Raw genomic sequence first — 50,214 nt, 5'->3', positions numbered from 1 at the left:
CATCAACGTCGACGACATCCCGCAGCCTCACCGGCTCGCCGAGCGCGGCTGGTGATCCGAGGACGACTCGCGGGCGCTGTGCACCCCCGACACGCAGCGCTCGCGGGTCCTCCTCCGAACCGTTCGTCCTTCGTTCACCGTCAACGCGACAGCAGGCGCTCCACCTCTGCGACGGCGGGTTCGAGGTCCGTGGCCTGTACCGCGTCCGCGAGTTCGGTCAGGCCGAGGAAGCCGAGCATGTGGGGCAGCCTCGATCGCAGGCGGCCGAGGGTCCAGTCCCTGGCGTCGCCCTCCGCGAACTGATCGAACCGCACCACGACGTTCTGCTGATCGGCCTGCCGGATGTAGTGGTAGTGCGGTTCGTTGTCGAAGCAGTCGAACCGCAGGTGCTCCGACCGGTCCGCGGCGCTCAACACATGAACGCACGCACCTTCGTCGTCGATGCCGCTGTCGTACGTCGCGTCCGGGCGACCGCGCTCGACCGCGTTGGAATTGATCGCCTCGTCGGTCAGACGCCGAGACTCCACGACGAAGATGAGGGGTCCCGCGGGCACGTCCACACAGTGCGCGGGGTCCATCGGGATCGGCATGACGTCGAAGCTGCGGCCGAGTCGGTACGCCTCGATTCCACTGGGGTTCACAACGACTCCGTTCGCTCACGGCGCCTCCCGGTGAAGGCCGCGAACGGATCGTAACTTGCAAAAGTTAGGAAGGATGACGCATCCGGTCGTTTCTCCCGTTCTGCGGGAATCGTGCGCCCCTCGGTTCTCGGGTCGACCGAACGGCTACGACTCGCCGCGAGCGGTGAGTTCGGCGATGTCGCCGCCCAGCGCCACGCGATACGTTCCCATCAGCTCTTCGACCCCACCGAACTGGTCTCCCACGTGATGGGTGTTGTCGGCGGACAGTTCCCGATCGCCGGAACGAGCGATGAGCTCGTCGATCCGGGTGTCGAGGCTGGTGGCCCAGCGCATCGATTCCGTTGCACGCAGATGGGATTCGACCTGGTCGAGCAGATCCCCGATCCTCGCGAGGGCCGCGACCCGCACGACGAGCTGATCCCACACGGGGGTGAGCGCGTCCCGGCGGGACTGGACGTGCTCACGCGCCTCCGGGCTGGACTGCACGGCATCGTCGAGTTCACCGACGATGCCGTGCAGTGCCACGGTGTCGACGGCGATCTGGGTGAGCTCCTCCCCCAGATCCAGCTGCGCGCGTTGGATCGCGAAGTGCTCGGAGTGCCAGACCGGCGCTCCTTCGATGCGGTCGTACAGGGTCCCTGCGAGGAACAGCAGCGTGTCGTAACGGTCGACGAACCGGTCGTCGTCGGGTTCGACGGCGCGCTCCAGGGCCTCGGCGGCGCGGCGTCCCACGTCCTCGGCCCGGGTGAGGGCGGACACGCGCGTCACGCGCTCGGCCGTCGACTCGAGCACGGCGTTACGCAGTTCGTGCAGCTTCCGCCGGTGAACCGGCAACGGCGCGGGCGTCCGCTGCAGCGCCGCGAACAACGCGTCACGCTGCGCGGGATCCAAGTGCACCCCGTCCCGGCGCTCGCGGCGGATGGCCCGGACGCCGCCGCCGTAGTGCGCGGCGGACATCGTCACCGCCGATCGCAGGGCCGCGATTCGTTTCCCCAGTTCGGCGGCCCGGTACCGGTACGCCAGCTGGACCGGGCCGGGCTGCAGCGATGCGGCCTTGGCGGCGACGCCGGCGTACTCGTCGGACAGCAGGCGCAGTCCGCCGAATCCGCCGATCGAGGGAATGGTCCGACCCGCGCGGCGACGGGCTCCCAGGATCTCGCGGGTGGGCGCGTCGACGCGGGCCGCCGCGATCAGCACGGCAGCAGCGTCGGACAGTTGCGGGTGCCGGCCGTCGAGTCGCGCGCGCTCGCACGAGTAACGCACGTGCTCGTCGATCCGAGCCCGCCGCTCGGCCGCGGACGATTCGGGTGCGGGCATGAGGCCTCCTCGAGAGGTTTACGCCCACCACTGTTCCAGAAACCGCGCCTCGGTGTGCTCAGCCGACCAGAGATCGGCGCGACTCGAGGCGTCCGTGCGACTCGGCGCGGATGCGCAGGAGCAGCAACCCCGACACCGATGCGACGATGAGCGCCGCGACGGTGGTGTAGACGTGCAACTCGGCCAGTCCGACGCCGGCGGCGACCAGCCCGGCCAGGAACAGACTCACGAGAACGAACTTGACTGCAGCGGACTCCATGACAACTCCCTCACACGTTCCTGTCGCGTGATTTCGGCTCAGGTGTTCGGACAACGGCGGCTACGCGGTACTTCACGTCCAGCACTTCACGTCAGACGCGAACGGTATCCCCGCCGGTCGCCCCCTCCCCCGGAGCGACACGACGAGGACGACTCGCCGATACCGATCCGATACGAGTCCGCTGCAGATCGGTGTCCGCCGATTCGGCTGTCAGTCGATGACGGCGTCGGAGAACGCCGGCGGATTGCCGAGGAACTGACGGTGCGACGGCGGCTGCTTGCCTTCGAGGTCCTTCACACCGAGTTCCTCCGCGACCTCTGCTCCGACGAGCACCTGACCGCTGCGCTTCATCAGTTGGGGGTCGCGGGCGAGGGCGTCGATGACCCGGCCGGGGAACTCCGCCGACTCCGCCGTCGCGGCGAGCCCGTCGTACGCACCCGGGTTCGCATCGAATCCGGCCTTGGTGCGCTCGGTCATGAGCAGACCCATCCACAGCGAGACGACCGCGACGTTGAACGGTCGGAAGTCGACCGCCATGTCGTGGGCCATCTTGTCGACCGCGGCCTTGCCGGCACCGTACGCGGGACCGTGCATGTAGCAGGTGCCGCCGAACGACGACGTGTTGACGACGAGCCCCTCGCCGTTGGCGGCGAGCAGCGGCGCAGCGTAGTAGCTCGAGACGTAGCTCGACCGCATGCCGACGTCCAGCACGTCGAGCAGCGCCAGCGACTTCTCCCAGAAGGGTCCCTTCTTGGTCAGCTCGTCCGGCACCGCCAGTGCGTTGTTGACGAGGATGTCCAGGCGGCCGTGTTCCTCCTTCAGTCGCTCGAAGAAGGCCGCGACCTGCGCGTCGTCGCTGTGGTCGAGAACCACCGGCACACCCTCGCCTCCGCGCCGGGTGATCTCCTCGGCCGTCGCGAACACCGTGCCGGGCAGCGGGGCGTCGCCCTCGGTCTGCGTCCGCCCCGTGACGTACACCTTGGCGCCACTCTCGGCCAGCGCCAGCGCGATGCCCTTACCCGCGCCCCGGCTCGCGCCCGTGACCACCACGATCCGATCCGAACTCAGACCCACCATCCACTCCAACCGTTTGTCGGGAGACCACACGAGCGGTGTGGCCTACGTCTCAGTCAGCACACCGTAGGCGCGACGACATGTGCATGTCACTTCCCGATGGACGGGAAAACCGCGGCCGCCGCGGCAACTGCTTGAATCGACTCATGACGCAGGACAACCCGACGCGGCCCCTCGACGGAATCCGTGTGCTCGAGCTGGGCAACTACATCGCCGCACCCACGGCCGGCCGGCTGCTCGCCGATTTCGGCGCCGAAGTGATCAAGGTGGAGCGCCCGCGCACCGGCGACGAACTGCGGAACTGGCGTCTCTATTCGGGCACGACGTCGATGCTGTACCGCACGATCAACCGGAACAAGAAGTCGATCGTGCTCGACCTGCGGTCCGACGAGGGCCGTCGCCTCGTCCTCGACCTCGCCGCGAAGTGCGACGTACTGCTCGAGAACTTCCGGCCCGGCACCCTCGAGAAGTGGGGTATCGGCCCCGAGCAGTTGAACGAGGTGAACCCCGATCTGGTCATCACCCGGATCTCCGCGTTCGGGCAGACCGGACCGCTCGCCGAACGGCCCGGATTCGCGGCCGTCGCCGAGGCTCTCGGCGGCTTCCGGGAACTGGTCGGTGATCCCGACCGCCCGCCGGTGCGCGTGGGCGTCTCGATCGGCGATTCCATCGCCGGCCTGTATGCCGCGTTCGGCTCGGTGATGGCCCTGTTCCAGAGGCAGTCACGCGTCGGGGAGCGGCTCGCGCTGTCGCAGCGGACGATCGACGTGGCACTCAACGAGTCGATCATGTCGATGATGGAGTCCCTCGTTCCCGACTATCTCGCGTACGGCGTCAAACGCGAACGGGTCGGCGGCCGGATGGAGGGCATCGCACCGTCCAACGCGTATCCGTGCAACGACGGCACCAGCATCATCATCTCCGGCAACGGCGATGCGATCTTCCAGCGCTACATGGAGACCATCGAGCGACCCGACCTGGCGGCGGACGCGGAACTGCAGACCAATGCGGGCCGATGGGCGCGGCGCGACGAACTCGACGCCGCCATCGGCGCGTGGACGTCGCGTCACACCCGCGACGAGGCGCTGCGCATCCTCGACGACGCGAACGTCCCTTCCGGACCGATCTACACCGCGGCCGACATCGTCGAGGACGAACAGTACAACGCGCGCAACATGATCCAGACGTTCTGGGTGGACACGGGCGAGGACTCCGCCAAGCCGGTGGGATTCCCGGGCATCGTGCCGGTGATCGGCGACAAGTCGCTGCCCATCGACCACGTCGGCCCGGATCTCGGCGCACACACCCGCGACGTACTCGCGGCTGTGCTGGGGCTTTCCGACGCCGAGATCGAACGCATCGTCACCGAGATGGAGTGCTGATGAACTATTCGTATGCGCCCAGGTCGATTCTGCGCGACGTCACCCTGCGTGACGGCCTGCAGCTGACCGGCAAGGTACTCCCGACCGACCGCAAGCTCGAAATCGCGCGGAGCCTGCTGGCCCTCGGCGTTCCCGAACTCGAGGTCGGGTCGATGGCGCGGCCCGATCTGGTGCCGCCGATGGCGAACACTCTCGAGGTGATCGGAGAGCTGACACCCGAGGAGTTGGAGCGGTGCTGGGTGTGGGTCGCCACGCCGCGCCACGTCGAGAAGGCCGCGGCCGCCGGAGCACGCAACTTCCAGTACTGCTTCTCGGCGTCGGAATCCCACAACCGTGCCAACATCGGACGGTCCACCGACGACAGCCTCGCCGCGATGCCCGCGGCCGTCGAGTTGACCCGTGCGGTGGGCGGGCGGATCCAACTGTGTATCGCGACGTCGTTCACGTGTCCGTTCGAGGGTGACGTCCCGGCCGACCGAGTGCTGGCGATCGCAAACGATCCGCGCGGCGACGGGGCCGACGACATCGTCCTCGCCGACACCCTCGGCCAGGCGGTGCCCGCACAGGTGGCCGCACTGGTCGCCCGGGTGAAGACCGAATCGCCGCAGCGCCGCATCGTTTTCCACGGACACGACACGTGGGGGCTCGGCGTCGCGAACACCCTGGCCGCGATCGGCGCCGGGGCGAACGTGGTCGACGGCTCACTCGGTGGGCTCGGCGGCTGCCCGTTCGCGCCCGGCGCCAGCGGCAACACGTCCACGGAGGACATCGCGTTCGCGACCCGACCGGACTGGCTCAGCCCGAGGACACTGACCGGCCTGGTCGACACCGCGGCGCCGATGCTGGCCGAACTGGGCGAGCCCAATCGCTCCCGGACGGCCGAGGGCACCCGCTCGGAGGCACACGCCTTCGATTGGGTGCGCCCGGCCTGAGGAGCTACCGCCCCGCCGGCCCGGCGAGCCGGCGCAGCGCGCCCGGCAGCGGTCCGCGGTGCAGGACGCCGAGGCGTTGCGTGGCCCGGGTGAGCGCGACGTAGAGTTCGGCGGCGCCGCGGGGCCCGTCCGCGAGGATCCGATCCGGATCCACGACCAGCACGGCGTCGAACTCGAGTCCCTTCGTCTCCGACGCCGCCACTGCTCCCGGAACGTCAGGTGGCCCGATCACGACGCTGGTCCCCTCCCTCCCCGCTTCGTCTCGTACGAATTCGTCCACGGCGGCTGCCAGTTCGGTGTCGGTGACCTGCCTGGACCAGGGCTGGACGCCACCGGCTCGAACGGACTCCGGCGGTAAGACATCGGGAGCGAATTCGGCCAGCACGGCCGCGGCGACCGACATGATCTCGGCCGGTGTCCGGTAGTTCACCGACAGCGCCCGGTAGACCCAGCGACCCGGCACGTACGGCGCGAGCATCGCGTCCCACGACGTCGCTCCCGCTGCCGACCGACGTTGCGCGAGATCGCCGACCACTGTGAAGGACCGACTCGGGCAGCGGCGCATCAGCACCCGCCAATCCATCTCGGACAACTCCTGCGCCTCGTCGACGACGACGTGCCGATACGTCCAGTTCCTGTCCGCCGCAGCGCGTTCGGCGAGTTCGCGGGTGTCGTGTTCGACGAAGCGCTCCGCCAGATCCTCGGCGTACAGCAGATCGGTGGCGAACAGGTGGTCGTCGTCGTCCATGTGATCCGCGCGGCCGACCATGAGGTCGAGCACTCCGGCCGCATACGCCGCTTCGGCCTGCGCCTGCGCCTTCCGCTTCCGTTCGGCAGCGCGTTCGACAGCGGGATCGGCGCCGAGAAGGTCTGCCAACTCGTCGAGCAGCGGAACGTCCGACACCGTCCAGGCATTCCCGTCGGCCCGCCACAACGCGGGGTCCGCGCCCGCCGCACGCAGCCGCTCAGGTGACGTGTACAACTGCGCGAGAAAGGTTTCCGGATCCAGCGTCGGCCACAGCTCGTCCAGCGCCGCCGTGAATCCGTCGTTGTCGGCGAGTTCGGCGAGGAGGTCGCGGCGCAGCCGCTCCCACGCGTCGCGATCCGAGCGGGTGAGCCAACCTCGACCGATGCGTCCGATTGCCCGTTCGGTGAGCACGTACGTGACGATGTCGCGGAACACTTCACGGGCCTCGTTGTGTGGAAGTCCGCTCGCCCGCGCCTCTTCCCGCCCCCACTGTGCGGTCTCCGCATCGATTCGCACGGTGACGTCGGCCAACTCGACGGACAGTGGGTTCTGCGGCAGCCGCTGCCGGTCGGCGACCGCAGCCGCCAGCACGTCCAGAATCTTCGCCGATCCTTTGTAGCGCGCGACGTCGGGCAGGTCCTCGCGGGTCGTGGTCACGTCCGGCACCAGATCGCCGATGGTCGTGAACACCACGTTCGACTCCCCCAGCGACGGCAGGACGCGATCGATGTGGTCGAGGAACGCCGGGTTCGGCCCCACGACGAGCACGCCGTGGTGCTCGACCCGATCGCGCTGGGTGTAGAGCAGGTAGGCGACGCGGTGCAGCGCCACCACGGTCTTCCCGGTACCCGGACCGCCCTCGATCACCAGGACCCCGTCGTGGTCGAGGCGGATGATCCGATCCTGTTCGGCCTGGATCGTCGCCACGATGTCGCGCATGCCGTCGGCCCGCGGCGCGTTGACCGCCGCCAGCAGAGCCGCGTCCACCCGGTCCACCGCGTCGTCGTGTCCGTCCGGGTCCGAGCGGGCGAGGATCTCGTCGGTGAAATCCACGACATCCCTCCCACGCGTGTGGAACTGACGGCGTCGACGCATACCCTCGGGGTGCGCGGCAGTAGCGACGTAGAACGCGCGGGCTGCCGGGGCCCGCCAATCGAGCAGCAGCGGCTCGAACTCGTTCGCCTCGTCGAACAGTCCGATACGGCCGATGTAGGACGGTTCCCCGGCGACGCTGTCGAGCCGGCCGAAGCACAGACCGTGATCCGCCACGTCCAGCCGGGTGATCTCCCGGGCCAGCGCCCGCACTCCGGCGTCCCGCTCCACCAGCGTGCCGCCGTTCTCGGCGTCGATCGGGCTTCGCAACGTCGCGCTGTACCGGCGCTTCGCCCGCGCGCGCTCGGCGTCGAGTCGCGCATAGAGCCCCGCCACGTATGTCCGCTCGTCCCGCAATTCTTCTTCGTAGTCCCCTGTTGACACGTGCCCTCGCTTCCCCGTGCCGGGCGTCACGCGTAGTCACGCCGACACAGCCGGCATGCTTCTCGACCTGAGAATTCCGGCTCAGAGCAGCGATTCTGCGGCACACCGGGGGCCTTGCCGCAAGCCCCCCGGTGCGTTATAAGTTGATAGTGGAAGGAAGTGGCTTTTCCCTTCCGTTCTCACACCGGCTTCGCACGGTCGGGCCGCTCGCGCATCTAGCGGGGACCGATCGGTCTGCCCAACAAGATCTCGCCCGTGCCGATGTTGGTCGACACGAAGGTGGCGATAGAGAAGTTGCCACGCCTGCGCATTGAACGGCCGCGCGGAGTACGACGCCAGCCGCATGGGACGCTCGCGCAGGATGGTACCGGGAGACGTCGACTCGAATCCGTCAGGCGCACGGTAAAAGTCGTCGACGCCCGGTGGCGCCGGAGCGGCACCTGCAGTCGCGGGAACCGTGACCACACCCGCCCACACCGCCACCAAAGTCGAAAATGCCCCATTGCCGCCAAGATCGACGATCTGCGCAGCGCATGGCTCGCACACTAGCCGTCCAGCACGCCTACTCGAGTCGTTTCGACAACCAGCGATCCAGCGAGCGATCCGCCATTGACTCGAACATGCGTTCGAGCTAGGCTCGTGTCATGAATCCGGGGGGACTCAACAATTCGGGCATCGCAGCCACCGCGCTGCAACCGGGTGACGTGCGCCGACTCCCCGAAATCTCGCTCCTGCAGGGGACAGTCGACGTCTGCCGCGAGATCGAACGCCTCGAAGCCCTGCGGGTCGCGATGGTCGCCGAAATCGACGAACGTCCCGTCTCTTTCGACACCCTCGGCTTCCGCAGCGTCAAACAGTGGCTTACATCGAATTCGTTATTGGAAGTGCCGGCCGCGGCACGCATCCTCGCGCTCGGGCGCATGCTCAATCGTCAGCGCGAGATCGCCGACGCCTTCAACTCGGGGGCCGTTTCCGCCGAGCACGCTTCTTTGATCGGGAAGTTCTGCGAGACCCCGCCCCGCGGCATGCCCAACGAAGCACTTGATTCGTGCCGGAAAGTGTTGCTCGACAGCGCCGCCGGGCCCACCGCGACAACAACAACGGTCCGCAGCTGCATCGCCCGGCTGGAACGGATCTTCGAATCCGACGAACTCCCGCCCAGCGAGGACAGCGAGCGCAACGAGTTCCAGGCCTCGAAAACCCTGAACGGGCGGGTCGCCGTCAAAGGTGATCTCGACGCAGTCACCGGCGAGATGCTCCTGACCGCACTGTCCGCGTTGACGAAGCCACGCAACCCGATGGACGATCCCGCCGGTACCCGCACCCCGGCACGGCAGCGGGCCGACGCGTTCGCGGAGATCCTGCGCCGCTACCTCGACTCGGGTGAGGCCCCGATCGAAGGCGGCGAACGACCACACCTCTCGCTACACGTGAACGCGCAAGACCTTGCACAATCCGACGCCGATCACGAGTGGGCCGATTCAGACGGCGATCATCCGGACCTGTTCGGTGACAAAGACATCGCACGCATGCCCCACACCGGTCCACTGTCTATCGCGACCGCACGCAGGATCGCCTGCGACTGCCACCTCACCCCCATCGTCGTGGACGACGGCGTTCCCCTGAATCTGGGCCGCAGCAGCCGGACCGTGTCGAAGAAACAGCGTCGAGTGTTGATCGCCCGCGACCACGGCTGCGCCTTCCCCGGCTGCGGCGCACCACCCGCCCACTGCGAAGGCCACCACGTAAAGCACTGGGCAGACGGCGGACCCACCGACCTCGACAACCTCGTCCTACTCTGCCGCTACCACCACACCTTGCTGCACCACAGTCACTGGGACGTGAAAATCGGCGTCGACAGAAAGCCGTGGTTCACCCCACCCAGCACCGTCGACCCCCACAAGAAACCCATCCCCGCCAACGGCCGCGCCGGACCCCGAGCGGCCTGCCCGGCGGCGCCCAGGCTCGGGTCTTCACCGTCTCGAAAGGGGAATTCTGTCAATGCGATTCGGTGACCGGACCCTCGACGAGTTCTCCCAACAGCCGGTTGACTTCCTCGCGGGTCAAGTGGGCACCCATCGCCGCGTACTGCTCGTATTCCTTGTCGTCGAGCGCATCGTGCACCACGGCCGCCTCGATCGGGCCGTCGATCGCATCGATCCAGGCCGGCAGGAACCCCGCATGCGCGCCGAGAGCGTCGACGGCGCCCATCAGCACCGCACCATCGGCGGGACGACCGGCCGCCGCCAACACCGCCGCGGTCGAGTGGATCATCACCAGCCACGACGTGACGTCGCCTTCCTCCTCCAGATCGGCACGCATCACCCGCATCGTCGCGAGGGCGCCCTCGACGTCGCCCGCATCCGCGTCCGCCTTCATCAACGCCCAGGTCGACGACGTCACCGCCCACCGATGGCCGCACCGCTCCCCGATCCGAATCGCCGCCCGCAACTCGTCCCGCGCGTCCTCGACCTCCCCCAGCGACCGCAGCTGCATGCCGAGCAACATCCGGGCCTCGGCCTCCGCCCACAAGGCGTCATGTTCGACCGCGAGCTTCACCGCATGGCGACAGATCTCGACCGCCACCTCGGGCCGACCCTGAATCGCCACGAAATGAGCTCGCCACGCCTCGTCGCGCGCCACCTCCCCCATCTCCCCGATCGACGACCACAACTGGGCACCACGCCGCACCGAGTCCTCCGCTGTCGACGCATCACCCGTCAGATACGTCAGCGAGGCCAAACCGTCGAGCGCCCGGGCCATCACCCTCGGCTCCGGCGGCCGCCAATCCCCGGCGACGAGATCCAGCGCTCTCCGCAGGAACTGCAAGCCCTCGCCGATATTGCCGATCCGGTACCAGAACCAGGCCAGACGGCCCGCCAACTCGAGGGCGTAATGGGCATCGTCCACGGCGAACGCCGACTCCAGCGCCGCGCGGTGCTCCGCCTGGTCGACCGCGAGGATGTCCACCGCCTGGCCGGCGCGGGCGCTGCGCAGCAACGGCGAGATCGCCTCCACCCGGCCCAGGACGTAGGCGCGGTGCGCCGCCCGGATACCGATCGACTCCGCGTCGTCGGCCTGTTCCCGCGCGAAGCGACGCACCGTCGCGAGCATGCGGTACCGGGTGGGCGCCGATCCGGGAACGACTCGGAGCAGCCCCCGCCGGACGAGCCCCGTCAGCACCATCGACACCTGGTCCACTGCCCCCAGCACACACACCGCGGCCGCGCCCTCCGCGTCGAAGGAGCCGGCGAACACCGAGATGCGACGCAGCAGACGCGCCTCACCGTCCGACAGCAGACGGTTGGCCCAGTCGATCGTGTCCCACAGCCGCCCACGCGGGCCGATGGCGGGGTTCGGCGTGCCGTGCAGCAGCGTGAAGTGCGTGGCGAGGCGCTCGACGATCTGTCGCTCGGTGAGCCACCGCAGCTGCGCCGCCGCGATCTCGATCGCGAGAGGCAACCCCTCCACCGCGCGGCAGATCGTCCGAACCGCGTCGGAGTTGTGCGAATCCAACTTCCACGACGCGGTCACTCCCGCGGCGCGTTCGGAGAACAACTCGACCGACGCACCGTCCACCGGCAGGGCCGTCACCACCAGGACCGCCTCGCCCTCGACACCGAGCGGGTCCGCACCGGTGACGATGATCCGCACGTCCGGGCACTCGGCGACGATGGCGCGGGCCACGTCGGCCGCGTACCCGGCGACGTGCTCGCAGTTGTCGAGAACCAGGACACACGCCCGCGCGGCCAACACATCCGCGAGATGAGTGGCCGACCCGACGCCGGGGAGCGCCAGCATCGTCGCGATCGTCGACGGAATGAGCGCGCCGTCACTGACTTTCGACAGATCCACCACCCACGGTCCGTCGGGGTCGTCTCGTCGACGGCAGGCCTCGACCGCGAGCCGTGTCCGACCGACACCGCCCGGCCCGACGAGCGTGACCAGCCGCCCCGTCTCGAGAAGTTCCATCAGCTCGGACACTTCCCGCTCACGGTCGATGAGGCGGGTCCGCGGCGCCATCAGGTTCGATCCGCGAGACTTCCGCGGCTCGGACACCCGGGCGGATTCGAGGTACACGGCGTCGTTCGCGAGGATCGCGGTCTCGATGCGCCGGAGGGCGGGACCGATCTCGCAGCCCAGCCGGTCGTCGATGATCGCGCGGCACCTGCGGAGCGCGGCCAGTGCATGCGCGTGCTGTCCCGACCGGGCCAGACCGAGCACCAGCACTTCCCACGCGCGCTCGTCGAGCGGGTGGTCCGCGACGAGCGCTTCGGCCTCCACAGCGGCCGCTGCCGGCGCCCCGCCGTCGAGTTGCGCCGTGGCCAGGGACATGCGCGCCCCGAATCTGAGGGTGGTCAGCCGGAACACTTCGGTTTCGATGAACACCGTTTCGGAGAAGGCCGTCGGCGGGATCCCCGCATAGGCGATGCCCCGCCACAGCCGCAGCCCCTCGCGGTAGGCGTCGGCGGCGGCGTCCGGCGCGGCCGCCACCATCGCGTCCCCGCGGCGCACCTCGGCGACGAAACGCCGAGAATCCAACGCATCCGGGTCGACGAGCAACTGCACCCGTGTCCCGTCGCGGACCAGGACCTGCTCCCCCTCCGCAGCACCGGCCTCGAGTCGCTGCTGCAACCCCTCCAACAACCCGACGAGCGGATCGGGGCCTCCCTCGACCTGCCCGTCGCCGGCCGCCGCTGCCCCGGTATACCGCACCTGCGCACGCAGCCGTTCGATGTCGACCGAGTGCGGGAAGGCGACGAGAAGCGCGGCGAGCAATGCACGCTGCTGGGTGTCGAGCGCGATCGGATTGCCATCGCGACGCACCGTGACGGGACCCAGGACCGCGAACTCGAGCCCGTCCGCCATCGGTGACTCCCTTCGATCCGATCACCCAGTGGTTTCGTCCGCTTGCATGTCCGTCAGTCGGTGACGTTCACCATGTCGTGGCCCGCGACGTCGGCCGCGAGCACCCGGAGGTGGTCGTCGACGGAACCGAGAGTGTGCTCGATCGCAGTCAACCTCGACACGTAGTGCCCTACCGAGTACTCCGCCGTCATGCCGATGCCGCCGTGCATCTGGATCGCTTCCTGCCCGATGTGACGGGCGGATCGGCCGACCCGCAACTTCGCGCGGGACGCCACCATGGGATCGACCACACCGTCGGCGAGAGACATCGTGGCGTACTGACTCATGCTGCGCGCCAGTTCGAGTGAGACGTACATGTCGGCGGCGCGCTGCGTGAGTGTCTGGAAGCTGGCCAGCGGAACACCGAATTGCTTTCTGGTTCTCAAGTATTCGGTGGTCAGGCGTAGCGCCTCCTCCATCGCACCCACGGCCTCCGCACACAACGCCACCTGCGCGCGCACCTGCGCCGCACCGATCGCGGCCACCGCATCGTCACCGCTTCCCAACGGTTCCGCCGGCGCGTCGTGCAGTTCGATCTGTGCACCGCGGCGCCCGTCGTGGGTCGCGTACGGCTTCCGGGACACGCCCGGGGTGCCGGCGTCGACGAGGAACAGACCGATTCCGCCGTCAGGAAGCTGTGCGGACACCACCACGGTGTCCGCACAGTCGCCGTGCGGAACGGGGTTCTTGGTTCCGCTGACCGTCCACGAATCGCCCTGCCGCACAGCGGTGGTGCGCACAGCCGTGGTCGGCACCCGTTGCCCGGGTTCGGCGTGGGCGAACGCGAGCAGGATCGCGCCGCCCACCGCATCGGGAAGGATCTTGCGGCGCTGGGCCTCGCTGCCGACGTCGGCGATCAGACTGCCCGGCAGCAGCACGGCGCCGAGGACCGGTTCGGGCGCGAGCCGCCGCCCGAGTTCGGTCATGACGATCCCGACCTCCACCGGACCGGCGCCCGAACCGCCGTCGTCCTCGTCGAATCCCAGTCCGAGGAGACCGGTCTCGGCCAGCCGACGCCACACGTCGTCCCGCCAGCCGCGGGGCGTCTCCTGAGCCGCGGTGAGCTGCTCGAGGTCGTAGCTGCGGTCCAGCAGTTCCCGCGTCGTGTCACGCAGTAGCTTCTGCTCGTCGTTCAGATCGAAATCCATGTCGCCGCCTCACAATCCGAGGATCGACGACGCGATGATGCTGCGCTGCACTTCGCTCGACCCGCTGTAGATGGACACCTTGCGGTAGTTGAGATAGGTAGGCGCCGCGCGCTGCGCCCATACCGGGGAGTCGATCTCCTCCCCCGCATCGAACGGCAGCGAGTCCGGGCCGGCGATGTCGACGAGCAGTTCCGTCGCGGCCTGCTGTAGTTCCGACCCGCGGAGCTTGAGCAACGACGACGCCGGGTCCGGTTTGCCGTTCGCGGACGCGGCCACCACCCGGAGCTGGGTCAGCTCGAGCGCGAGCAGTTCGTTCTCCAGCTCGGCCACCCGCGCAGCGAACAGTGGGTCGTCGAGCAGCGACCCCGAACCGAGCGGAGTCTGCGCGGCACGCTCCTTGGCCCGGGCGAGCCGAACCTTGGTGCGGCCCACGCCGGTGACGCCCGTCCGCTCGTTGCCGAGCAGGAACTTGGCGTAGCTCCAGCCCGCGTTCTCCTCTCCCACCAGATTCGCGGCGGGGACGCGGACGTCGTCGAAGAACACCTCGTTGACCTCGTAGCTGCCGTCGATGAGCTTGATGGGCCGGACGGTGACGCCCGGCGACGCGAGATCGATCAGCAGGAACGAGATACCCGCCTGCTTCTTCGGTGCATTCGGGTCGGTCCGTACCAGACAGAAGATCCAGTCGGCGTACTGCGCGAGTGTGGTCCACGTCTTCTGTCCGCTGACGATGTAGTCGTCGCCGTCACGCACCGCACGAGTCTGCAGTGACGCGAGATCCGAGCCCGAGCCGGGCTCCGAGAAGCCCTGGCACCACCAGATGTCCAGGTTCGCGGTGGCCGGGAGGAAGCGCTCCTTCTGCTCCTCGGATCCGAACGCCGCGATCACCGGCCCCACCATGTTCGCGTTGAACGCGAGCGGTTCCGGGACGGCCGCGAGCTGCATCTCGTCGAGCCAGATGTGCCGCTGAATCGCCGTCCAGTCCCGTCCGCCCCACTGCACCGGCCAGTGCGGTACGGCGAGACCCGCCGCGTTGAGGATGCGTTGCGTCGCGACGAGATCGTCCCGGCTCACCGAGCCGCCGGAGGCCACCCGCTCCCGGATCTCGGACGGAATCTCCGTCCGGAAGAACGTGCGCATCTCGTCCCGAAAAGCCCGTTCTTGCGGGGTCAACGCCAAATTCATCGATGGTTACCTCCACGCGCGCGGATCCGGACCGGTCCTCGATGCGAACGTTACCCTCCGGGCATGCGCAAACAGGAGTCTTTGCGTACGCGTCGGCCGATCACCCGGAGAGGTCGCCATTGCACGGTTGGTGACCAACGACCCTGCCCCCACGGCGACCACCGGAGTCGAATGGAGGAGCAGCCGGTTCCGCGGCTGTGAGCCGAGCGAGGAGTAGTGGTCATGTCCGACGTTCCAGCCCGCCGCCGGTCGGTCTTCCCCGACCTGACCGAACTGTTCGATGCCCTACCCGTCACAGGGTTCCGTCCGCCGTTCGGCGGCAATCTGATTCGAGTCGAGGACCGCGTCGAGGACGACAAGTACGTTCTGCGTGCCGAGTTGCCCGGACTGAACCCGGAAGACATCGAAGTCAGCGTCGAGGACGGACGACTGACGATCGAGGCCGAACGCACCGAGGAGCGATCGGAGAGCGGCCGCTCGGAGTTCTCCTACGGATCGTTCAACCGATCCGTGACGCTGCCGGCCAATGCCGACGAGGACCGGGTCGAGGCCAGTTACGCGAAGGGGATCCTCGAGGTGACCGTCGGTCTGTCGACGTCCGGATCCGGCGCACGGAGCATCGAGGTCAAGTCCGGCGACTGACGGGCATCACTGTCGGCGCCGAGGCGCTGCTCACTTGGCGCTGCTCACTCGGCAGCCGAGACGGTGCGCGCGTGATCGAGGAGAATCCGCCGCTCCGCCGCAGCGACGACGCGGCGGGTACGGACCGCGGAGTCGGGGGTGACCGACACGGAAGTGATCCCCCGACGAACGAGATGCTCGGCGAGCCGCGGATCGGTGGAGACCGCCTGACCGCACAGGGACGTCGTCATACCCACCCGCCGCGCGCGATCGATGATCCGGTCGATCGCATCGAGTACCGCCGGATCCATCGTGTCGAAGAGGTCCTTGCAGACCTCGGAGTCGCGGTCCACCCCGAGCATCAACTGGGTGAGGTCGTTGCTGCCGATGGACACCCCGTCGATCCCGAGGCGGGCGTACTCGGGGATCCAGTACGCCACCGACGGCACCTCCGCCATGATCCAGCGGTGCATGCGGCGGTCGGAGCCCAGTGGATGCGCGTCGAGTTGGGCGAGGCATTCGGCAAGCTCCCAGCGGGTGCGCACGAACGGGATCATCAGGTGCACGTTCGGCAGGTGCTTCCGCACGCGATGCAGAACGTCGAGGTCGAGCGCGAACAGGTCGGGATCGCGCACGTACCGGAAGCAACCGCGGTACCCGATCATCGGGTTGTCCTCGTCGGGTTCGACGTCGCCGCCCTCGAGTTCGGCGAACTCGTTCGAGCGCAGGTCCACCGCCCGGTAGACCACCGGCCGCGGCGCGAAGGCGGCGGCGATGTGCTCCACACCGGCGGCCATCTCGTCCACGTACTCGTCACGTCGCCCCGCGGCGACCATAGCGGTCGGGTGCTTGCCGCCGAGCGCGCCCGTGATCATGAACTCGGCGCGCAGCAGGCCCACCCCGTCGACGTCGGAGGCGGCCACCGACTCGGCGGCCTCGGGCGTCGCCAGGTTGACGTACAGCGCGGTGGCCGTCGGCTCCGACACGGCGCGAGTGGACGCGGTGGGAACGGCGGGCTCGGTGCGAGCGGGACGGGACGACGTCGCCGCCCCGGCGTACACCGCCCCGCTGTCGCCGTCGACCGTGATCACGGTGCCATCGGTGACGACCTGCGTGGCGTCGTGGGTGCCGACGACCACGGGGCGCCCGAGCTCGCGCCCGACGATCGCCGCGTGGCACGTCACTCCCCCGCCGTCGGTCACGATCGCGGCGGCCCGGCGCAGCACCGGCAGCCAGTCGGGACGGGTCATCGGTGCGACGAGGATGTCACCGTCGCCGAGCCGGCCGGAGTCCTCGAGCGCGGTCAGTACCCGGGCGGTACCCGTGGCAGTGCCCGGACCGGCGCCGAGACCGCGGACGAGTGGTGTCCCGGTTCCACCGGCGGGATCGGCGGACGGCACGCCGTCGGCGTCCCCCAACGTCGTGATCGGTCGCGTCTGGACGAGCCACACGTGGTCGTCCTCGACCGCGAACTCGAGGTCCTGGGGTGCGCCGTAGTGCCGCTCCACGGCGGCGGCGATCTTCGCGATCTCCCGCACCTGTTCCGCGTCGAGCACCTGCCGGGTGCGCTCGTCGGGAGTCAACTCCTCCCGCCGATCGCCGTCGGGACCCGGTCGGATGGCGAACGCCTGCGCGCCGATGTGTTTGTCGGTGAGCGTCGGACCGTCCTTGTCCACCACATAGGTGTCGGGCTCGACCTGTCCGCCGACGATCACCTCCCCCAGCCCGAGCGCGGCCTCGACGACTATCCGGTCCCGGTTGCCGGTGCGGGGGTCGGCCGTGAACGCGACCCCGGAACGGTCCGAGCGCACCATGCGCTGTACGACGACCGCGATGGACGGCTCGTCGGTGTAGCCGCGCAGACTGCGGTACGTCAGGGCTCTCGGAGTCCACAACGACGCCCAGCACGCTCGCACGGCGTCGATCAGGGCCTCGTCGCCGGCGACGTCGGTGTAGCTCTCGTGAATGCCTGCGAAGGATGTGTCGGCGGCGTCCTCGGCGGGCGCCGAGGACCGCACCGCGACGGGAACGTCCGAGCCGAGATCGGCGTAGGCCCCGCAGATCTGTGCGCGCATGTCGTCGGGCAGGGCCACGCCCCGAACGAGATCCTGTAGTTCCCGCGATTCCCTGGCGAGGACCGCGTCATTCTTCGACCGCGCAGCGGCGTTGCGTTCGACGAGCTCCGCTCGGATTCCCGCGGCGTCGACGGCCTCGAGATACGCCTGGGCGGGAATCGCGAAAGCCGGCGGTACCGGGAAGCCCGCGCGACTGAGTTCCCCGAGATTGGCGGCCTTGCCACCCACGGAGCGGGCGTCCGCCGGTCCGAGTCGGTCGATCGACGCGGTCCACCGCGGTCGGGTGTCCGGGGCCGGCTGCGCAGTCATCTTCGCTCCTCGACGAGGGTGCGGTGTCCTGTCCCTTCCCAGGAAACACCTGTGGCGGGCGGTCGGACAGGGCCCAAGGTCCTCGGCCGTACCGCGACCGCGAGCCCTGGGAGATCGCGCCCTGGGAGATATGGGAGGAGTGGGAACGAAGAGCGGTTCGGTAGGGCCGGAAGTCCCGAGAAGGCTTGTCGAGCGGCGGATCGTCGTACCATCGGGTCGTACGCACCCGGGAGGTGCCGAAGATGCTCACAGTGTTCCTCGTCGACGATCACGAGATGGTGCGCCGCGGTCTCACCCAACTGCTCGAGGCCGACGACGACATGCGGGTGATCGGCCAGGCCGAGAGCCGCTCCCAGGCACTCGCGCGAATCCCCGCACTCCACCCCGACGTCGTGCTGCTCGACGTCCGCCTGCCCGACGGCAGCGGCATAGATGTCTGCCGGCAACTGCGGGCCGACATGCCGGATCTGCGCTGCCTGATGATCACCGCGTTCCCCGACGAACGCGCCGTGCGGGAAGCGGTCGCCGCGGGCGCGAAGGGCTACCTGGTCAAGGACATTCGCGGAATGCAACTCGTGCAGGCCGTACGCGAGGTCGGTGCGGGCCACGAGATTCCGTTTCCGGTGACGCCCACACGACAGCCCGGCGCCCCCGGCGAACTCACGGCGCAGGAACGCAGGTTGCTGGCGCTGCTCGGCGAGGGCCTCACCAACCGTCAGATCGCTGCACGGATGTTCCTCGCCGAGAAGACGGTGAAGAACTACGTGTCTCGGTTGCTCGAGAAGCTCGGTGTGGAGCGGCGCGCGCAGGCCGCCGTACTGGCCGCCCGGTCGGGTCTGGACGCGTGCAGCGGTCTCACGCCACGACTGCCCCGCTGAGCGAACCTCACCCGCGGGCACGGATCCGTTTGCTCCAGTAGTCGACCGCGAGCAACACGGGCATGCCCGCGACGGCGATCGTCCAGCCGGCCGTCGACGGGGGCGACTGACCCAGCACCGCCGCCACCGGACCGATCGTCAGCAGGCCGATCAGGATGACGAACTCCGCGACCACCGCCCACACCAGCATCCGGTTGCCGAACCAACCCAACTGCCACACCGGTCGAGTAGCGCTGCGACACGCGAAGGCGTTCGCGATCTGGCCGAGGACAACTGCGGTGAACGCCGCACCGGACGCGGTGACCAGGGCGCTGCCTCCGGGCGCCCCACCGCCCAGATGCCACCCGGAGATCGTGAGCACGGCGAGAAAGGCCGCCATCTCGGTGAGCGACTCGACCGGACCCAGCACCGCGAACACCCGGGTCAGCAGTGCACGATCCATGAGGTGGCGACGCTCCGGTCGACGTTCCATCACGCCCTTGCTGGGCGGTTCCCCACCGAGAGCGAGCGCAGGCAGTAGATCGGTGACGATGTCGAAGCAGAGCACCTGGAGGACGCCGATCGCGAGCGGGATTCGGCCTCCGGACAACGCCCAGACCACGAACGGGGTGAGTTCGGCGACGTTCGCCGTCAGGTGGTACGTGAGGAATCGCCGGATGTTCGCGTACGTGGCGCGCCCCTGTTCGACAGCCGCGACGATCGTGGAGAAGTCGTCGTCGAGCAGCACCAGATCCGCAGCCGCACGGGCCACGTCGGTGCCGCCCCTGCCCATCGCGACACCGATGTCCGCCTCGCGCAGTGCGGGACCGTCGTTGACGCCGTCACCGGTCATCGCGACGACGTGCCCGCGGGCCTGCAACGCGCGGGCGACCGCCAGCTTCTGTTCGGGTGAGACCCGGCTGACGACGGCTCCGTCGTGGTCCAGCAACCGGCCGAGAGCCTCGTCGTCGGCGGGAAGGTTGCGTCCCTCCACGACCACGGGATCGCCCCCGGAGCCCACCAACCCGATCTCCCGCGCCACCGAGACCGCCGTCGCAGGGTGGTCACCCGTGAGCATGACGACCTTGATGTGGGCGCGGCGCGTGGCCTCGAGCGCGTCGGCGACGGTCGGCCGCGGTGGGTCCTCGATCGCGAACAGACCGAGGAGCGTCAAGTCCCGCTCCGTCGTCGCGACCGATCCGGCGTCCGCGGCGCGCGTGGCCGCTGTCGCCGACAGGTCCCGTTGCGCCACCGCCAGCACCCGCAGTCCCCGCCCCGCCATCTCCTCCACGACGTGGCGTGCGGTGTCGAGCGTGGCGGAGTCCGGGTGCGCACAGAGCGGGAGAACGGAATCCGGCGCGCCCTTGAGCATCAGGACGTGGTTGCACACCACCGATTCGCGACGCCGCCGGGGATCGAACGCGTAGCGACGGTCCGCGGGTAGGCGGACCGGGTCGGTCCGGCCCGTCGTGCGGCGGGCGAACGCGTCGATCGCGCCCTCCATCGGGTCGCCCACCACCGTCCAGGTACCGCCGTCACGAACGATCCCCCCTTGCGAAGCGGAGACGGCGACCTGCCCGACGTGCTGCGCGGCCTCGCGCGCGGCGGGTGGTCCGGAGACCTGACCGGTGGGCTCGTACCCCTCGCCCACGACGGCGACGGTCCCGGCGGGCGTCCACGCTTCGACCACCGTCATGCGGTTCTGGGTCAGGGTCCCGGTCTTGTCGGTGCAGATCACCGTGGTCGATCCCAGTGTCTCGACCGCTTCGAGGTGACGGACCAACGCGTGGCGACGCACCATCCGTTGGGCACCCATGGCCAACGACAGCGTCACCGTCGGCAGGAGCCCTTCGGGAACCAGCGCCACGGTGACGCCTACCGCGAACAGGAACCCGTTGTGCGCCGTGGACCCGACCGCCAGGGACAACGCGAAGAAGCCGCAACCGACGACGACGGCGAGAACGGCGATCGTCCGCACGACGCGATGGAGTTCCGCGGCGAGCGGGCTCCGAGGGCGACGAACACCCGCGGTCAGGGCCGCGATGCCGGCCAACCGGGTGTCGGAGGCTGTCGCGGCACACACCGCTTCCCCGTGTCCGGACACCACGTAGGTCCCGGCCGACACGCCCGCCCCGGCCGATCGATGCACCGGCTCGCTCTCGCCGGTCAGCGTCGATTCGTCCACCGCGAGATCGTCGGCCACGATCAGCGTGCCGTCCGCGGGGATCCGGTCTCCACCGGACAGCACCAGGACGTCGCCCACCACCACCTCGGAGGCGTCCACGCTGCGCGCTTCGCCGTCGCGACGGACGGTCACCGCCGACGGCAGGAGGTCCCGGAGCCGCTCCGACGCCTTCTCGGCCCGTTCCTCCTGCACGAACGCGAAGACGCCGTTGACGACGATCACCACGACGATCGCGACCGCCAGTTGCGGCATGCCGGCGAACAACGCCAGGACGGCCGCCACCCAGAGCATGAGCGCGAAGAAGTGGGTCAGTTCGGCCAGCAGTCTGCGCCACGCGGCCGCCGGACGGGCGATCGGCAGGACGTTGGGTCCGTCCGCGCGCAGACGGTCCGCCGCGGCGGTGGAGGTGAGCCCGGACGCCGCGGTGTCGCGAGCGAGTTCAGTAGCGGAGGCTCTCGCCATCGTCCGCTCCGGATTCCGCGGGGCCGGGTTCCACCGGGTCACGGTCCACAGGTTCGCAGTCCACGGACACACCCGCGCCGCCGTCGTAGAACGCCTCGATGTCCTCACGGCGGCAGGCACGGGTGCCCGGGGTGGTGAGCATCGCGGCCCCCGCGGCGATCCCGAGGCGCACCGCGTCGTGCAGGGACCGGTTGCGGACGAGGCCGACGGCGATTCCCGCGAGCATCGCGTCCCCGGCGCCGACTCCGCTGCGCACCGCGACGGGGATCGCCGGAAATCGGGTGGCGGTGCTCTGCGTGACCATCAGGGCGCCCCGCGCGCCCAACGACACGATCACCACCTCGCACCGTCCCGCGGTGACCAGTCCACGGGCCGCGGCGATCTGCTCGGATTCCTGCCCCAGGCTCCGCCCGGACAGCTCCCGCAGCTCACGAATGCTCGGTTTGAGGAGGTATATACCGGAAGTGCTGTGCCGCAACGACTCTCCCGAAGTGTCGAGCAAGCATCGCGCACCGACGTCGCGCGCCGTCGCAGCCACCCGATCGTAGAAGTCCGGAGAGGTACCCGGGGGCAGCGATCCACTTGCGACGACGTACCTGGCGTCTCGGGCCACTTCCGCGAACGAGGACAGGCACTGCTCCTGCTCGACACGGCTCAGGTGCGGGCCCGGCAGGACGAACCGATACTGCTCACCGGAGGAACGTTCGTCGACGGTGAAGCTCTCGCGCGTGGCGCCGGCGATCGGAACCCGGCGGTTCCACACGCCCTCCCGGTCCAGCAGCGCGCCCAGGACCGCGCCGGTGGCCGATCCGACCGGGAACACCGCGACGACCGTTTCGCCCAGGACCCGCACGATGCGGGCGACGTTGATGCCCCCGCCGCCGGGGTCGTAGCACGGTTCGCCGCAGCGGACCTTGTCGGTGGTCCGCACCCGTTCGGCAGTCGTGGAGATGTCCACTGCCGGATTCATGGTGAGTGTGACGATCGCCGGCATCGCAAGGCGCCTCCTCGGACCCGGACGGTCGGCGCCCGCATCCTCCCATCCGATCGTGAGTGGCCCGCGGAACCGCGAACAGGGCCGAAGGGCCCTTCACACGCAGGGACGGACCTGAACCAATGGACGGGAGGAGTGTCATGAACCCGATGGAGACGGTGGTCGTCGACAGACACGGTCTCGACGACCTGATCCGGGTACTGCGCGACGACGGACGCCGCGTGGTGGGTCCGACGGTGCGGGAGAGCGCCGTCGTCCTGGGCGACCTCGAATCCGGTGCGGATCTTCCCGACGGGTGGGGTGTGCGGACCGCGCCGGGCGAGTACCGACTCGAGCGCCGCGGCGACGGTGCCGTGTTCTCGCACTCGGCCGGGCCGATGTCGTGGAAGACATTCGTCCACCCGGCGAAGCAGGTGCTGTGGTCCGAGCGCGGTGGAACGTTCTCCGCCCCGGAACCCGCGGACCGACGATTCGCGTTCGTCGGGGTGCGCGGCTGCGATCTCGCAGCGATCCGCACCCTCGGCACGGTGCTGGGCGCCGATCCGGGCAGCGTCACCGCGCGCGTCCTTGCGGATCTGGTGATCGTGGCCGTCAATTGCATCGAGCCGGGCGGGGTGTGTTTCTGCGCGTCGATGGGCACGGGACCCGACGTGGGCGGCGGCTACGACCTCGCGCTCACCGAACGCATCGACGAGGCCGGGCACCGGTTCGTCGTCGACGTCGGCACCGAAGCCGGGGCCGACCTGCTCGCGCGGATCCCGCACGCCACCGCCGACGCGGCCGACACCGCCGGCGCCCGCGCGGCCGTCGACGAGGCCCGGGGACGGATGGGGCGCGCCATGCCCGACGTGGATCTGCGGGCTCTGCTGCGCGCGGCCCGCGACGAGCCGGTGTGGGACGACGTCGCCGACCGGTGCCTGACCTGCGGAAACTGCACGATGGTGTGTCCCACCTGCTTCTGCACCACCGCAGAGGACGTGAGCGAACTGGGCGGCGAGGGCACCGAGCGGCGGCAACGGTGGGCCTCGTGCTTCGAACTGGACTACTCCCACCTGCACGGCGGAAACGTGCGCACCAGCGGCGCGGCACGCTACCGCCAGTGGATGACCCACAAGCTCGGCACCTGGTTCGACCAGTTCGGTTCGTCGGGCTGCGTGGGCTGCGGGCGCTGCATCGACTGGTGTCCGGTCGGGATCGACATCACCGCCGAGGCCGCGCGGCTCACCGGCGCGCTGCCGGCTTTCGACCCGGAGGACCGGGGGCCCGGGCCGTGACGGGACCGCTGTTGCTGCCGGGCCTGTCCGATGCGGCGCGGGCCCGGCTCGCGGAGTTGTCCACTCCCGCGTTCTGGGTGCCGGACGAGATCGTCTTCCACGAGGGTGAGCCCGCCCGGCGCTGCTGGGTGCTCCGAAGCGGGCGGGTACTGCTGAGCACGGCGGTGCCAGGCCGAGGTGACGTGGTGATCGAGACTCTCGGCGGCGGCGACGTGCTGGGCTGGTCCTGGTTGCAGCCCCCGCGGGTGTGGAGTTTCGGGGCGCGCGCGGCACAGTCGACCGAGGCGCTGCAACTCGACGTCGCGGACCTGCAGGAGGCGGCCGAACGCGACCCCGCTTTCGGCTACGCGGTCGTACGGGCTATGTCCGGTCTGCTGCTCGATCGGCTGCAGGCGACACGCGCCCGGTTGCTCGACCTCTACGCGAACCCGGGCGCGTCGTGACGGCCCCGTCGTCGGCGTCGATTCCCACCGCGCACCGGGTGGTGCGCCGGACCGTCGAGACGCACGACTCGGTCACGCTCGAACTGGAACCGACGGCCTTTGCGCTGCCCCGCTTCCGGCCGGGACAGTTCATGATGCTGTGCGCGCCCGGGATCGGCGAGATTCCGATCTCGGTGTGCGGAGACCCGAACCGGGCCGACGGCATCCTGGTGCACACGGTCCGGCGCGTGGGGCCGGTGAGCGCGGCGCTGCACGACGCACCCCTCGGCACCGTCGTCGGTGCGCGCGGGCCGTTCGGAACCACCTGGGAGCTGGGCGATTCCGCGGGGGGTGATCTGGTGATCGTGGCGGGCGGTGTCGGTCTCGCGGCGGTGCGAGCACCGGTACTCGCGGCCGTCGCGCACCGACAGCGACACCGCAACGTCACGCTGGTGGTGGGGGCCCGCAGCCCGGGCGAGATCCTCTACCGTCGCGAGCTCGACGGGTGGCGGTCCGCCGGAATCGACGTCGTGGTGACGATCGATCAACCTGCCCGGGACTGGAACGGTCCGGTCGGGTTCGTCACCGAGGCTCTCGCACGCCTGACGCTCGAACCTGCGCGCACCCGGGCCCTGGTGTGTGGACCCGAGGCGATGATGCGGTTCGCCCTTCGCGTCCTCGAGGGCCGGGGGGTGGACCGCCGACGCATCCAGGTGTCGCTCGAACGGAACATGCAGTGCGGGGCCGGCGTGTGCGGACACTGTCAGCTCGGGGAGCTGCTGCTGTGTCGCGACGGACCGGTGGTCGACTACGCCGTCGCCGGCCCGCTCCTCCACACGAAGGAGTTGTGATGAGTTCTGTGCCCGGCCCCCGGACACCGCGGCCGACCCTGGCCGTGTGGAAGTTCGCGTCGTGCGACGGATGCCAGCTGTCCCTGCTCGACTGCGAGGACGAACTGCTCACGGTGGCAGACGAACTCGACATCGCGCACTTCCTGGAGCTGTCGAGTGCGACGGTCGAGGGGCCCTACGATCTGTCCCTGGTCGAGGGATCGGTGACCACGGAGGAGGACGTCGAACGCATCCACCGGATCCGCGACGCCTCCGAACACCTGGTCACCATCGGCGCGTGCGCGACCGCCGGCGGGGTGCAGGCGTTGCGCAACTTCGGCAATGTCGCCGAATTCGCGGCGGCGGTGTACGCGAGCCCCGAGTACATCGACACCCTCGCGACGTCGACTCCGATCTCGGCACACGTGCGGGTGGACTTCGAGCTGCACGGCTGCCCCATCGACCGGCGGCAGCTCCTCGAGGTGATCGCAGCCTTCCTGGCCGGACGCCACCCCGACGTGCCGAACACCAGCGTGTGCAACGAATGCAAGAGGCGTGGATTGACGTGCGTCATGGTCGCCGACGGCACACCGTGCCTCGGCCCGGTCACGCATGCCGGCTGCGGCGCACTGTGTCCGGCCCATTCCCGCGGCTGCTACGGCTGTTTCGGTCCCACCGAGAATCCGAACATCTCGTCGCTGGCCGGATGGTTGCGCCGCTGTGGCATGGACGACGCCGGCATCGGACGGGTCTTCTCGACGTTCAACGTCGCCGCCCCAGGATTCGCGGAGGGGCGACGACATGGCCGCTGACGCTCCGGGCCCTCCCGACGACGCCGAACGGCGGCGGTTGACCGTCCGGGCCCTGGCCCGGGTGGAGGGCGAGGGCCGCCTCGACGTCACCGTCCGGTCGGGCGCGGTCGAACACGCGCGACTCGACATCTACGAACCGCCCCGGTTCTTCGAGGCTTTTCTTCGTGGCCGCGACTTCCGGGAGCCACCCGACATCACGTCCCGGATCTGCGGAATCTGCCCGGTCGCGTATCAGGTGAGCGCGTGCAACGCTCTCGAGCAGGCGTGCGGCGCGATCGTGGATCCGCGGGTGCGGGCGCTGCGCCGGTTGCTGTACTGCGGCGAGTGGATCGCCTCCCACACACTGCACATCTATTTCCTGCACGCACCGGATTTCCTGGGGGTCGCGGACTCGATCGAACTCGCCCGCCGTGACCGCGCCGCCGTCGAACGAGGGCTCGCGCTGAAGAAGGCCGGCAACGCGATCCTCGAGACGATCGGGGGACGTCCGATCCATCCGGTCGACGTGCGTGTCGGCGGGTTCTATCGGGCACCCACCCGGGACGAGCTCGCCCCGCTCGCCCGGACGCTGCGGCGCGCCCTCGACCACGCGCTCGACACCGTCCGGTGGGTTGCCGGGTTCGACTTCCCCGACGTGCACCTCGATCCGGTTCTGGCGGCGCTGCACGACGATGCGGGTTACGCCATCGAGGACGGTGTGGTCCGCACCAGCGCCGGCGACCGGTTTCCCGCCGCCGAGTTCGGCGACCACGTGCGCGAGCGCCAGGTCCCGGAGTCGACGGCACTGCACGCCCGGCTCGACGGCGCCCCGTACCTGACCGGGCCGCTGGCTCGGTACTCCCTCAACAGCGAACAACTGACCGGCGCCGCACGGGACGCGGCGAGCGCGGCCGGACTCGGCCGGGAATGCCGGAACCCGTTCCGCAGCATCGTCGTTCGGTCGGTCGAGGTGACGTTCGCCATCGAGGAGGCGCTGCGGATCATCGATGGCTACGAACGTCCCGACCCGCCGTGCGCACCGGTCACGGCGCGCGCAGCCACCGGGCACGGCGTCAGCGAGGCACCTCGGGGACTGCTGTACCACCGGTACGAACTCGCCGCCGACGGGACGATCCGCTCGGCCGACATCGTTCCCCCCACGGCACAGAACCAGGACGTCATCGAGGCCGATCTCACCGCCCGGATCGGCGAGCATCTGGGGCTCTCCGATCAGGAACTGACCGCGCTGTGCGAACGGATCATCCGGAACCACGATCCCTGCATCTCGTGCGCTACGCACTTCCTCGATCTGCGGGTGTCACGTCGGTGACCGGGCCGGGCGGTGTCGTCGTCGGGCTCGGCAACGAGTACCGGCGGGACGACGGCTTCGGTCCCGCTGTGGCGCGGGCACTGCGCGCACGGATTCCGGTCACGATCCCCGTCACGACCGTCACGGACACCGCCGACCTGCTCGACGTCTGGGCCGGGGCGCGGTTGGCGATCGTCGTCGATCTCGTCGTGCCCGCACTGCTCCCCCCGGGCCGGGTGCGCCGGTGGACCCTCGACGACACCCCCGGCCCGCTGGACACTCACGGCGTCGACGTCGCGGCCGCGCTCGCCCTCGCGCGGGTGCTCGGTACCGCACCGAAACGGGTGATCGTGTACGCGACGTCGAGTGACGACGTGGGGTTCGGGGTTCATCTCTCCGCGGCTGTCCGGCGAGCCGTGGAGGTCACGGTCGGCGCCGTCTCAGCGGAAGTGACCGCAGCTGCCCGGACCGGCCCCGGCGCGGTCAGCGAGTCTCGAGCACCAGCAGGTACCCGCCGCCACCCGCGTCGATGCGGGTGGTGACAGCGAGATCCGGGGCGAACCGGGACAGCCGGTCCACCAACCATTCGCCGGCAGCCTCGGCGTCCGACTCGCCGGGGCAGCGGGCCACCGCGACCCGACCACCCTTGCGGCCCAACTGTTCCACGACGCCGACGATCGGCGCGGGGTCGACGACGAAGAGGTGGTCGGGCCACGGCACGACGGGCTTGACCGCCCCCTTCCTGGTGTTGCACGCCCGGTGCGCGAGGCGCTCCTGGACCGCTTTGGCCTTGCTCTTCTTCGCGGTCGCGACGCCGTCGACGCTCGGGCCGCGCGGATCGTTGACGGACATGTCGGGGTCGACCGGTTCGTCGCACAGCCAGCATCGCCAGCCGTCGCGGTCACCGATCTCCTGCAGGTTGCTCACGCGAAAACGGTACCTTCGCCGCCGAGGCCGCGAAGGTACCGTCTGCTGTTCCTGCCGGAGCACGACCGCCTACATGTCGGAGATCGCCTCCAACGGCTTCGTCCGCGCGGCGCGGGACGCCGGCCACAGCGCGGCCAGCACACCCACGACACCCGAGCCGATCAGCATCGCCAGCACCTGCCCCCACGGCACCGAGATCTGATCGAGCCCCTGGTCGGCGAGAGTGCGTACGAAGCCCCAGCCGAACACGACACCGAGCAGCACGCCCACCAGCGCACCGAACACCGCGATGAGCACCGATTCGAGGTAGATCGTGCGGCGCACCTGGGCGCGCTGCATTCCGACTGCGCGGAGCATGCCGATCTCCCGGCGGCGTTCGACCACCGACAGCGCGAGGGTGTTCACGATGCCCAGGATCGCGATGACGACGGCCAACGCCAGCAGCCCGTAGAGCACCGAGAGCAGCATGTCGATCTGCTGGCCCTGCGCGCCCTTGAACTGCTCCCGGTCCTGGACCTGCACGACGACGAACGGGTCCGTCGCGGTGGCGAGGTCGGTGGCCATCGCGGTCAGGTCCGCGCCCGGGGTCGCCTTGATCAGCACGGCCCATTCGGCCCGCATGTTCGTCGGCGTCATCGCCTGATAGACCTCGTCCGACACCATCCACGGACCCAGAAGCTGGTTGTCCTCGTAGATGCCGGTCACCGTGACGGTCGTCTGTTCTCCGTCACGATCGGTGAGGGTGACGGGCGTACCCAGCTTCCAGCCGTTGTCGGTGGCCTCGCTTTCGCTGACCATCATGTCGGTGCCACGGACAGAGGCGGAGCCTTCCTTCATCGTGTAGTCGAGCACGCCGTCCGGGGGCCCACTGAGCGCGGTGCCGAAGACGTCCTCGTCGTCGATCTTCGCGGCCACCCCGTGCAGCGAGACGGCCTCGGCCACACCGTTCACGCGGCCGGCGGCACCGGCCGCGCCCGCCGGCACCCCGATGCCCTGCGGCCCGGTGAGCACGAAGTCCGCCTCGACGCCCTTGTCGACGAGCGAGTTCACGCTCGACTTGGCCGACGCGCCGAACACACCGATCACCGACACCAGCATCAGGCCGAGGGTGAGCGCGAACGCGGTCGCGGCGGTGCGCTTCGGGTTGCGGACCGCGTTGGTGCGGGCCAGACGCCCCACCGGGCCGAACGGCTTCGCGAAGATCGCGCCGAGCCCGCCGACGATCGGGCGGGACAGCGCCGGTGCCGCGAGCAGCACCGCGAGGACGAGTGCGAGGGCGCCCAGTCCGACGATCGCCGCGGCACCACCACCGGTGGACTGCGCGCCGACGACGAGGGCGAGCACACCCAGCACCGCCGCGATCGCACCGATCAGCGTGCGGACCTTCAGCGTGTCGCCGGTGGACGCGAACTCCTCGCGCATCGCCGCGACCGGAGGCACCTTCGCCGCGCGGCGGGCCGGCGCGTAGGCGCTGACGACCGTGACGACGATGCCGAGCACGAGCGCGACGACGATCGTGCGCGGCGCGACCTGCAGCGACCCCTCGGGCAGGCCCAGGTCGAAGGCATTGAGCAGGCTGCGCAGGCCGTACGCGAGGCCGACGCCGGCCGCCAGGCCCAGTGCACTGCCGATAGCTCCGACGACGAGCGCCTCGAACACCACCGAGCGACCGACCTGCTTGCGGCTGGCACCGATCGCACGCAGCAGCGCCAACTCGCGCAGCCGCTGCGCCACGATCATCGAGAACGTGTTGTAGATGATGAACGTGCCCACCAGCAGCGCGATCGCACCGAACGCCAGCAGGAAGTAGTTGACGAAGCTGAGGGCCTCGCCGATCTCGTCCTTGGTCTCCTGCTTCACCTCGGCGCCGGTCTGCACCTTGGTGTCGGGCAGGGCCGCCGCGATCCGGTCGCGAAGCTCGTCCTGCGACGCCCCGGTGCCGGCGACGTCGATGTAGCCGACGTGGCTGCCGTCGGTGAACAGCTCACGGGCCTGCGGATCGGTGAACAGCGCGCCGACGTATCCGCCGGTGTCGGTCTCCGGTGCGTAGATGCCGGCGACGGTGACATCGCTCCAGCCGCGCATCGTCAGCACCCGGGTGTCCGAGCCGACGTCGAGACCGGCGCGGGTAGCGGCGCTCTCGTTGAGCGCGATCTGACCGGCCTGCTCGGGCGGCGTGCCGGCAACGAACTTCGTCGGCTCGCCGAGCGTCTGCTCCGGGGGGAGGTACGACGCCCCGATGCTCGGGGCACCGCCGTTCTGCATCGGCTTTCCGGCCGAGTCGAGGACGACCACCTGTCCGCCCACCGACGGCGCGACGGCCCGCACGCCGTCGATGTTGCGGAGGACGTCGACGTCCGCGATCGGGACGCCGCTCGAACCTTGTTCGACGGCACTGACCCGCACGTCGACGCCCTGCGCGGTGCCGTCGAAGATGCTGTCGAACGTCTTCTGCAGCGTGTCGGTGAACACGAACGAGCCGGCGACGAACGCGGTGCCGAGCACGACCGACAGCACGGTCAGGACGAGCCGCACCTTGTGGGCGGCGAGGTTGCGCAACGACACCTTGCGCATCGGTGAATTGGTCACGGCCATGGCGTCAGACCGTCTCGAGGTTCTTCATGCGGTCGAGCACCGACTCCGCGGTCGGCTCGCGCAACTCGTCGACGATCTGCCCGTCGGCCAGGAACACCACGCGGTCGGCGAAGCTCGCGGCCCGCGGATCGTGCGTGACGATCACGACGGTCTGGTGGAACTCGTCGACCGCCGCTCGCAGGATCGAGAGCACCTCCCCGGACGAACGCGAATCGAGATTGCCGGTCGGCTCGTCACCGAAGATGATCTCCGGCTGCCCGGCGAGCGCCCGCGCGCACGCGACTCGCTGCTGCTGACCGCCCGACAGTTCACCGGGGCGATGGTCGAGGCGGTCGCGCAGACCCAACCGATCGACCACGGTGTCGAGCCACTGCTGGTCGGCCTTCCGGCCGGCGATGTCCAGCGGCAGCGTGATGTTCTCCAGTGCCGTGAGCGTCGGCACCAGGTTGAACGCCTGGAACACGAACCCGATCCGGTCGCGGCGCAGCTGCGTCATCTGCTTGTCCGAGAGCGTGGTCAGATCCGTGGCACCGATCAGCACCGCACCCGACGACGCGGCGTCGAGACCGGCGAGGCAGTGCATGAGCGTCGACTTACCGGAGCCGGACGGCCCCATGATGGCGGTGAACTCCCCCCGCGCGAACTCCGCGGACACGCCCGCGAGCGCGTGGACCTGGGTGTCCCCCGACCCGTAGACCTTCGTCAGGTTGACCGCGCGGGCGGCCACTGTGGTTTCGGTGGGCATCTCGGTTTCGGTTGGCATGCCCACCATCCTCACCCGTGGACACGACAGAAACCATCGGGGTCTTCCCTGATCTTGGGCGGCTTCGCCGCCCGTGCGCCTTTCTGGTAGCCGGCCCCACCAGAAAGGCGCACAGGGCGCAGCCCTCAGTCGTGCGAGAAGGCCCGCGCGATCTCACGCTCGATGTCGAGATAGGGCTCGCCGGACACGTCGGCGACGACCTTCGCGATGGTTCCGCCGCGGAACCGGAACGGGGCGCGATACGCCGCGGACACCGACTGACCGGGGTCGCGTCCGATCCGGATGCCCTCGCCGACACCCGAGAACATCGCCGGCTGCATGCGAACCCCGGAGCGCGATCCCACCGCCCGGTCGTCGATGTGCAGGGTCACGTCTCCGAGCGGCGTGAACCCGTCGTCACCGACGCCGGTGCGCTCGAACCGCACCCCGAGGACGTGGGAGCCGGCGGCGACGTTCTCGGTCGATACGACGACCTGCTCCTCCTCACCGAGGAAGTTGTAGACGTACGTGAGTCGGCCGTCCTGCACGAAGAGCGTGTGCCCGCCCAGCCGGCCGCCGTGCGCGAACAGCACGCCCTCGACGTCGTCGGCCGACTCGACGGTCACCTCCGCCAGCAGCGAGAAGGACCTGCCCCGCATCTCGAGCGCGGCCCCCGGGCCCACCACCGCGGCATCCGGGTAATACACGAACGACGCCCGCTCCCCCGTGAGATAGGGCCGGTAGCGCAGGAACGCCGACAGGATGTCCAGGTCGTTGAGCGGTAGACCGCCGTACTTGTCGGCCTCCGCGAACCACAGCGCCCGCATCTTGTCGAGTTTGTCGGGACGTGCGGCGGCGAGGTCGTGGACCTGGCTGCGGTCGCGCTCGATGTGGAACAACTCCCAGCGGTCGTCGTCGAAGTGCGACCAGTTCGACGGCGCGGCCGGGTGGACGGTGTTCGCGAACCAACCGTCGTGCCAGATCCCGCGGGTGCCGAGCATCGAGTAGAACTGGGTCGTCTTACCGGTGGCCGCGTCGGGATCGTCGAGGATCGGGCGGAAACTCACTCCCTCGAGGGGACGCTGAGGGACGCCGCCGACCAGCAGCGGCGGGTCGATGCCGAGCAGTTCGTAGACGGTGGGGGTGATGTCGCAGACGTTCACGTAGCGGTCGCGGACCTCGCCTCGCGCGGCGATACCGGCCGGCCACGAGATCAGGCACGGGTCCGCGATCCCGCCCTCGTGCGATGCGTACCGTTTGAACAGCTTGTACGGGGTGTTGAACGCCATCGCCCAGCCCAGGCAGTAGTGGTTGTACGTCTCGGGCCCGCCGAGTTCGTCGATCTTCGCGAGCCCGTCCTCCACCTCGTCGGGGTAGCCGTTGAAGAACTTGTACTCGTTGACCGAACCGTTGGGTCCGCCCTCGCCGCTGGCACCGTTGTCGGAGAGCAGCACCACGATCGTGTTGTCGAGCTGGCCCGATTCCTCCAGGTAGTCGAGAACCCTGCCGATCTGCGCGTCGGTGTAGCTCTGGAAGCCGGCGAACACCTCCGCCATCCGGCAGAACAGCCGCTTCTCGTCGTCGCTCGTCGAGTCCCACGGACGCACGGTGTCGAGCGGAGGCCACGGCAGCCCGTCGGCGCTCACCTCGTCGGCGTAGGGGTTCATCGGAGACAACTCGGTGTCGGCCGGGACCAGCCCGAGGTCCTTCTGGTTCTGCAGGACGATCTCGCGGTACTTCTCGTACCCCATGTCGAACCGTCCCGCGTAACGGTCGGCCCATTCCCGGGACACGTGGTGCGGCGCGTGGCCGCAGCCCGGACACAGGTACATGAACCACGGTTTGTCAGGTGCGATCACTTTGGAGTCGCGGATGAACTCGATCGACTTGTCCGCCAGATCCTTCGACAGGTGGTACCCGTCCTCCGGCGTGTACGGCGGCTCCACCGGATGGTTGTCGTAGATCAGGTTGGGGTACCACTGGTCGGCCTCGCCGCCGAGGAATCCGTAGAAGCGCTCGAAACCCCGCGAAAGCGGCCAATTACGCTTCGTCGCAGCAAGATTGGATTCCTCGAGCGGCGTGAGGTGCCATTTGCCGACCGCGTAGGTGTTCCAGCCGCGTTCACCGAGCACCTCGGACATCAGCGCGCAGTCGGCGGGGATCCGGCCGCTCGCGTTGGTGAATCCGTCGGTGAACTCCTCGACGGTCGCCATGCCCACCGACGTCGGGTTCCGGCCGGTCAGCAGCGCAGCCCGGGTCGGCGAACACAGGGCGGTCGTGTGGAACTGGCTCAGCAGCACACCGCGATCCGCGATGCGCCTGAGGTTGGGCATCTCGACCAGACCGCCGTACAGGTCCCACGTCCCGATGCCGGTGTCGTCCCACACCAGGTACAGGACGTTGGGTGCGCCTTCGGGCGCACGGGGCTCGGCGAACGGCGCCCAGTCCGGCGTCGAGTCCCGGATGTCGACCGAGACCTTGCCGGTGAAGTCCTTGCCCGTGAAACCCGTGCCCGTGAAATCCGCAGCCATGACGGGGTCCTCCCGATGCGCGTGAGATTCCCATCATCACACGCACCGGGAGGCGCCGGGGGCGGTTCGAGTTACCGGCGCCGGGGCTCCATCATCACGTTGAAACCCCTGGTGAAGTCCAGATAGTCCACGACGTCCGTTCGCACGACGTCGGGGCTGCCGGGCCCGGCGTAGTAGTGCTGGCGGTAGTCGTCGACGGTGTCGAACCACAGTTCCGAGATCGCCTCGATCGCGCCGGCGCCGTGGGCTTCCACGACGAGGTTCTGCACGTACCTGCTGACCGCGGGATGATGCACCCGCGCGATGTCGGCGTGCGCGGCGTAGCGCCGCTCGAACTCGGCGCGCGGAACGTCGGCGCGGCGCGCGACGAAACACACCTGTTTGATCGCACCGGCCGCGGTTGCACCGGCGTCGCGGCGGTCCCAGCGGACCGACTCGGCGAGCGTCAAGACCGCATCCGGTTCGACACCGACGTCGACCGCGGCATCGCCCCACGACCACACGACGGTCCGCAGCGCCACGTCGTCCGACTGCGGTGCAACCGAATTGGCGCGGAAGATGCCGGGACGGTGGACGTCGACGGCCGAGTGGCCACCGACGTCGACGGCACCGAGTACGTCGGCGAACGCGAACGCCCGCTTGACCGAGGTCACGACCAGCGGGCCTGGCCGCCGTCGAGCGGGATGGTCGCACCCGTCAGGTAGGCCGAATCCGGGCCGACGAGGAACGCCACCGCGTTACCGATATCGGTCTCGGGGTCACCGATGCGGCGCATCGGGATGCTCGCGACGAATGCCGCGGCCTCCTCCGGGCGCGCGTCGGCCCAACGCTGCAAGCCCGGCGACATGGCGTGCGGAGCAACCGCATTGACCCGGATGTTGTCGACACCCCATTCGCACGCCGCCGCGCGGGTGAGGGACCGCACCGCTTCCTTCACCGATGCGTACCCGCCGTACCCGCTCGCGTCCCAGCGGACCGCGACGGACGACACCATGTTCACGATCGCACCGCCGCCACGCTCCTTCATGGACGGGTAGCAGGCCTGCATCGTGCGCAGGGCCGCGATCGGACCCGACGTGTAGGCGCGTTCGAGAATGTCCGCCTTCAGTTCGTTGATCGGCCCCAGGGGGTTGAGGCTCGCGTTGTTGACCAGGATGTCGACGCCCCCGAACAGCGCGGTGGTCGTCTCGACCGAACGCGCGATGTCGTCGGCGTCCGAGACGTCCGCGACCACCGGCTCGGCGATCCCGCCGAACGCCGCGATCTGCTCGCACGTCTCGATCAGCTTGGACTCGGTCCGGCCCGACACCGCGATCCGCGCGCCCTCCTTCGCGAGCGCGAACGCGACGCCCTGACCGACTCCCTGACCGGCACCCGTGATGAGTGCGACCTTTCCGTCCAGCTTGCCCATGTGGTTTCAATCTCCCGCAGTATTCGATGTGCCGACCGACACACAACCAGGAACGGACGGCCGTCGGGTCGCGTTTCCCGTTGATCGGGACCGCTCCACCGCTACGCTCGACGTCATGCGGATCGGAGCCCATGTCCGGCAGGACGCCGACCCCATCGGGGCCGGCGAGCGTCTCGGTGCCGACATCGTCCAGTTGTTCCTCACCGACCCCCAGAAGTGGGACAAGCCGGAGCGGCACCCGCAGACCGACCGGATCCTGGCCAGCCCCATCGACGTCGTCGTGCACTCGTCGTACGTCATCAACGTCGCGAGCCTCAACAATCGACTGCGCATGCCGTCCCGCAAGGCCGTGGCGGACCAGGCCGCCGCGGCCGCCGAGATCGGCGCGGTGGGACTGGTCGTGCACGGCGGTCACGTGCGCGACGGCGAGGATCCGGCCGCCGGAATCGCGAACTGGCGCAAGCTCTTCGAACGGCAGCAGGACAAGGGCGGCTTCCCGGTGCCGATCCTGGTGGAGAACACCGCGGGCGGCGATTTCGCGATGGCCCGCCATCTGGACGCGATCGCGCGCCTGTGGGACGCGATCGGCGAGTTCGACGCCGGGTTCTGCCTCGACACGTGTCACGCGTGGGCGGGCGGCGAGGAATTGCTCGGCATCGTCGAACGGGTCAAGGCGATCACCGGCCGGATCGACCTCGTGCATCTGAACAACTCCCGTGACGAGTTCGACTCCGCGCGCGATCGGCACGCCAACCTCACGACCGGCCTGATCGACCCCGCGATGCTCACCGCGGTGGTGTCCGCCGCCGGCGCCCCCGTCGTCCTCGAGACGCCGGCGGACGGAATCGCGGACGACCTGGCGTATCTGCGCGACGCCCTCGCCGGCGATTGAACGCGTCGGACGTCACATACCGAAACGGACACGACGCCGCGTCGGACCGCGACGGTGTCGCAGGCCCGCCCTACCATCGCCACTCATGACGTACCTTCGGTCCCGCCGCACGCTCGCAATCTCCTCCGTCGCTCTCGCGGCGATCGCTCTGGCCGGCTGCTCCAGTACCGATTCGGAGCCCACCGCCTCCTCGACGTCGATCACCGCGTCGACGTCGACGTCCTCGCCCGTCAAGGCCGCCCCGCTGGCCGCCGACGAGGGCACACTGACCGCGGCGCCCACCGCGCAGGACGCCCAGACCGGCACCGCGTCCGAGGATGCGGCGCTCACGATCAGCGACATTAGGATCGGCACCCACGAGGGTTTCGACCGGGTCGTGTTCGAGTTCGGCGGAACCGGCACCCCGGGCTGGCGTTCGGAGATCGTCTCCACCGCCAACCAGCAGGGCAGTGGCAACCCGCTCGCCGTGAGCGGTCAGGCGATCCTGCAGGTCATGATCACCGGTGCGTCGATGCCGTACGCGACCGGCGTCGAGGAGTACTCGGGCCCCAACCCGCTCGAGGCGGCACCCGGCGGCATCGTCACCGAGGTTCGTGACGCCGGCATCTTCGAGGGCACGAACCAGACCCTGATCGGGCTCTCCCGTCCCGATGCCGACTACCGCGTGTACACGCTGGACAATCCCACGCGCCTGGTGGTCGACGTCGCCCGTTGACCTGAGGCTTCCGCTCACTCATTGACCTCAACCATTGTCGAGGTCTTACCGTCGTGTCGTACCCCGGTCGTAGCGTGACCGGGCGACGGGAGGGTGCACACCATGAGCATGGAAGTCACCGCGTGGAACGCGATGTACAACGCGATGCACGCGCAACAGGACAGTCGGCCGTTCTCGCGGGCGACACTACGGCGCGTCGGGGGGTACGCGCGGCCGCACCGGCGCCACATCGCGTGGTATCTGGTGCTGAGCGTCGTGACCGCCGCCCTCGCGGTGGCCACGCCGATCCTCGCGGGCCGCGTCGTCGATGCGATCGTGGCCGGCGACGAGACCTCGGTGGTGGTGCGTCTGGCACTGCTGATCGCGGCGATCGCGCTGCTCGAGGCGGGCCTGGCGATCGTCACCCGTTGGCTCTCCGCGAGCATCGGCGAGGACCTCATCCTCGACCTGCGCCGGGCGGTGTTCGACCACGTGCAGCGCATGCCGGTCGCCTTCTTCACCCGCACCCGGACGGGCGCGCTGGTCAGCCGGCTCAACAACGACGTGATCGGCGCGCAGCGGGCCTTCAGTGACACGCTGTCCGGCGTGGTCGGCAACCTCGTGACCCTGGTCATCACGCTCGTCGTGATGATGGGGATCTCGTGGCAGATCACGCTCCTGTCGCTTCTGCTGCTGCCGGTGTTCGTGCTGCCCGCCCGGCGCATGGGCGCGCGCCTCGCCCAGCTCAACCGCGAGGCCGCCAACCACAACTCGGTGATGAGCACCCAGATGACCGAGCGGTTCTCGGCACCCGGCGCGACCCTGGTCAAGCTGTTCGGCCGGCCCGCCGACGAGTCCGCCGAGTTCGCTGTTCGCGCCCGCCGGGTGCGCGACATCGGCGTACGCACGGCCATGCTGCAGTCGGTGTTCGTCACCGCCCTCACATTGGTGTCGGCTCTCGCGCTCGCCCTCGTCTACGGTCTGGGCGGGTTCTACGCGCTGCGCGGCCAGCTCGAGGCCGGCGCCGTGGTGTCGCTGGCGCTGCTGCTCACCCGGCTGTACTCGCCGCTCACGTCGCTCGCCAGCGCCCGCGTCGACGTCATGAGCGCGATGGTCAGCTTCGAGCGCGTGTTCGAGATCCTCGATCTGAAGCCGCTCATCGCGGACAAGCCCGACGCGGTCGAGGTGCCGTCCGGTCCGGTGTCGGTGGAGTTCCGGAACGTGGGCTTCGCGTACCCCGCGGCCGACAAGGTCTCCCTCGCGTCGCTCGAGGAGGTCGCGACACTCGACACCCGCGGCGGATCCACCGTCCTGCACGACGTCTCGTTCCGCGTCGAACCCGGCCAGATGGTGGCGCTCGTCGGGTCGTCCGGTGCGGGCAAGTCGACCATCGCGAGCCTGCTCCCCCGCCTCTACGACGCCGATTCCGGTGCGGTGCTACTGGCCGGCACCGACGTGCGCGACCTGAAGTCCGACTCGATCCGGCGCACCGTCGGAATGGTCACCCAGGACGGTCACCTGTTCCACGAGTCCGTTCGGGCGAACCTGCTACTGGCCCGCCCCGGGGCTTCCGAGGACGAACTGTGGGAGGTGTTGCGCCGGGCGCGCCTCACCGAACTGATCGAGTCGCTACCCGACGGCCTCGACACCGTGGTGGGCGAACGCGGCTACCGACTGTCCGGAGGTGAACGCCAGCGCCTGACCATCGCCCGGTTGCTGCTCGCGCAGCAGCGCGTGGTGATCCTCGACGAGGCCACCGCACATCTGGATTCGACGTCGGAGGCAGCGGTCCAGGAGGCACTCGGCGAGGCACTCGAGGGTCGGACGGCCGTCGTGATCGCGCACCGGCTGTCCACCATCCGTGCGGCCGATCTGATCCTGGTGATCGAGGACGGCCGAATCGTCGAGCGCGGCAACCACACCGAACTCCTGGGCCGCGGCGGGCGCTACGCCCAGCTGTACCGGACGCAGTTCGCCACCGCCAATCCCGTGTTGACGGAGGTGCTGACCTGATCCGCCGGTCCCCACCGGTGACGGCTCAGAAGAACCGTCGGATGTTGTGAATCCTGAAGTCCGACAACGGCCGTAGCCCGGTGGGGACTCCGGTGCCGTAGGCGTTGAACACCATGCCGTTGCCGGCATAGATCCCGACGTGACCGGCGATGTCGTAAGTGTCCATCGTGATGACGTCGCCCGGCTGGAGCGCAGACAGCGGCACGAGCATGCCGCCGGTGTAGCGGGCCATCTCCTGGCTGGTGCGCGGCAGGCTGATCCCGACGGTGCGGAACGCCCACTGGACCAGCCCCGAGCAGTCCCACGCGTCGGGACCGTTGCCACCCCACAGGTACGGCTTGCCGGTCTGCGTGGTGGCCGCAGCGAGCGCCGCGAGGCCGCGCGGGCTGGGAATCGGCAGCGGGATGGCTATCTCGCCGCTCCCGGCGAACAGGCTGGCGCTGCCCGATCCCCCGCTGCTGCCGGACCCGACCGACGACACGACGGCGGCGAGACTGTCGGTGAGGTCGGCGGCGTTCGAGATGGAACCGACGATGTCCGGCTGCGCCATCGCGGGTGCCGCCAGGCCGACGGATGCGCCGGCGATGAGTGCTGCTGCGATCGATCCTCGACGAAGCGTGTGGGCCACGTTCGTGCCTCCTTGATGAGATTGCGCGGATCCCCCGACCGGCAAACTGCGAGGCACGTTACAGAGCAGGCGTCACTCCCGTCACAGAAATCAACTCATTCACAGAAACGGGCGCCGGCGAGTCGGATGACTCGCCGGCGCCCGTTTCGATGGCACGTAACTGCCGGGTGGGGGTCAGTCGCGCGGACGACGCTTCGCGAATCGGTCACCCCGGTCGCCCCGATCACCGCGGTCACCACGATGACCGCGGTCGCCGCGGTCGCGGCTGAACTTGCCGCCCGCGCGGTCCTCGCGTCCCCCGCGGCCCTGCCGTCCCGTCGGCGCACCCTGGTCGAGTTGCAGCTGGATCAGCACACCCGAGATGCGGGTGGCCCGCAGCGCCTCGACGGTCTCCTTCGGCAGGTTCGCCGGCAGCTCGACCAGGCTGTGGTCGGGTCGGATGCTGATGTGCCCGAAGTCGCTGCGGCGCAGCCCACCCTCGTTGGCGATCGCACCGACGATCGCACCCGGGACGACCTTGTGCCGCTTGCCGACCGCGATCCGGTACGTCGCGAACTCCTGGCCGTCACGACCGACGCGCGGGCCGCTCGGGCCGCCGTCGTCGAATCGGCGGGCCGGCCGCTCCCGCGGCTCACGCTCGCGGCGCGGCGGGGCCGGCGGCTCCGGCGCCATGAGGAACGACTCGCCGTCGCGCGACTGCACCGCCAGCGCGGCGGCGATGTCGGCGAGCGGGACGTCGTGCTCGCGCTCGTAGTCCTCGATGAGCTTGCGGAACAGCGCCAGGTTCTCGGAGTTCAGGCTCTCGGTGATGGAGTCGCCGAACTTCGAGACGCGCTGCGCGTTGACATCCTCGACGGTCGGCAGCTGGATCTCGGTGAGCGGCTGCCGTGTGGTGCGCTCGATCGACTTGAGCAGGTGCCGCTCGCGGGGCGCGACGAACAGCAGCGCATCACCGGTGCGGCCCGCGCGACCGGTGCGCCCGATGCGGTGCACGTACGACTCGGTGTCGTGCGGGATGTCGTAGTTGACGACGTGCGAGATCCGGTCGACGTCCAGGCCGCGAGCCGCGACGTCGGTGGCGACGAGGATGTCGAGCGCACCGGACTTGAGCTGACCGATCGTGCGCTCGCGCTGCGCCTGCACGATGTCGCCGTTGATCGCGGCGGCCGAGAAGCCGCGGGCCCGCAGGCGCTCGGCGAGATCCTCGGTGGCCTGCTTGGTCCGGACGAAGATGATCATCGCCTCGAACGACTCGACCTCGAGGATGCGGGTGAGCGCGTCGAGCTTGCGCTGATGCGCGACCTGCACCCAGCGCTGGGTGATGTTCGACGCCGTCGCGGTCTTCGCCTTGACGGTGATCTCGACGGGATCGTGCAGGTACTGCTTGGAGATCTTGCGGATCGCCGGCGGCATCGTCGCGGAGAACAGTGCGACCTGCTTGTACTCGGGCGTGTCGGCGAGGATCCGCTCGACATCGTCCTGGAAGCCCATCTTGAGCATCTCGTCGGCCTCGTCGAGCACGAGGTACTCGAGGTTGGAGAGGTCGAGGGTGCCCTTCTCGAGATGGTCGATCACGCGGCCGGGCGTACCGACGATGATCTGGGCGCCGCGCCGCAGGCCCGACAGCTGGACGCCGTACGCCTGACCGCCGTAGATCGGCAGCACCTGGAGACCGGGGATGTGTGCCGAGTACTTGCCGAACGCCTCCGCGACCTGCAGCGCGAGCTCGCGGGTCGGCGCCAGGATCAGCGCCTGGGGCACCTTCCGGTCGACGTCGAGGCGGGACAGGATCGGAATCGCGAACGCGGCCGTCTTGCCGGTACCCGTCTGGGCCAGGCCGACGACGTCCTTACCTTCGAGCAGCGTCGGGATGGTCGCGGCCTGGATCGGCGAGGGCGACTCGTAGCCGACGTCGGAAAGGGCCTTCAGCACCCGTTCGTCGATCTGGAGGTCGGCGAAGGTGATGGGATTGTCGTCGGTCTGCGGGTCGCGCTCGGTGTCACTCATTTGACCAGTGAGTTTAGTCGATGCATGGTATGGCCCTCGATCCGAGTGCCCTCCACGTGCGTCGACGGACCCCGAGTGCGGCCCGGCAATGACCGCGATCACAATGTGGACGACCGTCCTGCCACTCTCCGAGAGGAACCAGCAGTGTCCGACACGACACCCATCCCCACCCACTGGTACAACATCGTCGCGGACCTGCCGGTCGCCCCGCCGCCCCACCTGCACCCGGGCACCAAGGAGCCGGTGACCCCGGCCGACCTCGCCGCGCTGTTCCCGAGCGCGCTGATCGAGCAGGAGGCGACCACCGAGCAGTACATCGAGATCCCCGAGCCGATCCGTGAGGCGTACCGCACGTGGCGGCCGGCGCCCCTGATCCGTGCCCGCGAATTCGAGAAGGCGCTGGGGACGCCCGCTCGGATCTACGTCAAGTACGAGGGTGTGAGCCCGGTCGGCAGCCACAAGACCAATACCGCCGTCGCGCAGGCCTACTACAACGCGCAGGACGGCGTGAAGAAGATCACGACCGAGACCGGCGCCGGCCAGTGGGGCAGCGCGCTGTCCTTCGCGTGCGCGAAGTTCGGCATCGATCTCGAGGTGTGGCAGGTGCGCGCGTCGTACGAGTCCAAGCCCTACCGCCGGCACCTGATGGAGACGTACGGCGGCACGGTGCATCCGAGCCCGTCGGATCTGACCGAGTCGGGCCGCAAGATGCTCGCCGAATTCCCCGACACCCCGGGTTCGCTGGGCATGGCGGTCACCGAGGCCGTCGAGGTCGCCGCGAACGATCCCGACGCGCGTTACGCGCTGGGCAGCGTGCTCAACCACGTCGTGCTGCACCAGACGGTGATCGGGCTCGAGGCCGTCGAGCAGCTGCGGAACGCGGGCGAGGCCAACGCCGACGTCGTGTTCGGTTGCGCCGGTGGCGGTTCCAACCTCGCCGGGCTCGCGTTCCCGTTCATTCGCGAGGTGCTGCACGGCAAGGCACAGACCCGGATCGTCGCGGCCGAGCCTGCCGCGTGCCCGTCGATCACCAAGGGCGAGTACCGCTACGACCACGGTGACGTCGCCGGCCTCACGCCGCTGCTGAAGATGCACACGCTCGGCCAGGACTTCGTCCCGGACCCGATCCACGCCGGCGGCCTGCGCTACCACGGCATGGCGCCGCTGCTCAGCCACACCGTCGAACTCGGCTACGTCACCGGCCAGGCCGTGGACCAGCGGGATTCGTTCGACGCGGGCGTGCTGTTCGCCCGCACGCAGGGCATCGTGCCCGCTCCCGAGTCGGCTCACGCGATCGCCGCGGCCGCCGACTACGCGCGGGGCCTCACCGAGCCCGAGGTGCTGGTGATCGGCCTGTCCGGGCACGGCATGCTCGACCTGCCCGCGTACCAGTCACACATCGACGGCAACCTGGTCTCCACCGCGTAGCCGCACCACCGAGACGGCGTCGTGGGGTCGGGGCAACCCGCCCCACGACGCCGAATCAGCCTTCCCGTCAGAGAATCTCGGGACCCAGGCGACGGATGTTCTCGCGTACCGCGGCGACGTCCGGGTACCCGTTGACGCCCATCAGCAACTCCGCCTCGGCCAGCAGCATGCGCAGCACGTGGACGAGGCCCGGCACTCCGCCCATCGCGAGGCCGTAGACGTAGGGGCGACCGATCCCGACCATCGTGGCCCCCAGCCCGAGCGCCTTCACGACGTCCGAACCCGAGCGCACTCCCGAGTCGAACAGCACCGGCACCCGGTCGTCGCACGCCTCGACGACCGCGGGGAGGGTCTCGAGCGCGGCGATCCCCCCGTTCGCCTGCCGCCCACCGTGATTCGAGCAGTAGATGCCGTCGACGCCGGCGTCGATCGCGCGCCGCGCGTCCTCCGGATGCGAGATCCCCTTGAGGACGATCGGCAGTGTCGTCAGCGAGCGCAACCAGTCCAGATCCGCCCACGTGAGCGAGTTCCCGAAGGTCTGCACCCAGTGCAGCACCGTCAACTGCGGATCGTCCGACCCGACCAGGTCCCGGAACACCGGGTCGGACGTGTAGTTCTTCAGGACCTGACCGCGCAGCTGCGGAAAGTTGCCGGTGCTCAGGTCGCGCGGGCGCCAGCCCGGGACCCAGGTGTCGAGGGTGACGGTGATTCCCCGGTAGCCGGCGGCTTCGGCCCGCTTGACGAAGCTCTCGGCGAGGTCCCGGTTCTTCGGGGTGTAGAGCTGGAAGAAGCTGGGAACGTCACCGGCATGCGGGACGACGTCCTCGAGCGGGTCCTCCATGAGCGTCGAGAACATCGCCGGTACGCCGGTCTGCGCGGACGCCTGTGCGACGGCGATGTCGCCGTGCCGATCGCGGTCGCACAGTCCGATGACGCCGACCGGCGCCATGAAGACGGGGGACGCGAACGTGTGACCCCAGGCCTCGACCGTGAGGTCCGGGGTCTCGGCACCCACCAGCATCCGCGGAAGCAGCCCCCACTGTTCGAACGCCTCGACGTTGCGCCGCTGGGTGGTCTCGTCGCCCGCGCCGCCCGCGACGTACGACAACAGCGACTCCGACATCGCGGCGGTGGCCCTCGCCTCGAGCGCGCCGTACTCCATCGGGAACTCGGGCACCCGCCCTGCCAGCGCCGCGAGGTAGATCTCGTTCTGATAGCTGCCGAACTGCATGATGGCTCCATCCTGGTGCGAAATGATCGGCGCCGGCGAGGGATTCGATTCCCGACCCGCTGCGCGGCACAGCGTAACCATGCATCGGCGTATCGTCGAGGACGAGGCGAACCATTTCGACGGAGCACGCGAATGCACTACGCAACGCGAGCGAGAGCCGGTCGGGCGCTGACCAAGTCGCTCGGTCACCTACGCGGATCCGATCCGGTCGTGCTCGGACTCCCCCGCGGCGGCGTCCCGGTCGCCTTCGAGATCGCCGACGCTCTCGCCGCGCCACTCGACGTGCTGCTGGTCCGCAAACTGGGCGTGCCGTGGCAGCCGGAACTCGCCATGGGCGCGATCGCCGAGGGCGACTTCGAGGTCCTCAACGAGGACGTCGTCCGCCTCGCGCGGGTGGCGCCGGAGGCCGTGGACGCGGTCCGCGCCGCCGAACGTCGGGAACTGACGCGGCGCGCCGACGTCCTGCGGGGCGGGAGACCGCGGATACCGCTGCGAGGGCGCACCGTGGTCCTCGTCGACGACGGCATGGCGACCGGCGCGACGGCGGCCGTCGCCTGCGTGGCCGCGCGGGCGGAGGGCGCCGAACGAGTTGTCGTCGCGGTTCCGGTCGCGTCGACCGAGGCAGTTGCCCGGCTCGGGGTGACCGCGGACGAGGTGGTCTGCCCCTTCGTCCCGGCCGACCTCGGAGGGGTCGGCGGGGCCTACACCGACTTCCACCAACTGGACGACAGCGAGGTCACCGATCTGTTGTCCCGCGCCGGGCACCGTTGACCGTCCCGCGCCGGGCACCTGTGCCGTGACGGGTGCAACATTCGCCACGGTCCCGCCGATACACGTGTCACCAGGCCTCGCACTGTCAGGGAGGAACCGTGAGCGTCTCGCAGCAGCAAGTGCAGACGGTGGCCGCCGCTTGCCGGAGCCGACTCGGTGATCCGTCGGGCTGGGTGGCGCCGGACCAGTACCGGCGCAGCCTCGCACTGTGCATCATCGAGTCCGTGCAGGCCGCCGGTTCGCGCTATGCCGACGCGGGCACGGTCATCGACCGCTACATGGCCTACCGTCGCACGCACACTCCCGGCCCGGTCGACGACGGCGCCCGCGAGTTGCTCCGCACCTTCGAGGAGGCCGGCAGCTCCGACCAGTGGGCCGGGAAGATCGGTAACTACAAGCGCCGGTACTCGGACGGCGCGGCCCCATTACGGGCCGCCGAGATCCAGCGCACGGCCGAGCGCCTGTACACACTTCGCATCGACTCGGTCGGCGATCTGCTCGACGCCACCCGCGACGAGCGCGCCCGCACCGACCTGCACGACGCCTGGGTCGAGTGCAGCGGCGCGCACGACGACACCACGTGGGAACACCTGCTGCTGCTCGCGGGCGCCCCGCACGCTCAGCACACCGGCGCGATCGACGAGTTCGTCGACTCGGCGCTGGCGGACGGTCCCGGGCCCGCCGACGCCTCCGAAGCGGGCGAACCCTCCGTCCCGCCCACCGAGATCCTGGCCGCAGCGGCGGACACTCTCGGTGTCGCGCCGCCGGCGCTCGAGCACGCCGTGCGGCGCTGGAAGTGCGTGCACGCACATGCCTGCGACACCGTCGCCTGACGCGACACGCCCGCTACCTGCAGAAAGTTAGCAGGACTTACGGTTACAGTTATTTCCGCAGGTGGGGGCACTCAAAGCGGCAAATCGGGCACTTGACCTAGTGCAAAGCGCCTCCGAATGTGATCCAATGCACATCCATCATGTCATTTTCTTGGAGGGGTCAAAGTGCGTGAGTATTCGGTTCCACAGTCGTTCACCATTCCGGAAGACGCGTCCATGGCCGACACTGTGTTCCGGTACGAAGCCGAGTGTCCGAACCTCGTGCCCTTCAAGAAGCCCGGCAACGGCGGCTGGGTGGACGTCACCGCCGCCGAGTTCGCCCAGCAGGTCAAGGCCGTCGCGAAGGGGCTGATGGCGTCCGGCATCGAGCTCGGCGACCGCGTCGCGATCCTCTCGGGTACCCGTTACGAGTGGGTCGTTCTCGACTACGCGATCTGGACCGCCGGCGGCTGCACCGTCGCCATCTACGACACGTCTTCCGCGGACCAGGCCCAATGGATCCTCGAGGACTCGGCGACGTCGTTACTCGTGGTCGAGAATTCGAGCCACGCGGAAACGGTCAAGGACGTCGCCGAGGCCGCCCCCTCTCTCCGCGAGGTTCTGCAGATCGAGGCCGGCGCGCTCGACGAACTGATCACCCGTGGCAGCGGTATCAGCGACGACGAAGTGCACGAGCGCCGACACCAGGTGCGCGCGTCGTCCCCCGCGACGCTCATCTACACCTCCGGCACCACCGGTCGTCCCAAGGGCGTCCAGCTGACCCACTCCAACTTCTACGCGGAATCCGCGGCCGTGCAGATCGCACTCGGCGACGCGATGCAGGAGGGCCGGCGCACCCTCATGTTCCTGCCGCTCGCGCACGTGTTCGCCCGGGCCATCTCCTTCGGAGCCTTCGACGCCAAGGTGACCGTCGCCCACACCTCCGATCTGACGACGCTGCTCGACCAGTTCGCGGTGTTCAAGCCGAACTTCATCCTGTCCGTGCCGCGAGTGTTCGAGAAGGTCTACAACTCTGCCAAGCAGAAGGCCGAGGACGGCGGCAAGGGCAAGATCTTCGCCAAGGCCGCCGCGACCGCCATCGCGTGGAGCGAGGCGCAGGACAACGGCGGGGCCGGGCTGGGACTGCGGCTGCGCCACGCGCTGTTCGACAAGCTCGTCTACTCGAAGCTGCGGACGGCACTGGGCGGCGAGTGCGACCGCGCCGTGTCCGGCGGGGCGGCGCTCGGCGCGCGCCTCGGCCACTTCTTCCGCGGCGTCGGTGTCCCCGTGTACGAGGGCTACGGTCTCACCGAGACCAGCGCGGCCATCACGGTCAACACCACCCGCGACCAGAAGGTGGGCACGGTAGGCAAGCCGATCAACGGGCACGCCGCGAAGATCGCCGAGGACGGCGAACTGCTGGTCCGGGGTCCGGTGGTGTTCGGCGGCTACTGGCACAACGAGCAGGCCACCGCGGATGCGATCCGCGACGGCTGGTTCCACACCGGTGACCTCGGCTCGATCGACACCGAGGGCTACGTGTCGATCACCGGACGCAAGAAGGAGATCATCGTGACCGCCGGCGGCAAGAACGTCGCTCCGGCAGTGCTTGAGGACGCCCTGCGCGCGCACCCGCTGATCAGCCAGTGCCTCGTGGTGGGCGACTCGAAGCCGTTCATCGGTGCGCTCATCACCCTCGATCCGGAGGCGCTGCCGGGCTGGAAGGAGCGCAACGGCCTGGCCGCGGACACGCCGATCTCCGAGCTGGTCAAGCATCCCGAACTGATCGCCGAGATCGACTCCGCAGTCGTCGAGGGCAACCGGAAGGTGTCCAGCCCCGAGCAGATCAAGAAGTACCGGATCCTCGAGGTCGACTTCACCGTGGAGACCGGCGAGTTGACGCCCACCCTGAAGCTCAAGCGCAACATCATCCACCAGCAGCATGCCGAGATGATCGAGCGGATCTACACGTAAACCGCGGCAACGATTTTGCGGCCCGGACGCGGTTTCTCCCCGCGTCCGGGCCGCTCTCGTTCCGAGAGCCGTGCAGCGCTACAGCGCCGCGGCACCCAGCAGCGCCCGGGCGACAGCGGCGTCGCCGACGACGTCGAGTCCGTCCAGGGGCCGCCTGCGCCACAGTGTCAGCAACAGTTCCTGCGCCGACCCCCGTAGCGCCACGTCGCCCTTGCGGTGTTCTCGAGTCACCGCGACCGTTCCGCCATCGAATTCGAGGTACCACTCGGCCGCTACCGCGTCGGTTCCGTGGAGGTGGATCGAGTGGCCGTTCACGGTCTCGGGCATGCGCCCCGCATCGGCGAGACGAGCGAGGAACACCGAGACCCACTCGTCGACACCGTCGGCGGCCACCTGCGGATCCAGCGGCGGCACGTCCGGCCCGCCACCCGCGCTGATCGCGTCGGAGACGTCGATTCGATGGACCGCCACCTCGTGCGCCTGTCGGCGCACCCACCACGCGACGGGTGCGGGCCCGACCATCGTGGGAACGATGCGATCGGCACCGAGCCGATCGAACTCCGCGAGCACCAGGTCCAGCGCCGCACGGTAGGCGGCGACGCATTCCGGTCCGCGGGGCATGTCGCCGATCCGCCGGATCTCCGACGGCGGCGTCTGCGGGTCCGAACGCAGCGCCGCCGCGACCCACAGGTGCACCTTGCCGGTGTGCCGCAGCACGTGCTCGACGGTCCACTCCGGCACCGTCGGAACCGGTTCCGCGAGTGTCTCGGTCGGGGTGTCTGCCAGCAGGCCGCCCTGAGTGCGTAACGCGGACAGCAGTTGTGGGGTGTCCATCAGCCCACGGTAGCGTCGACGACGAACGCCGCGACGTCGTCGGCGACGACGCGGTGTAACTTCTCGTGCAGCAGGTCGTGGCCGGCGTCGGCGTATTCACGCAGTTCGAGTCCGGGCACCCCGGCCGCCCACGGACGGACGCCGTCGATCGGGGCCAGCCGGTCGTCGATGCCGTGCACCGCGAGCACCGGGAACCCCGGATCCGCGAAATCCGACGTCTCGCGGTGCTGCACAACCGACTTGGGTGTTCCGCACAGCACGGCCGCGCGGAACGGCGCACGGCCGCGTCGAAGCAGGGTCACGGCCACCGCGGCACCGAGGGAATGCCCCATCACCACCAACGGCAGACCCGGCCGATCGGCGACGGCCGACTCGGTCAGCCGGGCCGCGTCGTCCGCCAGATCGGCGAGAAGTCCGGGCGCGCCGGGGGTCCCCTCGGACAGCCCGTGCCCGGCCTGGTCGAGGCCCCACATCTCGATGTCGTGGTGTGCGAGTCGTGCGGCGAACCGGTGGTAGTGCCCGGTGTGCTGGCCCATTCCGTGCAGGAACACCACTCCGGCCCGGGGCCGACGATCCCCGGCGAGCGGCCAGCGGCGGTAGTGGATCTGTCCGGTAGCCCCGGTGAAGAACGGCATGGGTCCATTGTCCCGGCACGGTTCGCGCGTCCGCGCGCCCCTCCCCCACCTGTCGGTGCAGCGGTGACACAATCGCCCGAACCGACCGGGGAGGGAGCGCGATGTTCCTGCAGGGCGACGCAATCGTGTACAGCACCGGGGACCTGACTGCGGCGGCCGCGTGCGAGTTCGCACTGCTGCGCCGACTCGACGGGCTGCTCGGGTTCGCCACCGGGTCACCGGGTCCGGTAGCCGATCCCGTGCTCGAGCGCGCGTCGCGACTCGGCGCGGCACACGAACGCCGGGTGTTCGACGAGTTCGCGGCCCGCCACGGGCGGATCGAGACCATCGTCCGGCCCGAGTTCACGGCCACCGGGTTGTACGACGCCCACCGCGACACGATCGCCGCGGCCGTCGCGGGGGCACCGGTGATCCATCAGGGCACGTTCTTCGACGGACGGTTCCTCGGGTTCTGCGATTTCCTGGTCCGGGCGGACGAGCACGGGGACGACGGCACGTACACGGTGTACGACGCGAAACTGTCGCGCCGCGTCGAGGTTTCCGCGCTGCTCCAGTTGGCGGCGTATGCCGACGCGCTCGACGCCGCCGGTGTCCGTCCCGCGAGAGAAGTGCATCTGCTGCTCGGTGACGGCTCGGACTCGGTGCACGCGCTGGCCGATCTCGTCCCGGTGTACCGGGCACGTCGGGCGGCGCTGCAACGAGTCCTCGACGAGCACCGTGCCGACGACGCCCCTGCCGCGTGGGGTGACGACCGGTTCTCGGCGTGCGGCCGGTGCGAGACGTGTGCCCGCGAGATCGAGAGCCGTCGAGATCCCCTGCTTGTGGCGGGCATGCGCGTGGCCACGCGGGACAAGCTCGTGTCAGGTGGCGTGACCACGATCGACGCGCTG

Annotated in this window: 41 protein-coding genes (1 of these 41 running past the window's edge); 19 read left to right on the top strand and 22 right to left on the bottom strand. The window is 69.5% G+C overall.

The features are described 5' to 3' along the window. Nucleotides 1-140: 140 nt before the first annotated feature. From A6I89_RS21170 to A6I89_RS21155, 4 genes are all read right to left on the bottom strand, one after another. Nucleotides 141-641 carry a DUF7700 domain-containing protein gene (locus tag A6I89_RS21170; RefSeq protein ID WP_022594955.1) on the bottom strand — a complete coding sequence of 167 codons (501 nt, stop codon included), beginning with the start codon at nt 639-641 and terminating at the stop codon, nt 141-143. A gap of 144 nt (nt 642-785) precedes the next feature. Continuing rightward, nucleotides 786-1,958 (bottom strand): hypothetical protein, encoded by a 1,173-nt coding sequence (locus tag A6I89_RS21165; RefSeq protein ID WP_013415463.1) that lies wholly within the window; start codon nt 1,956-1,958, stop codon nt 786-788. A 58-nt stretch (nt 1,959-2,016) separates the two neighbouring features. Next, nucleotides 2,017-2,217 (bottom strand): hypothetical protein, encoded by a 201-nt coding sequence (locus A6I89_RS21160; protein WP_013415462.1) that lies wholly within the window; start codon nt 2,215-2,217, stop codon nt 2,017-2,019. Between the two features lie 210 nt (nt 2,218-2,427). Next, nucleotides 2,428-3,294, bottom strand: a complete 867-nt coding sequence (locus A6I89_RS21155) for an SDR family NAD(P)-dependent oxidoreductase (protein WP_022594954.1) — start codon at nt 3,292-3,294, stop codon at nt 2,428-2,430. 143 nt (nt 3,295-3,437) lie between these two features. On the opposite strand from A6I89_RS21155, the gene A6I89_RS21150 reads away from it, so the two are divergent. Together A6I89_RS21150 and A6I89_RS21145 are read left to right on the top strand one after the other, a co-directional pair. Then, on the top strand, nt 3,438-4,673 hold the full coding sequence (locus A6I89_RS21150) for a CaiB/BaiF CoA transferase family protein (protein ID WP_022594953.1): 1,236 nt from the start codon (nt 3,438-3,440) through the stop codon (nt 4,671-4,673). Further along, nucleotides 4,673-5,605: a hydroxymethylglutaryl-CoA lyase gene (locus A6I89_RS21145; RefSeq protein ID WP_022594952.1), complete on the top strand. Its 933-nt coding sequence runs from the start codon at nt 4,673-4,675 to the stop codon at nt 5,603-5,605. The genes A6I89_RS21150 and A6I89_RS21145 overlap by 1 nt, the downstream gene beginning before the upstream one ends. Nucleotides 5,606-5,609: 4 nt before the next feature. Here A6I89_RS21145 and helR read toward each other — a convergent pair whose 3' ends face one another. Beyond that, the gene (gene helR, locus A6I89_RS21140; RefSeq protein ID WP_172504518.1) at nt 5,610-7,829 is read right to left on the bottom strand and encodes an RNA polymerase recycling motor ATPase HelR; all 2,220 of its coding nucleotides are present in this window, start codon (nt 7,827-7,829) and stop codon (nt 5,610-5,612) included. 644 nt (nt 7,830-8,473) lie between these two features. On the opposite strand from helR, the gene A6I89_RS21135 reads away from it, so the two are divergent. Then, the gene (locus A6I89_RS21135) at nt 8,474-9,844 is read left to right on the top strand and encodes an HNH endonuclease signature motif containing protein (protein ID WP_084967831.1); all 1,371 of its coding nucleotides are present in this window, start codon (nt 8,474-8,476) and stop codon (nt 9,842-9,844) included. Here the strand turns inward: A6I89_RS21135 and A6I89_RS21130 are convergent. The 3 genes from A6I89_RS21130 to A6I89_RS21120 are packed head-to-tail and all read right to left on the bottom strand — an operon-like array spanning nt 9,828 to nt 15,070. Further along, nucleotides 9,828-12,698, bottom strand: coding sequence for an AfsR/SARP family transcriptional regulator (locus A6I89_RS21130; protein WP_005514350.1), 2,871 nt, complete (start codon nt 12,696-12,698; stop codon nt 9,828-9,830). The genes A6I89_RS21135 and A6I89_RS21130 overlap by 17 nt on opposite strands. 53 nt (nt 12,699-12,751) lie before the next feature. Beyond that, the gene (locus A6I89_RS21125) at nt 12,752-13,885 is read right to left on the bottom strand and encodes an acyl-CoA dehydrogenase family protein (RefSeq protein WP_022594946.1); all 1,134 of its coding nucleotides are present in this window, start codon (nt 13,883-13,885) and stop codon (nt 12,752-12,754) included. A 9-nt stretch (nt 13,886-13,894) separates the two neighbouring features. Then, nucleotides 13,895-15,070: an acyl-CoA dehydrogenase family protein gene (locus A6I89_RS21120; protein WP_022594945.1), complete on the bottom strand. Its 1,176-nt coding sequence runs from the start codon at nt 15,068-15,070 to the stop codon at nt 13,895-13,897. A 222-nt stretch (nt 15,071-15,292) separates the two neighbouring features. On the opposite strand from A6I89_RS21120, the gene A6I89_RS21115 reads away from it, so the two are divergent. After that, nucleotides 15,293-15,712: an Hsp20/alpha crystallin family protein gene (locus A6I89_RS21115; RefSeq protein ID WP_005514353.1), complete on the top strand. Its 420-nt coding sequence runs from the start codon at nt 15,293-15,295 to the stop codon at nt 15,710-15,712. A 44-nt stretch (nt 15,713-15,756) separates the two neighbouring features. Here A6I89_RS21115 and ppsA read toward each other — a convergent pair whose 3' ends face one another. After that, nucleotides 15,757-18,075: a phosphoenolpyruvate synthase gene (gene ppsA, locus A6I89_RS21110; RefSeq protein WP_022594944.1), complete on the bottom strand. Its 2,319-nt coding sequence runs from the start codon at nt 18,073-18,075 to the stop codon at nt 15,757-15,759. Nucleotides 18,076-18,317: 242 nt separating this feature from the next. Between ppsA and A6I89_RS21105 the strand changes: the two genes are divergently transcribed. Beyond that, nucleotides 18,318-18,953: a response regulator gene (locus A6I89_RS21105; protein ID WP_005514356.1), complete on the top strand. Its 636-nt coding sequence runs from the start codon at nt 18,318-18,320 to the stop codon at nt 18,951-18,953. Nucleotides 18,954-18,960: 7 nt separating this feature from the next. Here the strand turns inward: A6I89_RS21105 and A6I89_RS21100 are convergent, their stop codons facing one another. Continuing rightward, nucleotides 18,961-21,579 carry a cation-translocating P-type ATPase gene (locus A6I89_RS21100; protein WP_022594942.1) on the bottom strand — a complete coding sequence of 873 codons (2,619 nt, stop codon included), beginning with the start codon at nt 21,577-21,579 and terminating at the stop codon, nt 18,961-18,963. After that, nucleotides 21,557-22,573 carry a 1-phosphofructokinase family hexose kinase gene (locus A6I89_RS21095; protein ID WP_022594941.1) on the bottom strand — a complete coding sequence of 339 codons (1,017 nt, stop codon included), beginning with the start codon at nt 22,571-22,573 and terminating at the stop codon, nt 21,557-21,559. The genes A6I89_RS21100 and A6I89_RS21095 overlap by 23 nt, the downstream gene beginning before the upstream one ends. 140 nt (nt 22,574-22,713) lie before the next feature. On the opposite strand from A6I89_RS21095, the gene A6I89_RS21090 reads away from it, so the two are divergent. The 6 genes from A6I89_RS21090 to A6I89_RS21065 are packed head-to-tail and all read left to right on the top strand — an operon-like array spanning nt 22,714 to nt 27,741. Next, nucleotides 22,714-23,847, top strand: coding sequence for a 4Fe-4S dicluster domain-containing protein (locus tag A6I89_RS21090; RefSeq protein WP_022594940.1), 1,134 nt, complete (start codon nt 22,714-22,716; stop codon nt 23,845-23,847). Next, nucleotides 23,844-24,290: a Crp/Fnr family transcriptional regulator gene (locus tag A6I89_RS21085; RefSeq protein ID WP_005514360.1), complete on the top strand. Its 447-nt coding sequence runs from the start codon at nt 23,844-23,846 to the stop codon at nt 24,288-24,290. The genes A6I89_RS21090 and A6I89_RS21085 overlap by 4 nt, the downstream gene beginning before the upstream one ends. Next, nucleotides 24,287-25,120, top strand: a complete 834-nt coding sequence (locus A6I89_RS21080; protein WP_022594939.1) for an FAD/NAD(P)-binding protein — start codon at nt 24,287-24,289, stop codon at nt 25,118-25,120. Before A6I89_RS21085 ends, A6I89_RS21080 begins: the two co-directional genes overlap by 4 nt. Further along, the gene (locus A6I89_RS21075) at nt 25,120-25,911 is read left to right on the top strand and encodes an NADH-quinone oxidoreductase subunit B family protein (protein ID WP_013415447.1); all 792 of its coding nucleotides are present in this window, start codon (nt 25,120-25,122) and stop codon (nt 25,909-25,911) included. Before A6I89_RS21080 ends, A6I89_RS21075 begins: the two co-directional genes overlap by 1 nt. Continuing rightward, nucleotides 25,901-27,220 carry a Ni/Fe hydrogenase subunit alpha gene (locus A6I89_RS21070; RefSeq protein WP_022594937.1) on the top strand — a complete coding sequence of 440 codons (1,320 nt, stop codon included), beginning with the start codon at nt 25,901-25,903 and terminating at the stop codon, nt 27,218-27,220. The genes A6I89_RS21075 and A6I89_RS21070 overlap by 11 nt, the downstream gene beginning before the upstream one ends. Continuing rightward, the gene (locus A6I89_RS21065) at nt 27,217-27,741 is read left to right on the top strand and encodes a hydrogenase maturation protease (protein WP_022594936.1); all 525 of its coding nucleotides are present in this window, start codon (nt 27,217-27,219) and stop codon (nt 27,739-27,741) included. Before A6I89_RS21070 ends, A6I89_RS21065 begins: the two co-directional genes overlap by 4 nt. Here the strand turns inward: A6I89_RS21065 and A6I89_RS21060 are convergent. The 6 genes from A6I89_RS21060 to A6I89_RS21035 all read right to left on the bottom strand — a co-directional run bounded on the left by A6I89_RS21060 (nt 27,683) and on the right by A6I89_RS21035 (nt 35,405). Next, the gene (locus A6I89_RS21060; protein ID WP_022594935.1) at nt 27,683-28,126 is read right to left on the bottom strand and encodes a hypothetical protein; all 444 of its coding nucleotides are present in this window, start codon (nt 28,124-28,126) and stop codon (nt 27,683-27,685) included. The two genes, A6I89_RS21065 and A6I89_RS21060, sit on opposite strands and share 59 nt — an antisense overlap. A gap of 69 nt (nt 28,127-28,195) precedes the next feature. After that, nucleotides 28,196-30,721, bottom strand: coding sequence for an ABC transporter permease (locus A6I89_RS21055; RefSeq protein ID WP_022594934.1), 2,526 nt, complete (start codon nt 30,719-30,721; stop codon nt 28,196-28,198). Between the two features lie 4 nt (nt 30,722-30,725). Further along, on the bottom strand, nt 30,726-31,493 hold the full coding sequence (locus tag A6I89_RS21050; RefSeq protein ID WP_005514369.1) for an ABC transporter ATP-binding protein: 768 nt from the start codon (nt 31,491-31,493) through the stop codon (nt 30,726-30,728). Between the two features lie 116 nt (nt 31,494-31,609). Further along, the gene (locus A6I89_RS21045) at nt 31,610-33,994 is read right to left on the bottom strand and encodes a sulfatase-like hydrolase/transferase (RefSeq protein ID WP_022594932.1); all 2,385 of its coding nucleotides are present in this window, start codon (nt 33,992-33,994) and stop codon (nt 31,610-31,612) included. Between the two features lie 71 nt (nt 33,995-34,065). Next, a complete protein-coding gene (locus tag A6I89_RS21040) occupies nt 34,066-34,647 on the bottom strand; it encodes a hypothetical protein (RefSeq protein WP_022594931.1) in 582 nt (193 codons plus the stop codon). Then, nucleotides 34,644-35,405: an SDR family NAD(P)-dependent oxidoreductase gene (locus A6I89_RS21035; RefSeq protein ID WP_005514372.1), complete on the bottom strand. Its 762-nt coding sequence runs from the start codon at nt 35,403-35,405 to the stop codon at nt 34,644-34,646. Before A6I89_RS21035 ends, A6I89_RS21040 begins: the two co-directional genes overlap by 4 nt. Nucleotides 35,406-35,520: 115 nt before the next feature. Between A6I89_RS21035 and A6I89_RS21030 the strand changes: the two genes are divergently transcribed. From A6I89_RS21030 to A6I89_RS21020, 3 genes are all read left to right on the top strand, one after another. Next, complete coding sequence (locus A6I89_RS21030) at nt 35,521-36,297, top strand: deoxyribonuclease IV (protein ID WP_013415443.1); 777 nt, start codon at nt 35,521-35,523, stop codon at nt 36,295-36,297. A gap of 85 nt (nt 36,298-36,382) precedes the next feature. Next, on the top strand, nt 36,383-37,012 hold the full coding sequence (locus A6I89_RS21025; protein ID WP_022594930.1) for an AMIN-like domain-containing (lipo)protein: 630 nt from the start codon (nt 36,383-36,385) through the stop codon (nt 37,010-37,012). 102 nt (nt 37,013-37,114) lie between these two features. Continuing rightward, entirely contained in the window at nt 37,115-39,004 is a 1,890-nt protein-coding gene (locus tag A6I89_RS21020; protein WP_022594929.1) for an ABC transporter ATP-binding protein, read from the top strand. 25 nt (nt 39,005-39,029) lie between these two features. On the opposite strand, the gene A6I89_RS21015 is transcribed toward A6I89_RS21020, so the two are convergent. Beyond that, nucleotides 39,030-39,632: an NlpC/P60 family protein gene (locus tag A6I89_RS21015; RefSeq protein WP_022594928.1), complete on the bottom strand. Its 603-nt coding sequence runs from the start codon at nt 39,630-39,632 to the stop codon at nt 39,030-39,032. A gap of 174 nt (nt 39,633-39,806) precedes the next feature. Next, entirely contained in the window at nt 39,807-41,639 is a 1,833-nt protein-coding gene (locus A6I89_RS21010; protein WP_013415439.1) for a DEAD/DEAH box helicase, read from the bottom strand. Between the two features lie 144 nt (nt 41,640-41,783). Between A6I89_RS21010 and A6I89_RS21005 the strand changes: the two genes are divergently transcribed. After that, entirely contained in the window at nt 41,784-43,067 is a 1,284-nt protein-coding gene (locus A6I89_RS21005) for a TrpB-like pyridoxal phosphate-dependent enzyme (protein WP_005514380.1), read from the top strand. Nucleotides 43,068-43,134: 67 nt separating this feature from the next. On the opposite strand, the gene A6I89_RS21000 is transcribed toward A6I89_RS21005, so the two are convergent. Continuing rightward, on the bottom strand, nt 43,135-44,298 hold the full coding sequence (locus A6I89_RS21000; RefSeq protein WP_022594926.1) for an alpha-hydroxy-acid oxidizing protein: 1,164 nt from the start codon (nt 44,296-44,298) through the stop codon (nt 43,135-43,137). Nucleotides 44,299-44,430: 132 nt separating this feature from the next. On the opposite strand from A6I89_RS21000, the gene A6I89_RS20995 reads away from it, so the two are divergent. From A6I89_RS20995 to A6I89_RS20985, 3 genes are all read left to right on the top strand, one after another. After that, nucleotides 44,431-45,069: a phosphoribosyltransferase gene (locus tag A6I89_RS20995; RefSeq protein WP_005514383.1), complete on the top strand. Its 639-nt coding sequence runs from the start codon at nt 44,431-44,433 to the stop codon at nt 45,067-45,069. Nucleotides 45,070-45,167: 98 nt separating this feature from the next. After that, nucleotides 45,168-45,902 carry a hypothetical protein gene (locus A6I89_RS20990; RefSeq protein ID WP_022594924.1) on the top strand — a complete coding sequence of 245 codons (735 nt, stop codon included), beginning with the start codon at nt 45,168-45,170 and terminating at the stop codon, nt 45,900-45,902. Between the two features lie 165 nt (nt 45,903-46,067). After that, nucleotides 46,068-47,855, top strand: a complete 1,788-nt coding sequence (locus A6I89_RS20985; protein WP_005514385.1) for an AMP-dependent synthetase/ligase — start codon at nt 46,068-46,070, stop codon at nt 47,853-47,855. A gap of 78 nt (nt 47,856-47,933) precedes the next feature. Here the strand turns inward: A6I89_RS20985 and A6I89_RS20980 are convergent, their stop codons facing one another. Continuing rightward, on the bottom strand, nt 47,934-48,689 hold the full coding sequence (locus A6I89_RS20980; RefSeq protein WP_022594922.1) for a maleylpyruvate isomerase N-terminal domain-containing protein: 756 nt from the start codon (nt 48,687-48,689) through the stop codon (nt 47,934-47,936). Further along, nucleotides 48,689-49,324: an alpha/beta hydrolase gene (locus A6I89_RS20975; protein ID WP_022594920.1), complete on the bottom strand. Its 636-nt coding sequence runs from the start codon at nt 49,322-49,324 to the stop codon at nt 48,689-48,691. Before A6I89_RS20975 ends, A6I89_RS20980 begins: the two co-directional genes overlap by 1 nt. A gap of 101 nt (nt 49,325-49,425) precedes the next feature. On the opposite strand from A6I89_RS20975, the gene A6I89_RS20970 reads away from it, so the two are divergent. Continuing rightward, a protein-coding gene (locus A6I89_RS20970) for a TM0106 family RecB-like putative nuclease (protein WP_022594918.1) crosses the window boundary here: on the top strand, nt 49,426-50,214 show its 5' end (the start). 2,742 nt of this gene lie beyond the right edge of the window; 789 of the gene's 3,531 nt are visible here — the first part of the coding sequence; the start codon lies at nt 49,426-49,428; its stop codon lies beyond the right edge, outside the window.

Source organism: Prescottella equi (assembly GCF_002094305.1).
In the GTDB taxonomy this organism is placed as follows: domain Bacteria; phylum Actinomycetota; class Actinomycetes; order Mycobacteriales; family Mycobacteriaceae; genus Prescottella; species Prescottella equi.
This window is presented reverse-complemented; position numbering and strand designations above follow the sequence as displayed.

Bases quoted from the DNA above. Each gene is read 5' to 3' on its own strand.
- A6I89_RS21165 (WP_013415463.1), bottom strand. From the start codon at position 1,958: ATGCCCGCACCCGAATCGTCCGCGGCCGAGCGGCGGGCTCGGATCGAC.
- A6I89_RS21160 (WP_013415462.1), bottom strand. From the start codon at position 2,217: ATGGAGTCCGCTGCAGTCAAGTTCGTTCTCGTGAGTCTGTTCCTGGCC.
- A6I89_RS21155 (WP_022594954.1), bottom strand. From the start codon at position 3,294: ATGGTGGGTCTGAGTTCGGATCGGATCGTGGTGGTCACGGGCGCGAGC.
- A6I89_RS21150 (WP_022594953.1), top strand. From the start codon at position 3,438: ATGACGCAGGACAACCCGACGCGGCCCCTCGACGGAATCCGTGTGCTC.
- A6I89_RS21145 (WP_022594952.1), top strand. From the start codon at position 4,673: ATGAACTATTCGTATGCGCCCAGGTCGATTCTGCGCGACGTCACCCTG.
- A6I89_RS21135 (WP_084967831.1), top strand. From the start codon at position 8,474: ATGAATCCGGGGGGACTCAACAATTCGGGCATCGCAGCCACCGCGCTG.
- A6I89_RS21130 (WP_005514350.1), bottom strand. From the start codon at position 12,698: ATGGCGGACGGGCTCGAGTTCGCGGTCCTGGGTCCCGTCACGGTGCGT.
- A6I89_RS21125 (WP_022594946.1), bottom strand. From the start codon at position 13,885: ATGGATTTCGATCTGAACGACGAGCAGAAGCTACTGCGTGACACGACG.
- A6I89_RS21120 (WP_022594945.1), bottom strand. From the start codon at position 15,070: ATGAATTTGGCGTTGACCCCGCAAGAACGGGCTTTTCGGGACGAGATG.
- A6I89_RS21115 (WP_005514353.1), top strand. From the start codon at position 15,293: ATGTCCGACGTTCCAGCCCGCCGCCGGTCGGTCTTCCCCGACCTGACC.
- ppsA (WP_022594944.1), bottom strand. From the start codon at position 18,075: ATGACTGCGCAGCCGGCCCCGGACACCCGACCGCGGTGGACCGCGTCG.
- A6I89_RS21105 (WP_005514356.1), top strand. From the start codon at position 18,318: ATGCTCACAGTGTTCCTCGTCGACGATCACGAGATGGTGCGCCGCGGT.
- A6I89_RS21100 (WP_022594942.1), bottom strand. From the start codon at position 21,579: ATGGCGAGAGCCTCCGCTACTGAACTCGCTCGCGACACCGCGGCGTCC.
- A6I89_RS21095 (WP_022594941.1), bottom strand. From the start codon at position 22,573: ATGCCGGCGATCGTCACACTCACCATGAATCCGGCAGTGGACATCTCC.
- A6I89_RS21090 (WP_022594940.1), top strand. From the start codon at position 22,714: ATGAACCCGATGGAGACGGTGGTCGTCGACAGACACGGTCTCGACGAC.
- A6I89_RS21075 (WP_013415447.1), top strand. From the start codon at position 25,120: ATGAGTTCTGTGCCCGGCCCCCGGACACCGCGGCCGACCCTGGCCGTG.
- A6I89_RS21070 (WP_022594937.1), top strand. From the start codon at position 25,901: ATGGCCGCTGACGCTCCGGGCCCTCCCGACGACGCCGAACGGCGGCGG.
- A6I89_RS21055 (WP_022594934.1), bottom strand. From the start codon at position 30,721: ATGGCCGTGACCAATTCACCGATGCGCAAGGTGTCGTTGCGCAACCTC.
- A6I89_RS21050 (WP_005514369.1), bottom strand. From the start codon at position 31,493: ATGGTGGGCATGCCAACCGAAACCGAGATGCCCACCGAAACCACAGTG.
- A6I89_RS21045 (WP_022594932.1), bottom strand. From the start codon at position 33,994: ATGGCTGCGGATTTCACGGGCACGGGTTTCACGGGCAAGGACTTCACC.
- A6I89_RS21035 (WP_005514372.1), bottom strand. From the start codon at position 35,405: ATGGGCAAGCTGGACGGAAAGGTCGCACTCATCACGGGTGCCGGTCAG.
- A6I89_RS21030 (WP_013415443.1), top strand. From the start codon at position 35,521: ATGCGGATCGGAGCCCATGTCCGGCAGGACGCCGACCCCATCGGGGCC.
- A6I89_RS21025 (WP_022594930.1), top strand. From the start codon at position 36,383: ATGACGTACCTTCGGTCCCGCCGCACGCTCGCAATCTCCTCCGTCGCT.
- A6I89_RS21020 (WP_022594929.1), top strand. From the start codon at position 37,115: ATGAGCATGGAAGTCACCGCGTGGAACGCGATGTACAACGCGATGCAC.
- A6I89_RS21010 (WP_013415439.1), bottom strand. From the start codon at position 41,639: ATGAGTGACACCGAGCGCGACCCGCAGACCGACGACAATCCCATCACC.
- A6I89_RS21000 (WP_022594926.1), bottom strand. From the start codon at position 44,298: ATGCAGTTCGGCAGCTATCAGAACGAGATCTACCTCGCGGCGCTGGCA.
- A6I89_RS20995 (WP_005514383.1), top strand. From the start codon at position 44,431: ATGCACTACGCAACGCGAGCGAGAGCCGGTCGGGCGCTGACCAAGTCG.
- A6I89_RS20980 (WP_022594922.1), bottom strand. From the start codon at position 48,689: ATGGACACCCCACAACTGCTGTCCGCGTTACGCACTCAGGGCGGCCTG.
- A6I89_RS20975 (WP_022594920.1), bottom strand. From the start codon at position 49,324: ATGCCGTTCTTCACCGGGGCTACCGGACAGATCCACTACCGCCGCTGG.